Origin of the sequence: Barnesiella sp. An22 (assembly GCF_002159975.1) — a bacterium.
Taxonomy (GTDB): domain Bacteria; phylum Bacteroidota; class Bacteroidia; order Bacteroidales; family Barnesiellaceae; genus Barnesiella; species Barnesiella merdigallinarum.
Genome location: NZ_NFJR01000011.1, coordinates 1 through 57,671, shown reverse-complemented (window position 1 = coordinate 57,671; position 57,671 = coordinate 1). Strand labels below are relative to the sequence as shown.

Genomic DNA, 57,671 nt, shown 5'->3' with positions numbered 1-57,671 from the left:
TACAGCGACGTATATGCCCAATCCAACAGCAACAACGAGATACTCGTCAACGTGTGGGATTACGACCCGCAGTGGAGTGTCGAAATGTATGAAGACGGAAAACCGCTGGAAGTCACCCGGGTCGTGACGAAAGACCCGCTGCACATCATATCCTACGAAGCCAAACGGCTGAACGTGGGCTCTACACCTACGGCCGACTTTGTCACCTGCACCACGGCCCACATGTTCAAGGCAACCGCCTCGAGTGCCACCTCGACCGTCGAAATCAGAGTGACCGACCGATTCGGCAACGTCTATACCGAATCGATGGCCCGCCCCAAAACCCTCGAATGTTCCATGCAATAACCTGTCATAAACAACCGTTACCCCATGAAAAAAACCGTTCAACTCTGGATTGTAGCCCTGGTGGTCGCTCTTTGCTCGACCTCACTCTCGGCCAAAACACCCAAATACATCTTTTTCTGCATAGGCGACGGCATGAGCTTCTCGCACGTGCTGGCTACCCAACTCTACTACGAACACGGCAACTACAAGGCCGGCAACGAGTCGATTGCCTTTCTCGACTTTCCCGTGCACTCGGCCGTCAGAACCCACGCCAACAACAGCCTCATCACCTGCTCGGCTGCTGCCGCCACGGCTCTGGCCACGGGACACAAGACAAACATCGACCACGTAGGCATCTCGCCCGACAAAAAACCGCTCACCTCTATCGCCAAACAGTTGCGCGACAAAGGGTATGCCATAGGGCTCGTAACCAGCGGACAAATCGACGACGCTACCCCGGCAGCCTTCTATGCCTCGCAAATGCGTAAGGAGGCCTACCTCATCGGCAAGGAAGGGGCCGACAGCCAATTCGATTTCCTGGCCGGCAGCGCCCTGAAGCAACCGTATGCACCCTCGCAACCCTCGCTCTACGACTACTACCGCCAACAGGGCTACACCATATGCCGCGGTATCGACGGATACAACGCCAACCGGGCTACCGGCAAGATGCTCCTGCTCGACACCGATACCGCCTCGCGCTCGTGGCTGCCCTACGCTCTCGAGCGGAAACCCGAAGCGATGGGTCTGGAATTTATGGTACAGGCCGGCATCGACAAACTCTATCGCGAAAAAGGGAAAAAGGGATTTTTCATGATGATCGAGGGGGCCAGCATCGACCACGCCTCGCACCCCGACGACCTGGCGACCGCCATCTTCGAGACGGCCGAGTTTGACCGCAGCGTGCGAATCGCCTACGAATTTTACAAGAAGCACCCCGACGAGACCCTCATCATCGTCACTGCCGACCACGAAACCGGAGGCCTGACGATGGGCGAAACCAATATGCGACCCTTCTACTGGGAATATGTCAACTACCAGACTCTCTCCAAAGAGTCGCTCTCCGACCTGTTCCGGTCGTTGAAAAAGAACGGCCAGGTAGATAGCTGGGAGAAAGCCCGAAAGGTCTTGGCCGACCATACCGGTTTGTGGACAAAGATTCCGGTCAACGCCGGCGAAGAGGCCGCACTCATGCAGTGCTACTACCGCACCGTCATTCAAAAAAGCAAGGAGCAGGAGGTCACGCTGTATGCCCAAACCGAGCCGTTGGTGGCTCAAGCCATCGCCCTGCTCGATAAAAAAATCGGGGTAGCCTGGAGCAGCACCTCGCACACCGGCGGCTTCGTGCCCTTCTATGCCATCGGCTGCGAAGCCACCCGATTTGCTACCGTGGGCGACAACACCGACATCCCCCAAACGATACGTAAGATTATGAAAATCAAATAACCCGACCGACACATCTCTCATTTGCCATACCTCCCCATGAGAAAAATCGTCGTAGCTCCCGACTCGTTCAAAGACTCCTTGTCGGCCCCTCAGGTGGCAGCCGCCATCGAGGCCGGCATCCGTCTCACACTACCCCAGGCTCAGGTCATCAAGGTACCTGTTGCCGACGGCGGTGAGGGGACGATGGAGACTTTGGTCGAGGCCCTGGGCGGAGAGTATGTCAACTGCCTGGTGAACGACCCGCTCATGCGGCAAATTCCAGCGGCATACGGCATCGTGCACACTCACGGAGAGCCGACGGCCATTATCGATCTGGCCTCGGCCAGCGGCCTCACCCTTCTGTCGCAGGAGGAGCGCAACCCGCTCGTCACCACCACCTACGGCACGGGCCAGCTCATTGCCGACGCCTGCACCCGCGGGTGCCGCCACGTGGTGATGGGCATTGGCGGCAGTGCCACCAACGATGCCGGCAAAGGGATGCTCGAGGCTCTGGGCTGTCGGTTTCTCGACGCGGCGGGTGCAGAGCTGAAACCGGGCGGCAAATCGCTCAACGACCTGACGACAATCGACACCAGCGGCATGAACCCTCGCGTGGCCGGTTGCCGCTTCACCATCATCTGCGATGTCGACAATCCCCTCTTCGGTCCCAGCGGGGCCGCCTACATATTTGCCCCACAAAAGGGGGCTACCCCTCACGATGTCGTTACCCTCGACAACGGATTAAGGCGTTTTGCCACCTGTGTAGAATCCATGTTGCATCGGGATATCAGCCAAACCCAAGGAGCCGGAGCGGCCGGAGGAGTAGGCGCTGCCTGCCTGGCCTTCCTCCAGGCCACCCTGAAACCGGGCATCGAAACCGTGTTGGAGACGCTGCAATTTTCGCGCCTCATCGACGGGGCCGACCTGGTGATTACGGGCGAAGGAAAGATAGACCGGCAGACCCTCATGGGGAAAGCCCCCTACGGTGTACTGCTCCCGGCTCGCGAAAAAGGTATCCCGGTCGTAGTCTTGGGAGGAGCGGTCGAAGACCACGACACCCTGCTCCAGGCCGGGTTCCGGGGCATCTTCTGCATACAGTCATCGGCCATGCCGCTCAAGAGAGCCCTGCAGCCACATATTGCCGCCGAGAACCTCAAACAGACAACGGCCCAAATCATTCACCTGCTCTACCCACAGGGATAACCTCTCTTCTCCCCTCTCTTTCAGAAGCACCCCTCCACATCCATTCCAGACAAACAGGCCTACCCAGCAAGCAATAGTAAACTGTTTATCAGTAGATTACAAGACAAACCCTACATTGGTTTTAAAACAAAAAAAGAGCTAACCCTCACCGAGGGATAGCCCCAATTCTTTTAGTCTTTGCTGTAAATTATTCAGCAACAGCAGCAGCTTCAACTACAGTGTCAGCAGCAGCAGAGTCAACAGCAGCAGAGTCAACAGTTTCAACTGCAACTTCTTCTACAACGGCAGTGCTATCAACAGCTTCAGTAGATTCAGCAGCTTTATTGCCGCAAGAAGCGAAAGACATTGCAAATGCAACAGCGAAGAACAAAACTAACTTTTTCATTTCCTTCAAATTAAAGATAAAACAATATTTTTTTGCTTCAAAAACGCTACAAAGGTATACATTCTTTTTATATGTTGTACTCCTAATCTTATTTTTTTTTCAGAATATTTTGATTTTTCTGGGAAAAATCAACCCAAAAAACTCAATTATCATATAAATAGCGTTTTATGCTTCGCTTCGGGGTCTTTTCAAACTCATTCGGATAGAGTTGGATACGGGTTATTTGCTCATAGGGAGCCAACATCTTGTTCAGGTTGCACCGCACCTCCTCCATGGTCATGGGCAAATCGTGATTCGAAACGCCGTAACTGTCCATCGCCTCGTAGTCGGGACAGACGAGAGCCACCAGTTTGCCATCACGTTCGACCACCAGGCTCTCCATCACGAAAGGCATGTTGTTCAACTTGGCCTCAATCTCCTCGGGATAGATGTTCTGGCCGTTCGAGGTGAGAATCATCGTCTTGCTGCGCCCCTTGATGTAGATGGTACCGTCGGGGGTCATGGTTCCCATGTCGCCGGTGTGCAGCCAACCCTCTTCGTCGAGCACGGCTTTGGTGGCCTCTTCGTTTTTGTAGTAACCCTTCATCACATGTTCGCCCCGCACACAGATTTCGCCCGGGATATTCTCGGGGTCGAGCGAGTCGATTTTGGTCTCGACATAGCCGAAGAGCGTGCGGCCGGCCGAACCGGGACGGAACTCACGGTGCGACGTGTAGCTCACCAGCGGAGCACACTCGGTCATGCCATAGCCCACGGTAAAGGGGAATTTGATTTTGTGCAGAAACTCCTCGACCTCACGATTGATGGGAGCACCACCCACAATCACCTCTTCGAAGCGGCCGCCGAAGGCATCGATCAGTTTCTTGCGCACCTGCCCGTAGATACGGGTGTCGAGAATGGGAATATTCAAGGCCCAACGCATGGGCGTCTTGTTGAGCAAGGGTTGTATCTGTTTCTTGTAAATCTTCTCGAGAATCAGCGGCACGCAAATAATGAGATTGGGCCGCACCTCCCCGAGCGCCTTCAACAGGATTTTGGGCGAAGGAATCTTACCCAGCAGCGTGATGTGCGTACCCACGGCCAGCGGCGTGAGCAGGTCGAAGGCACACCCGTAGGCATGGGCCAACGGCAGGAACGAGATGCACTTGCTCCCCTTGTAGTGCAGGTGCGAACGCACGCCGAACATCACATTGCCCGCCAGGTTGTTGCCCGTGAGCATCACCCCTTTGCTGAAACCCGTGGTTCCCGAGGTGTAGTTGATCAGTATCACCTTGTCGTTGTCGAGGTCGGCATAGCGGATGTCCGACCGGCTGAAGCCGTTGGGATAGGTATTTTTGAACCGGCGCTTCATGTCGCGCAGGCACCGGGCTATCTCTTCGCCGTCGCGCTGTACGAGGCACGAGAAGTCTTGCAGCGAAATGGCGGCACGCACCTCGGGCAACTTCTCCATCTCGATATTCTCCCAGATGTTTTCGCCCACAAAGAGCATCACCGAGTCGGAGTGGTTGATAATGTGGTGTATATCGTGCGGATTGAACTCCTGCAGAATGGGTACCAGTATGGCGCCATAGGTAACCGTAGCCATGAAGGCGATGCACCAGTTGGGGGTGTTTTTCCCCACGAGAGCGATTTTGTCGCCCCGTCTGATTTGGCAATGGCGGAAAAGAATGTGCAGCTTGGCGATTTCGCGCGCCATATCCTGATAGGTATATGTGCGCTGTTCGTTATAGTCGGTCAATGCAGGTAAGTCCCAGTTTTCCCGAAAGCTCGACTCATATATCTTGATGAAATTTTCAGAAATCATATCCCGAATTTAATTAGTTCGGTAGCAAATATACGACTTTGTTTGTAAAATCATTCATTCTTATACAACTATTAGAATAGAGGGACTACACATTTTTAAATGAAATGAGTAACTTTGTCGCCTATATTGGCATTTCGACCCACCGATTATGATAGACGTCAACACATTCCAGAATAAGACCGCAGCCTACTACACACTGGGCTGCAAACTCAACTTTGCCGAAACTTCCACCATCGGGAAGACCCTCGAGGCTCACGGCATTCGCAAGGCACGACCCGGCGAAAAGGCCGACATCTGCGTAATCAACACCTGCTCGGTGACCGAACTGGCCGACAAGAAATGCCGGCAGACCATCCGTCGCATCGCCCGACAACACCCGCAGGCCTTTATCGTGGTGACCGGCTGCTATGCGCAGCTCAAACCCGACGAGATTGCCCACATCCCCGACGTGGACCTGATTCTGGGTGCCGAACAGAAGCTCGACATCCTGCAATATCTGGGCGACCTGCACAAGCGACAGGAGGTGGGCGAGGTGATTACCACCCCTACCCGCGACATCCGCAAGTTCTCGCCCTCGTGTTCGCGGGGCGACCGCACCCGCTACTTCCTCAAGGTACAGGACGGCTGCGACTACTTCTGCACCTACTGCACCATACCCTTTGCCCGGGGCCGGAGCCGCAGCGGCACCATCGAGCAGCTCACCGCACAGGCTCGCGAAGTGGCTGCCGCCGGGGGTAAGGAGATTGTCATCACGGGGGTGAACATCGGCGACTTCGGCAAACAGACGGGCGAGACCTTCCTCGACCTCATCCGCTCGCTCGACCAGGTCGAGGGCATCGCGCACTACCGCATCTCCTCGATTGAGCCCAACCTGCTCACCGACGAGATTATCGCCTTCGTAGCCCAGTCGCAGCGGTTTGCCCCACACTTCCACATACCCCTGCAATCGGGCAGCGACACGGTGCTGAAGCTGATGCACCGTCACTACGACACGGCTCTCTTCGCCCACAAGATAGAGACCATACGCCGTCTCATTCCCGACGCCTTCATCGGGGTCGACCTCATCACCGGCGTACGGGGCGAGACCGAAGAGCTGTTCGAGGAGAGCCGCCGGTTTGTCGAGGGGCTCGACATTTCGCAACTGCATGTCTTCACTTACTCCGAACGACCGGGTACCCAGGCCTTGAAGATAGAGCCGGTCGTGCCCATACCCGAGCGGCACGAGCGTTGCCGCCGCATGCTCGAGATTTCGGAGCGGAAGTTGCACGATTTCTATACCCGGTTCCAGGGCACCACGCGCCCCGTACTGTTCGAGCAACCGCGCAAGGGTGCCCCCATGCACGGCTTCACCGACAACTACATACGGGTAGAGATGCCCTACCGCAAGGAGTGGGTCAACACCTGCCGGCCCGTGCGGCTTGGCGATTTCAACGAGGCCGGCGACGCCCTCATCGCCACCGAGATTTAAACCGAGCGACATGAAAAAAGAGACTTTGCAAAATATCATCTACTCGCCGCTGTACCTCTGGTTCAAGCTGCACGCCCTGCTGCCCATGCGGGTGCTCTACCTGCTGGCCGACCTGCTCTACTACCCGCTCTACTATGTGGTGCACTACCGCCGCCGGCTGGTGCTGGAGAACATGCGCAACGCCTTCCCCGACAAGAGCGAGCAGGAGCTGATACGGCTCGAGAAGAAATTCTACCGCCACTTCTGCGACTACATCGTAGAGACCATCAAGCTCCTGCACATCTCCGACGAGGAGATGCGCCGCCGCATGGTCTTCGAACAGACCGACATCATCGACCGCCTCTTCGACCAGAACCGCTCCATCATCATCCTGCTGGGCCACTTCGGCAACTGGGAGTGGGTACCCTCGGTCACGCTGTGGATACACCACCCCGAGGCCATCTCGGGCCAGATATACCGGCCGCTGAAAAACGAGTGGTTCGACCGCTTCTTCCTGAAGCTGCGCTCGCGTTTCGGCACCATCTGCATCGCCAAGAAAGAGTCGCTGCGGGCCATCTTGCAGATGAAGCGCTCGGGACGCCCCTCGATTACGGGGTTCATGTCGGACCAGACGCCGTCGCCGGCCAACATCCACCATTGGGCCCGGTTCCTTTCGCAAGACTCGCCCGTGCTCACCGGCTACGAAAAGATTGCCCGCAAAACCGACTTTGCCGTGCTCTATTTCGATGTCGAAGTGGTAAAACGCGGGTACTACAAAGCGACCATCCGCGAGGTGGCCCTGCACCCCAACGAGCTGCCCGAGTTCGAAATCACCGACCGCTATACCGCCCTGATGGAGAAGACCATCCTGCGCAACCCCTGGGCCTGGCTGTGGACCCACAAACGCTGGAAATACAAACACGAAGATTTCCCCAATACCTGATATGAAAAAGAAAGTCGCCGTCGTCATACTCAACTGGAACGGGGCCGCCCTGCTGCAACGCTTCCTCCCCTCGGTGTGTGCTCACACGCCGGCTCATCTGGCCGACATCGTGGTGGCCGACAACGGCTCGACCGACAACTCGGTCGAACTCCTCACCCGCGAATTTCCCCAGGTGCTCCTGCTGCCCTTCCCCCGCAACTACGGTTTTGCCGAGGGGTACAACCAGGCTCTCGACGAACTGGACTACGAATATGCAGTGCTGCTCAACTCCGACGTGGAGGTGACGGCCCACTGGCTCGAGCCGCTGCTCGAGTTTGTCGAGAGTCACCCCGACGTGGCTGCCTGCCAGCCCAAAATACGGTCGCTGCGAGAACCCGAGAAATTCGAATATGCCGGAGCCGCCGGCGGATTCATCGACCGCTACGGCTACCCCTTCTGCCGCGGGCGCCTCTTCGGTACCCTCGAGACCGACTGCGGGCAGTACGACGACCCGCTCGACATCTTCTGGGCCAGCGGTGCCGCCCTCTTCGTGCGCACCGCCGTCTACCGCGAGGTGGGTGGTCTCGACCCCGGTTTCTTTGCCCACATGGAGGAGATAGACCTCTGCTGGCGCATCCACCTGGCGGGCTATCGCATAGCTGTCGTGCCGCAAAGCCGGGTGCACCACCAGGGCGGGGCCTCGCTCGATGCGGCCAATCCGCAGAAGACCTACCTCAACTTCCGCAACAACCTGCTCATGCTCCACAAGAACCTGCCCCGACAGGAGGGGAAAAAGGTGCTGTTCATCCGCCGGCTCTACGACACGCTGGCTTTCGCCCGGTTCGTTGCCCTGGGACAGATACCTCATGCCCGCGCCATTCTGAAAGCACACAACGACTTCCGCAAGATGCGCAAGCAATACACCCGTCACCCCCAGGAGAACCTGTTGAACACCTTCCCCGAAGCCCGGCGAAACATCACGATGGAGTACTTCCTGAAGGGCAAAAAAAAATTCTGAGGCAACCGTCGGCCGCCTCAGAATGCTGCTATTGCAAGTGAATATTTTCGTTATCGAAACATCTGTACTACCCGTTTCAAGGCGGCGATGAAGGCGTCGGCCTCGGCCTGGGTATTGTACACGGCAAACGACACCCGCACCGTGCCCTCGATACCGAGCGAGGTCATCAGCGGCTGGGCACAGTGGTGACCCGTGCGGACGGCCACACCCAGCTTGTCGAGCAACATGCCCATGTCGTAGTGGTGGATACCGTCGACCAGAAACGAGATGACCGAACTCTTGTGCGGCGAGGTGCCGAAGATACGCATCCCCTCGATTTGCTCCATCTGCGCGGTGGTGTAGCGCAACAACTCGTTTTCGTGAGCGGCGATAGCCTCCAGCCCGATGCTGTCGACATAGTCGAGCGCCGAGGCAAAAGCGGCCGTACCCACATAGTCGGGCGTACCGGCCTCGAACTTGAAGGGCAGTTCGCCGAAGGTCGTCCCCGAGAAGTCGACATGCGCAATCATCTCGCCACCTCCCTGATAGGGAGGTATGGCATCGAGCCACTTCTCCTTGCCATAGAGGATACCTATCCCCGTGGGACCATATACCTTATGAGCCGAGAAGGCGTAGAAATCGGCATCGAGCTCCTGCACGTTCACCCGCAGGTGAGGGATGGCCTGAGCCCCGTCGACCAACACCGGCACCCCTTGTGCATGGGCGTAGGCAATCATCTCGCGCACCGGGTTGATGGTGCCCAGCACGTTGGAGACGTGAGCCACACACACCAACCGCGTGTGCTCGTTGAAGAGCTGCTTGTAGACCTCGAGTTCGAGTTCGCCCCGCTCGTTGATGGGGACCACCTGCAACTTGATTTTGCGGCGGCGCTGCAAGAGCTGCCACGGCACAATATCGGCATGGTGCTCCATGACGGTGAGAATCACCTCGTCGCCGTCGTGCAGGAACTCGTCGCCAAACGACGAGGCCACCAGATTGATGGCTTCGGTCGTGCCCCGCGTAAAGACAATTTCGGCGGGCGAAGCGGCCCCGATAAACTGCTGCACCCGGCGACGGGCCGCCTCGTGGGCATCGGTAGCCTCCTGGCTGAGGGTATGCACCCCACGATGCACGTTGGCATTCACCCGATAGTAGGTATCGGCAATGTGGTCGACCACGCAGCGGGGGGTCTGCGAGGTGGCGGCGTTGTCCAGATAGATGAGCGGACGGCCCGACACCTCACGTTTCAGAATGGGAAAATCGGCTCTTATCTTCTCAATATCCAACATAGTGGAACTCCTTTCTTCTTTTCTTCATGTTAACGGCAGGCCTGGCAACCCGAACATTTGGCCAGCTCGCCGCGGAACCGCTTCTCGACCAACTGGCGCAAGCGATCCTTGAGGGCGTCGAGACGCACCTGCTCGATGACATCGTTGGTAAAGGCAAACATCAGCAGCATGCGGGCCTCGGCCTCGGTGATACCGCGCGACCGCATGTAGAACAGGGCGTTCTGGTCGAGCTGCCCGATGGTGGCTCCGTGGCTGCACTTCACGTCGTCGGCATAAATCTCGAGTTGCGGCTTGGTGTACATCTTGGCCAGCGGCGAGGCACACAGGTTCTTGTTACCCTGATAGGCCTCGGTCTTCTGGGCTCCGTGGCGCACCAGAATACGGCCGCAGAACGACCCGCGGGCCGAGTCGTTAAGCACATATTTGAACAGCTCGTTGCTGTGGCAATGCGAAACGGCGTGGTCGATATAAGTATAAGTGTCGACCGACTGCTCCTTGTCGACGATGCCCATGCCGCAGAGCGACAGTTCGGCGTGCTCGCCGTCGAAGGTCGAGTAGTAGTTGCTGCGGGTTACCCCGTTGTGCAACACGATGCCGTTGACCAGCACGTTCGACCGGGCCCCCTGGCGCACAAACACCGAGGCCACCTTGGCCGTATTCTCCGACGACTCTTCCATGTCGTAGTAGTCGAACACGGCATCGTCGTCGACAAATATCTCGCACACCTGCGAGGCGAGGAAACGCACCGACGACTCGTCGGAGTGGTCGCACACCAGCAGTTTGGCCTGGGCACCCTTGCCTACGACAATGAGCAACCGGCGGTTGACCATGAAGTCGACGTTACCCCGCAGTATATTCACCAGCTGGATGGGCTTCTCGACCACCACCCCGTCGGGGATATAGAGGAAGAATCCGTCCTGGGCAAAGGCGGTGTTGAGCGCCACCGTGCCGTCGCGTTTCATGTCGGCGGCCTTCCCGTAGTAGCGGGCTACCAGTTGCGGGTATTGCCGGGCCATCTCGCACAAGCTGCCGGCCACGACACCCTCGGGCAACTTGGCCGCAGCGGGCTGTGCCTGGGTGTAGAAGGTATCGTTCACGACAAAGTAGAGCAATGTGCTCAGGTTGGGCACATCGCAACGGAACACTTCGTAGGGATTGATTTCGATATTGACCCGGCCCAGGTTCAACCCGTAGTCGGGGGCATAGAGGGCCTCGATGTCGGTGCGGCGATACTCCTCGTCCTTGAGCGTGGGCAACCCCTTGCTCTCGAGCAGAGCCATCGCCTCGTCGCGCAAGGCATTCATCACCGGCGACGAATGGCCCGCAATCAAGTTCTTCTGCGAATGGTATAAATCTATATATTGCTGTACTGCACTCATAACGGTCTCTTAAATTTCGCCCAACTCTTTTTTAATCCAGTCATATCCGCGCTCCTCGAGCTCCAGAGCCAGTTCGGGCCCGCCCGACTTCACGATGCGGCCTTTGTAGAGCACGTGCACGAAATCGGGAGCGATGTAGTCGAGCAACCGTTGGTAGTGGGTGATGACGATGGTGGCATTCTTCTCGCTCTTGAGTTTGTTCACACCCCCGGCCACGATGCGCAGGGCATCGATGTCGAGACCGCTGTCGGTCTCGTCGAGAATCGAGAGGCGGGGCTCCAGCATGGCCATCTGGAAAATCTCGTTGCGTTTCTTCTCACCGCCCGAGAAACCCTCGTTGACCGAGCGGCTGGCCAGCTTGTTGTCGAGCTCGACAATCGCCCGTTTCTCGCGCATGAGTTTCAGGAAATCGGTAGCCGAGAGGGGCTCGAGTCCGCGATACTTGCGCTGCTCGTTCACCGCCGTACGCATGAAGTTGACCATGCTCACACCCGGGATTTCGACCGGATACTGGAAACTGAGGAAGAGCCCTTCGTGCGAACGGTCTTCGGGCGAGAGGGCCAACAGGTCCTTGCCGTAGAACTCGACCGAACCGCGAGTCACCTCATAGGCGGGATTTCCGGTCAGTACGGCCGAGAGCGTGCTCTTGCCCGAACCGTTGGGACCCATAATGGCATGCACCTCGCCCGGTTTCACCACGAGGTCGATGCCTTTCAATATCTCTTTGCCATTGATACTGGCATGCAAGTCTGTAATCTTCAACATAGATATCTGGTTTTATTTTTTTCTGTTTTACTATTCGGCCGCAGCCTGTCGCCGATGTGGGGTACGGCAGTTTATCCTACCGAACCCTCGAGCGAAATCTGCAGCAGTTTCTGAGCCTCTACGGCAAACTCCATGGGCAACTTGTTCATCACCTCCTTGGCATACCCGTTGACGATAAGGCCCACGGCATCTTCAGTAGGGATACCCCGCTGGTTGCAATAGAATATCTGGTCTTCGTTGATTTTCGAGGTGGTTGCCTCGTGCTCGACGATGGCCGTATCGTTCTGAATATCCATATAGGGGAAGGTGTGTGCCCCGCAATCGGAGCTGAGCAGCAGGCTGTCGCACTGGGTGAAGTTGCGGGCGTTCTCGGCACCGGGCAGCACCTTTACCAGACCGCGGTAGCTGTTCTGGCTGCGACCGGCCGAGATACCTTTCGAGACGATGGTACTGCGGGTATTCTTGCCGATGTGTATCATCTTGGTACCCGTGTCGGCCTGCTGGTAGTTGTTGGTCACGGCCACCGAGTAGAACTCGCCCACCGAGTGGTCGCCGGCCAGTACGCAGCTGGGGTACTTCCAGGTAATGGCCGAGCCGGTCTCGACCTGGGTCCACGACAGTTTCGAGTGGTCGCCCTTGCACATGCCGCGCTTGGTCACGAAATTGTAGATACCGCCTTTGCCCTCCTTGTCGCCCGGATACCAGTTCTGTACGGTCGAGTATTTCACCTCGGCCCGGTCGTGCACCACAATCTCGACGATGGCGGCGTGCAGTTGGTTCTCGTCGCGCATGGGGGCGGTACACCCTTCGAGGTAGCTCACATAGCTGTCGTCGTCGGCCACGATGAGCGTGCGCTCGAACTGGCCGGTGTTGGCCGCGTTGATGCGGAAGTAGGTCGAAAGCTCCATGGGACAGCGCACCCCCTTGGGGATGTAGACAAACGAACCGTCGCTAAAGACGGCCGAGTTGAGGGCGGCAAAGAAATTGTCGCGATACGACACGACCGACCCCAGGTAGCGTTTCACCAGGTCGGGGTAGTCTTTCACCGCCTCGCTGAACGAGCAGAAGATGACACCCAGCTCGGCCAGCTTCTCACGGAAGGTGGTGCGCACCGACACACTGTCCATCACGGCATCGACGGCCACACCCGAGAGCTTCATCTGCTCTTCGAGCGAGATGCCCAGCTTGTCGAAGGTCTTGCGCAACTCGGGGTCCACCTCTTCGAGGCTCTTGGGAGCCGCCTTGGTCTTGGGCGCAGCGTAGTAGCTGATGGCCTGATAGTCGATTTCGGGAATCGTCAGGTGAGCCCAGTGGGGCATCTCGAGGGTTTTCCAGTAGGCATACGCCTTGAGACGGAAGTCGAGCAGCCACTCGGGTTCGCCCTTTTTCTGCGAGATGTGGCGAATGATCTCCTCGCTCAAACCTTTGGGGATAATATCGGTTTCGATGTCGGTCACGAAACCGTATTTATACTCATTTACGGTAACGTCGCTTAATATTTCATTCGGATTATCCTGTTTCATTTTCAATCGGCTTTACAATTTTCACAACAGAGATAGGAGTCGTCGCATATCGTACAAGGTGTTAACAACCGGAGAGCGGGTTTGTTTTCGGCCGAGAGCTGCTCCTGAGCTATGGCAAAAAGAGCCGGAGCAATGCGCAAGGCATATCCGTAGAGATGCGAGGTGGATACCTCGCGGGCCGGGAGCATTCGCACTTTGGGATCGATGATATGGACGAGATTCAACAGTATACTAAAGATAACCAGGTATTTGAGGGCACCAAACAGAGCTCCGGCCAAGCGGTCGAGCCACCCCAGCGCCACCTGGTGGGAGATGTGGTGGATGAGCCGCATCAACTGCAAGCAGATGAGATAGACCAGCAGGAAGAGCAGCGAGTAGGCGGCTATGCGGCTTACACCGGCAGGCAAGTCGAACATCTGTTGCAGCAACGAGGCAAACGAACCGCCGAACAACCGCGAGACCAACACACCCGCTACGAAGCCCCCCAACGAACCCAATTGGCGGAACACCCCCTTGATGAGTCCGTACAAGGCACCTATAAGGACAATCAGCACTATGATAAAATCGATATAGTTCATCGCTTCGGCTCGCGTTTGGTTAATGGTGCAAAATTACTTTTTTTATTTTGAATAGCAGAGTTTTCGGTCTTATTATCCGTTAAAGAGGGATAACACACATGAAGCGGGAAAACAAAGGCCGCCCCGTCTCCCGGAGCAGCCTTGTCTATCTCATTTGCCCTGGGCCTGACGGCTTACAGGGTTTTCTTCACTTCTACCTCTTCGTAGGCTTCGACGAGGTCGCCCACTTTCACATCGTTGTAGTTGGCAATGTTCAAACCACACTCAAAGCCGGTAGTCACCTCTTTGACATCGTCCTTGAAGCGTTTCAACGAGCCCAGGTCGCCGCTGTAAATAACGATACCGTCGCGAATCAACCGTATCTTGCTCGAGCGTTTGATCTTGCCCTCCTTCACGATACAGCCGGCTACCGTGCCCACCTTGGTGATGTGGTAGGTCTCGAGAACCTCGGCCGTACCCAGAATCTCTTCTTTGATTTCGGGCGACAACATACCCTCCATGGCGGCCTTCACCTCTTCGATGGCATCGTAGATGATGGAGTAGAGACGGATGTCTACGCCCTCTTTCTCGGCCAACCGGCGGGCGGCTACCGAGGGACGCACCTGGAAGCCGATGATGATGGCGTTGGAGGCGGCGGCCAGCGTAATATCCGACTCGGAGATTTGACCCACGGCCTTGTGCAGCACGTTGATCTGAATCTCGGGGGTGGAGAGTTTGATGAGCGAGTCGCTCAGAGCCTCGACCGAACCGTCTACGTCGCCCTTCACAACCAGGTTCAACTCCTGGAAGTTGCCTACGGCAATACGACGGCCTATGTCGTCGAGCGTAAGCAGCTTGTGGGTACGCAGGCCCAGCTCGCGTTGCAGTTGCTCACGCTTGTTGGCAATCTCGCGAGCCTCTTGCTCGGTATCCATCACGTGGAAGGTATCACCGGCCTGCGGGGCTCCGTTCAAGCCCAGTATCTGTACCGGGGCCGACGGACCGGCCGACTCGATGCGGGCATTACGCTCGTTGAACATCGCCTTCACACGGCCGTGGTTGGTACCGGCCAGCACCACATCGCCCTTGTGCAGGGTTCCGTTCTGTACCAGCACGGTGGCTACATAGCCCCGGCCCTTGTCGAGGGTCGACTCGATAATCGTACCCGTGGCCTTGCGGTTGGGGTTGGCCTTCAGATCGAGCAGTTCGGCCTCGAGCAGCACCTTCTCCATGAGTTCGTGCACTCCGGTACCCTTCTTGGCCGAAATCTCCTGCGACTGATATTTTCCGCCCCAGTCTTCGACCAGATAGTTCATATTGGCCAGCTCCTCCTTGATTTTGTCGGGGTTGGCATTGGGTTTATCGATTTTGTTGATGGCAAAGACAATGGGCACACCGGCAGCCGAAGCGTGGTTGATGGCCTCGACCGTCTGCGGCATCACGTTGTCGTCGGCTGCCACGATGATGATGGCAATATCGGTCATCTGGGCACCGCGGGCACGCATGGCGGTGAAGGCTTCGTGACCCGGCGTATCGAGGAAGGTGATGCGACGGCCGTCGTCGAGCTTCACATTGTAGGCACCAATGTGCTGCGTGATACCACCGGCCTCGCCGGCAATCACGTTGGAGTTGCGGATGTAGTCGAGCAACGAGGTTTTACCGTGGTCTACGTGACCCATCACGGTAACTACCGGCGGACGCGACTGCAGGTCTTCCTCCTTGTCCTCCTCTTCGTGAATGGCTTCGACTACCTCGGCACTCACATACTCGGTCTTGAAACCAAACTCCTCGGCCACGATATTGATGGTCTCGGCATCGAGGCGCTGGTTGATCGACACCATCATGCCAATGCTCATGCAAGTAGCAATTACTTCGTTCACCGGCACATTCATCATCGAAGCCAGGTCGTTAGCCGTCACAAATTCGGTCAATTTCAATACCTTGCTTTCGGCCTCTTCCATTTCGGCGAGTTCGCGCTCGCGATTCGAGAAGGCCTCGCGTTTCTCCTTACGCCATTTGGCCGACTTCTTCTGACCCTTGGTAGTCAGGCGGGCCAGCGTCTCCTTGATTTGTTTCTGAACGTCCTCTTCGCTCACTTCGGCTTTGATGGGACGTTGTTTCTGCTTATTCGGTTTGTTGCCGCCACCGTTGTTCTTACCGTTTCCGCCCCGGGCCGGCTGGTTGCCGCCCATCGACGAAATGCTCTTCGAGATGTCGACTTTCTCCTTGTTGATGCGTTGACGTTTACGACGTTCGCCGCCTTGCGAGTTGGCATCGTCGTTTCCGCCCGTAGCAGCCTTGTGAGCTTCCTGACGCTGTTTCTCCTTGTTCTCACGCTCTTTGCGTTTCTCCTCCTTGCTCTTTTTCTTCGGGCGAGTCTGCTGGTTCAACGCATCGAGGTCGATACGGCCTACCACATTGATGCTCGAGGTGAAGGCAGGACGACCCAGCGTAAAGACTTCGTCGTCGCGCTTTTCGACCGTTTCGGGAGATTCCTGAGCAGGAGCAGCGGGAGATTCCTGGGATTTTGCCGGCGCGGCCGGAGCTTCGGCAGCCGGTGCGGGCTCGGGCTTTTGGGGCTCGGCGGGAGCAGCAGGCTGCACCGGTTGAGCCGGTTGCACAGGCTGAGCGGGCTTCTCGACCTGAGGCTTGGGAACCTCGAGGGCAGGAGTTGCCTCGCTCTTCTTCTCTTCGACCGGTTTCTCGGCAGGCTTGGGCTCCTCTTTCTTCTCGACAGGCGTCTCCCGAGGCTTGCTGTGGTCGGCCGACTTGGGTCGATTGAGGGCATCGAGATCAACATGGCCCACCACTTTGGGACGCTGCGGCTCGGGGATAACCGTTTTCACCTCTTTCGGCTCCTCTTTGACCGGAGCCGTTTCGGGTTCGGCCGAAGCCGCGGCTTTCGCTCTCTCCTTATGCCGCTCAAGGCTGATACTTTCCGACTCGAGTTTCAGACTTTTATCCTTACTGAACTCCTTAACGAGCAGGGCATACTGTTCGTCGGTTATCTTGGCGTTGGGGTTGGCCTCTACCGTGAAACCTTTCTTTTGAAGGAATTCGACAGCCGTCTGAATTCCCACATTCAAATCTCTTGCTACTTTATTTAACCTTATCGACATACTCAGTTTTAGTTTATAAATAATGGAAGAATGAAAAGGGGCCTTTCGCCCCAGGGGCGCGAGGCCGCACACCATGGCGGCCCCGAAGCGGATTATTCTTCAAACTCCGCTTTCAGGATAGAGAGCACCTCGTCTACGGTGTTCTCTTCGAGGTCGGCTTTTTCGATCAAGGTCTCACGCGGCAAGGCCAGCACACTCTTGGCCGTGGCGCAACCGATACCCTTCAGGGCCTCGATTACCCAGTCGTCGATCTCGTCTCTGAACTCGTCGAGGTAGATATCCTCCTCTTCATCCTCGTCGATGTCGCGATATACATCGATGTTGTAGCCGGTAAGCATGCAGGCCAGCTTGATATTCAAACCGCCCTTACCGATGGCCAGCGAAACCTCCTCGGGCTTGAGGAATACCTCGGCCTTCTTCTCCTCCTCGTTCAAGCGGATGGACGAGATTTTGGCAGGGCTCAGGGCACGCTGGATAAACAGCGAGGGGTTGGAGGTGTAGTTGATCACGTCGATATTCTCGTTGCGCAGTTCGCGCACGATACCGTGGATACGCGACCCCTTCACACCCACGCAGGCTCCTACGGGGTCGATGCGGTCGTCGTACGACTCGACGGCTATCTTGGCACGCTCGCCCGGGATGCGGGCAATGGCGCGGATAATGATGAGCCCGTCGTGAATCTCGGGCACCTCGAGTTCGAACAACCGGCGCAAGAAGTCGTTCGACGTACGCGAAACGATAATCTTGGGATTGTTGTTCTTGTTATCGACGTCGAGCACCACAGCCCGCACGGTCTCGCCCTTCCGGTAGAAGTCCGACGGAATCTGCTCGGTCTTCGGCAGCAGCAACTCATTGTTGTCGTCGTCGATGAGCAACATCTCTTTTTTCCAGATCTGGTAAACTTCGGCGCTTACCAACTCGCCGATTTTATCCTTGTATTTGTTGTAAATGGCATCTTTCTGCAAATCGAGAATCTTCGAAGCCAGCGTCTGACGCAGGTTCAGAATGGCACGACGGCCGAACTTCTCGAAGTGAACCTCGTCGGTCATCTCCTCGCCCACCTCGAAGTCGGGGTCGGTCTTGCGGGCCTCCGAGAGCGATACCTGCAGGTTGCTGTCGGTCACGGCACCATCCTCCACGATTTCGCGGTTGCGCCATATCTCAAAATCGCCCTTGGTGGGGTTCACGATTATATCGAAATTTTCGTCGGTCCCGAACATCTTTGCCAACACATTCCGGAAAGATTCTTCCAGCACACTGATCATCGTGGTTATCTCGATGTTCTTCAACTCTTTGAACTCAGCAAAGGTATCGACCATGCTTACGGGTTCCTCTTTTTTTGCCATATTATTTAAATCTGATTAGATATTTTGTATATTTTACTTCGTCGTATCCCAGAACGATGTCTTCCTCCACCTCGACTTTGCGTTTGCTGGTTTCGCTCTTCACCTTCCGGGTTACCGTCACGACAAACCGGTCGGCATCGGCGCTCTTCAATACGCCGGTCAGCTTGCGGCCGTCTTTGGTCAGCACCTCGACCTCGTTGCCTATATTCTTCTTGTACTGCCCCAAGACCTTGAAGGGCGAAGTGATTCCGGCCGAGCCTACCTCCAGTTCATAATCCTCGACATCGCGATCGAGTTTCGATTCCAAAAAACGGTGCAGGGCCACACAGCGGTCTATATCTACCCCCTCTTCGTTATCAATCTCTACGGTCAATACGTTGTCGGGACTCACCTGTACATCGACCAGAAAACAGTCGGTACCGGCCAACCCCTCCTCGACCCATGTCGCTAACTCTTTTTTGTCTATCATAACGGTTATTGTAGTGAAAAAAACGAGGGGACATCATTGCCCCCTCTTCCATTCCTATCGCCACAAAGATAGTACAATATTATATAATACACAACTCTACCGGCCTGACAGCCCTCGAAATAGAATATTTCGCGCCTATAATTTAAATATTTTTTGCATTATATAATCTTATTTATTAGAACAAAAAGGTGAATGCCCGCAACTGTTTGCGCAGCGCAAGCTCTTCGCCGCCACAATATCGGTTACACAGCGCGTGAAACTGTGGCCCGTGATTCATCTGTTGTAAATGAGCCAGTTCGTGACAGATGACATAGTCGATCAACGGCTCGGGCAGGAACATGAGACAATACGACAACTGTATCGACTTGCTGCGGGTGCAGTGCCCCAATTTACGCCGGCCCCGCCCGATGGTCACCTCTCTCGGCGAGGCGCCTACCCGACGGGCCACCTCGGCCAACCGACGGGGTAACACCTCCTGAGCCCGCCGGTACATGAGGCGGCAAACCCCGCGCGAGAGCTGCTGCCGCACCCGGGGCTCGTTCAGATCGGTACCCGGCGGGCAGAGCACCTGCAAGGTAGTACCCTCGTATCGGAAGAGAATACAGTCGGGCAACCGACCGGACAACAGCTCGATATGACCGCCGTAGCAGGGAATGCGGTCGCCCACCGTGAGCTGCCGCCGTTGCTGCACCACCTCGCCCCGGACCATCAGCCGCCGCAGCCGCTCCCGATTCTCGTCGACAATTGTCTGCACCCGCCCCAGCGAGTATCCGGTCGGACAGGTAATCTGCATCACCCCCTCCTTCACGCGGAATATCAGACGTCGGGCCCTGCTGTCGGGCCGAACCTGTACCGTACCGAACTCTTCGTCGTCAAATGTCTCCATCGGAACAAATCTCCTTTTCCCGACAAAGATAGTGCAACGGCTATACCTAAACAATACATAGGGCGTTGCAAAAATACGAATGCCGCCTCCACCCCAAACCATCCCCCAACCATGCCATAAGGCCCCGCACAGGTTCACCCCCTCCTGCTACTTCTACCGACACACAATCCCAAACCGCACATAAACCGCCACAGAAATCCACCCCGGTCATACCCCTTACTCCCGGACCATTCGACCTCCAGCGGCACATGGGCCACTGCCACCACCGGCCTTCCCCGCCCACCCTACCTCACTCCGCTCCCAATCCATCCATACCAAGCCGGCAAACACCCCTATACGTACTATTCAGTGTGTTAAAATATATTATTTTACAAGTACTATGTAATACAAGTTACCATACTATACCTATATTTGTGTCGTAAAAGGTACTAAGCATGAATACAGACAATGTAAAATCGCAGATGCGAAAAGGGATACTGGAATATTGCACGCTGCTCATCCTGCAAAAGCGGAGGGCCTACGTGTCGGATATTATCCAATCGCTCAAAGCCTCGAAGCTCATCGTGGTCGAAGGTACCCTCTACCCGCTGCTTACCCGGCTCAAGAACTCGGGGCTGCTCACCTACGTGTGGGAGGAGTCGACCCAGGGCCCTCCCCGCAAATACTACGAGCTTACCCCCGAAGGGGAACACTTCCTCCAGGAGCTCGACACCGCCTGGAACGAACTGAACCAGGTTGTCGCCCACATCAAAGAACAATAAAAACCAGACTGTCATATGAAAAAGACCGTAACCATCAATCTCGACAAGACCATCTTCAACATAGACGACGATGCCTACGAACTGCTCGAAGCCTATCTGCAATCGCTCAACGAGCACTTTGCCCACGAAGAGGGCGGACAGGAGATTCTGAACGACATCGAAAGCCGCATTGCCGAACTCTTCAAGGAGCGGCTGGGATTCGGCATGCAGGTGATTACCCGCCAGGAGGTGAACGAGGTAATTGCCATCATGGGGCGCCCCGACGAGATAGAGACTCCTCTCGAGAACGAAACTTCCGACGAAGGCGAAACCTCCGGGGAGGCCGCCTCGGCCTCGTCACCCGCCGATGAGAACAACGGCGGCAACACACCCGAACCCAATCGGCGCAGCCGCCGGCTCTACCGCGACCCCGACAACCGCGTACTGGGCGGTGTAGCCTCGGGTATTGCCTACTACATCGGGGTCGACGTAGTACTCGTGCGCGTCATTCTGGTTCTGCTGCTGCCTTTGTGGGCTTCGTCGATATGGATTTATCTGCTGTTGTGGATTTGCGTTCCCGAGGCCCGCACCACGGCTCAGAAGCTTGAGATGCGGGGCGAGACGCCCACCGTCGACAACATACGCCGTGCCGTCGAAGAGGAGCACACGAGCGGACAGTCGACCGGCAGCTCGCTGAGCAGCACGGCAGGCGAGATTTTCCGCAGCATATTCAAGATTTTCTTTATCGTCATCGGTGGCATCATTGCCCTCTCGATTATCGCGACACTGGTTGCCTGCATCGTCAGTCTGCTGGGTATCTTCGTTCTGGGCACCACAACCATCACCACACCATTCATCTCGATTTTCCCCGGAAACATCGAAGCCCTCAACGGCCACTGGGAACTGGTGCTGTTCACCGTCTCGCTGCTGCTCACCTTCGGGATACCTCTCTACGCCATCCTGCGGCTGGTACTGGGCTCCATCTTCCACTGGCAACCGCAATCGTCGGCCCTCAACATCACGCTGCTGGTGCTGTGGCTGCTCTCGCTGGCCGGACTCTTCTTTGCCACCTTCGTCGCCTTCCCCGAACACGCTTTGCTCGTCATATAACAATAGCTTCCTAAACACCCGAACGCCCCGGCAACCGGATTCAAACCGGCCGCCGGGGCGTTCGCTATTTCATTCGGTCGAAGATAATAAAGCGCAACGACTCACTCGCGCTTGTCGACCCCCCACATCAGCTTGGCCCGCAACGTCTCGGCAAAGCTGTGGCCCAGCCGCTTCACCACCCGGATGGGGAAAGGAGCCTTGCGCAGCACCACCTGCGTATCGGTATCGAGCATGATGGAGCGGCCGTCGAGACTCAGCAGATAGCTGTGGTTGCGGCTGTCAACCCGCAGGGTAATGCAGGCGTCGTCGTTCACCACCAATGGCCGCACGGTGAGGCTGTGAGGGGCTACCGGCGAAATAACCCAGTTGGCCGCCTGCGGCATGAGAATGGGGCCGCCCACACTCATCGAGTAGGCCGTAGAGCCTGTGGGGGTAGCCACGATAAGGCCGTCGGCCTGATAGGTATTGAGATAGCTCTCGCCCACCGTCGTATGAATCGAAATCATCGACGAGGTATCCTGCTTGAGCACCGCCACCTCGTTGAGGGCATAGGGCCAAAAGCCTTCGGGCAATCCCGACAGCTCGACCTGCAGCAGCGAGCGCTCCTCGATTTTGTACCGACCGGCCACAATCTCGTTCATGACCCGCTCGGTCTCTTCGGCCGGTACATCGGCCAGAAAACCCAGACGACCGATATTGACCCCCAATACCGGGATACCCCGGTCGCCTATCTTTTCGGCAGCCCGCAAAAAGGTGCCGTCACCCCCGATACTCAAGGCCATGTCGGCCGGGTAGTCGCGGCAACAGTCAATCGGCTCGATACCCCGGCACACGTCGGGAAGCTCGCGCGAAAGAAGTTCGTAAAAATCGCGATGCGCCGCCAACGAAGCCTCGGTGCGCGACAAGACCTGCAACACCCGGTGTACCTGTGCCAGGCGGGCTCCCTGGTAGTTATGGCCAAACAACAATATCTTCATCATCCCTCCTACATTTCCAGATAATACATCAACTCCTTGATACGCTGTTCGATGCGGTCGTCCATAGCACTGTGCAACTGGTAGCAACTCAGCACCCGGTAGTCGAACCGTTCGAGCGAGCGAAGCACCGGCGTGGCATCCTCGCGGTCGATACGCAGGCAAGCCCGCCACATGCCCGACTCCTCGTCGGGACGTATCATCAAATTCATCACCCGACAATCATTGTCCTCGACCAGGCGGGTAAGTTCGGTAGCCGAATAGTCGGCCCGCGGAATCTCCAGTTCGATGATGGCTCCCGGCGACGACGTCTGGCACAACCGGGCCACAGCCACCATAACCGCATGGATGGGGATAGCCCCCACGTAGCGGCGATGCTGATCGACCACGGGGAGCACATCGTCGGTGTATTGGGCAAACTGATTCACCACATCGAGCAGGTGCGTCTCCTCACGCACGGCCGGACGTCGCCAGTTCTCCCGCCCCACGGTCTCTTCGCCGTTCACATCGGCCAACTCCCCGGCCTGAAGAATGCCCACATACTCGCCCGCGTCGACCACCGGCAGGCTCGACCAGGCCGAGCTTTCCAGCGCCGCACGCGCCTCGTTCACCGACATCGTGGCCAGCAAGACGGGTATTTCGGGCAATATCATATCTTTTGCTTTCATTTATTGCGCATATTTCTGTAATTCGTATTATTTTTGCACGAAAGTTATACAAAGATAGCTATTTTTTTCGGTTGATACTGCAGTCCGTTTCTTTTCATTGAAACCGAGCGACAAAGTGCCACACCGGAAAAAGCGATTAGGGTAAAAAGAGAAAATGACCAAGTTAAGTGTTAATGTCAACAAAATAGCTACCTTGCGCAACGCACGAGGCGGCAATATTCCGAATGTATTGAAAGTCACGCTCGATTGCGAATCCTTTGGAGCCGAGGGCATCACCGTGCACCCGCGCCCCGACGAGCGGCACATTCGCTATGCCGACGTGTACGAGCTGAGGCCGGCCGTCAGCACCGAGTTCAATATCGAGGGATATCCCTCCGAAAAATTTCTCGACCTGGTACTCAAGGTGAAGCCCGACCAGGTGACGCTGGTGCCCGATGCCGAGAATGTCATCACCTCGAATGCCGGGTGGGACACGCGGGCACACTTCGACTTCCTCTCCAAGATTATCGACCGCTGCAAGGCGGCCAACATTCGCACCTCGATTTTTGTCGAGCCCGACCTCGAGATGGTCGAGTATGCCGCCAAGACCGGCACCGACCGAATAGAGCTCTACACCGAACCCTATGCCGCACACTACGCACAAGACCGCGAAGCTGCCGTGGCTCCCTTTGTCAAGGCAGCCGAACATGCCCGCAGCCTGGGGCTGGGCGTGAATGCCGGCCACGACCTCAACCTCGAGAACTTGCGCTTTCTTCACGAACGCATCCCCTTCCTGAGCGAGGTCTCCATAGGCCACTGCCTCATCTGCGACGCCCTCTACCTGGGGTTGAAAGAGACTATCAGACAATACAAAGAGTGCTTGAAATAACCGATTAAACGCTATATCATGAATCTGCTTACGTTGCTTCTGCAAACTACCGACACAATCGTGACGCCTCCCGTACTTACCCCGGTCGAGGCCGCCAACGACTTGAACCTCTGGGACCTTGCCTGCAAGGGAGGAATCATCATGATACCCCTGTTGCTCCTCTCCCTGCTCTCGATCTATATCTTCGTCGAGCGACTGCAAGTCATCCGACGTGCCGCCCGCGAAGACAACTCGTTCATGGAACGCATCAAAGACTACATCCACGAAGGGAACATCGACAGTGCCCTGAAGCTCTGCAAGAAGACCAACACCCCCTACTCGCGCCTCATTGCCAAAGGCATCTCGCGACTGGGTCGCCCCATGAACGACGTACTGGTAGCCATCGAAAACGTGGGCAACATCGAGATTGCCAAACTCGAAAAGGGTTTCCCCTGGCTCGCCACCACCGCAGCCGGTGCTCCCATGATTGGCTTCCTCGGTACCGTAACCGGTATGGTACGGGCCTTCTACAACATGGCTTCGGCCGGTAACAACGCCGACATCTCCACCCTCTCGGGCGGTATCTACGAGGCTCTGGTCACCACCGTAGCCGGCCTTATCGTGGGCATCATCGCCCTCTTTGCCTACAACTACCTGGTGTCGCGCGTCGACGGCGTGATGAACCAGCTCGAGTCCAAGACAATGGAATTTATGGACCTGCTCAACGAGCCGGCCGAATAACCCGAGGGAGACACGACCATGGCACTGAAACGAAGACACAAGATAGAGGCCACATTCAGCATGGCATCGATGACCGATGTCATCTTTCTGTTGCTCATCTTCTTTATGATTACCTCGACGATTGTCTTTCCCAACTCCATCAAGGTGAACCTGCCGCAAAGCAACCAGCAGGCGGCAGCCAAGCCCCTCACCCGGGTAGTAATCGACGAGCACAACGACTACTACATCGCTTTCGGCAACGAGGCCCCGCAGCCCGTTACCTACGATCAGCTGGTGCAACGGCTCGCCGAAACGCCCCAGCAGGATAGCGAGCGCTACATAGCCCTCTATGCCGACGAGACGGTACCCTATCGCGAGATTGTCAAGATACTCAATGTCGCCAACGACAACCACCTGAAGATGGTACTGGCCACCAAACCGGTGCGTAACCCGTAAACCGAACACCACCTCAAAAACAGAATCGAACACCCCACCCATGGAACCACAGAAAAGAGATAAGATACAAGCCATTGCCGCTACCGTTGCCGTGCATCTGGTAGTGCTGCTCGTCTTGTGGTTTACCCTGCTGGGACCCGAGCCCATGGGGTCGGGCAGCGGCGTGCTGGTACAAGTGGGACTGGTCGACGAAGCCTCGGGCATGTTCGAGTCGAACGCCACCGAGCCGCAGCGGCCACAGGCCGAGCAACCGCGCGAAAACGACGACGAGCTGATAACCCAGACCGACGAGGAGAGCATCCAAATCGAGAAGAAGAAAGAGGAGGATAAAAAGAAAAAAGCCGTTCAGGAAAACAAAAAGGACGACCGCATTGCCAATCAGGTGAAGAATGCCTTTGGCAAAGGTGTGTCGAACGACGGCAGCCGCGGCGACAGCGACAAGGGCAGCGGCACACAGGGCAACCCCTTCGGCAACGCATCGACCGGCGAACTCACCGGCGTGGGCGGCTACGGCGGCTACAACCTGGGCGGCCGCGGGCTGGTTGGCTCCCTGCCCTATCCCCAATACGACAACAGCAACGACGCCGGCACCATAGCCATTTCGATTACAGTCAACCCCCAGGGACAGGTCATCAGCGCCATCGCCACCGTCAAAGGCAGCGAAGGCACCGCCTTCTCCAACCCCAAACTGCGGGCCTCGGCCGAAGCGGCCGCCCGCCGCTCGCGATTCGAACGCAGCAACCGCTCGTCGAACCAGACAGGGGTTATCGTCTATATCTTCAAACAGAACTGAACCACACAAAAAAAGGGCCCGAATCCAATCCATCCGAGCCCTCTATATCTCCATAAACTCTTACTAGCCTAATACCCCAGAGCGATATTGTCGATCCAGAGGGTACTGCCCAATCCGCCCACATAGGCGGTGCCGCAAGTGGCCGAAGCCATCACAAGCATGTGCGTGACCGGCTCGTCGGGCTTGCCCCAGCCCACCTCGATTACGGGCACCATCTTGCCCTTGCTGTTGCGGCAATAGTACGAACTCTCTTCGGGAATAAGCCCCATGTACGATTTGTAGAAGGGCTTGTCAGTGATGTCGCCATAGTGAATGGTAAGGCTATGACCATTCACCCAACCGGCAGTACTCTTGCCGTAGCGCTCACGCCCGGTACCTACCCGGTGAGCGTACACATTGCCGTCGGCATCTTCCCAACGGTGCTGCAACAGAATATAGACCTCGCCATTGTCGCGACCGGGCAACTGCTTGCGCGAGCTGAAACCGGTCGACTGGGTACGGAAGTTGTCGGGCGAAGCCTGATACTTGTAATCGAAAATCAATCGGGTGGGTCGCTTGGTAAAGGGGATACCCATCTCCATCTTGCTGTACGGACTGTTGGTCGAGCGGATAGGCTCGTCGACCTCGCCCAGGAAGATACTGCCGCTCACCAGCACGTGCAGATTCATCATGCCCAGCACGCAGCAATCCTCAATCACGGTCTCCATGCGGGCACAGGTGCCTCCCCCCTCGCGTTTCTCGGGGCGGACGGTATTACTGGTCTTCACCACCCCCATCACGTTGGCCATTACATTCGACGAAGCCCAGGGCGAACCGCCCATGTTCCGATAGGCTTTGTTTCCCTTGATGTGTTGGGTAGGAGCTATGGCATAGACTGTCTTGGTCTTGCCTCCCAACAGGGCCGACTCTTTGATTTCGCGGGTTACCCAATGTTCAAAATCGGCAAAAGGCAGCGGCTCTACACGCTGGGCATAGGCACTGCTCACCGACAACAGGCTGCACAGAGCCATCCACAGTGTTGTTTTTTGCATCTTCTTCATATCCATTTTCACAAATTCAGAAGGTGCAAAATTAAACGCTCCGTCGATTTATTCGGGGCAATTATCTATTTTTAAATATTTATCCGCCCGTTTCGAATGCAAAACCCTCTCTCTCCGCTTATAATAAGCGGGAAAATGTTTCTTTATGTAAAAATACAGAGCTTTTAAGAAAAGTATTTAAATGCAAACGTATCTCCCCGATTTTCACTATCTTTGTTACTCAAAGACAAGATGGGGGTTCGACATGGTCAAATGTTGAAAACTTGGTTTTCCAGTTGTCTCTGCCCTTACCTTTTACTATCTTTGTCTATTGATAACCATATAATAATCAATTCATTTTTCAACCGCCCATGGAAACCGCCACATTCAATATCTTTCTGATTGTGATGGCCGTCACGGCTCTCATCGTGTTCATCGCCCTCCACTTCGTAAGTGCCGGCTACGGCATGCTCTTCGACCGCAAGTGGGGAATCTCCCTCTCCAACCGCATCGGGTGGGTGGTGATGGAGGCACCGGTATTCGTCGCCATGCTCGTGTTGTGGCTGCTGGCTCCGGCCGAATACCGCTACGACCCGGTGCGCATCGTCTTTCTGGTGCTGTTCGAGTTGCACTATTTCCAACGCTCGTTCATCTTCCCCTTCCTCATCAAGGGCAACAGCCGCATGCCGCTCAGCATCGTGAGCATGGGCATCGTCTTCAACCTGCTCAACGCCTTCATGCAAGGCGGCTGGATTTTCTACATCTCGCCGCTCGACTACTATACCCCGGCCTGGTTCACCTCGCCTCAGTTTATCATCGGTGTCATCGCCTTTGCGGCCGGCATGTTCATCAACATCCAGTCCGACTCCATCATACGCCATCTGCGCAAACCGGGCGACCGCAAGCACTACATACCGCGGGGCGGCATGTTCCGCTGGGTATCGTCGGCCAACTACTTCGGCGAGTTTCTCGAGTGGGTAGGCTTCGCCATCTTCACCTGGTCGTGGGCCGGAGCCGTCTTTGCCTGGTGGACCTTTGCCAACCTGGCTCCCCGTTCGGCATCGCTCTACAAACGCTACACCCAGGAGTTCGGCGAAGAATTTACCCGCGAAAAACGTAAAAAGATAATCCCTTTCATCTATTGAAATCATGAACAACGATACTGCTCCCAAAGAGTCCATACTCTTTACACCGGCCTCGATAGGGCCCGTCACCCTGCGCAACCGCACCATACGGTCGGCCGCCTTCGAAGGGATGTGCGACAACAACGCCCCTACCCAAAAACTGTATGACTACCACCGCAGCGTGGCTGCCGGCGGCATAGGCATGACCACGCTCGCCTACGCCTCGGTTACCCGCAACGGGCTCTCGTTCAAACACCAGTTGTGGATGCGCCCCGAAATCGTGAAACCGTTGCGCCGCATCACCGACGCCATTCATGCCGAGGGAGCCAAAGCCTCCATCCAGCTGGGACACTGCGGCAACATGTCGCACCGCAGCACGGCCGGGCAGATACCCATCTCGGCCTCGACCGGATTCAACCTCTACTCGCCCACCTTCGTACGAGGCATGCACAAGGACGAAATCGAGGCGATGGCCCGTGCCTTCGGCGAGGCGGTCAACAACGCCCGCGATGCCGGATTCGATGCCGTAGAGATTCACGCCGGACACGGCTACCTCATCAGCCAGTTCCTCTCGCCCTATACCAACCACCGTCACGACGAGTACGGCGGTTCGCTCGACAACCGCATGCGGTTCATGCGCATGTGCATGGAGCAGGTGATGAAGGCGGCCGGTAACGACATGGCTGTCATCGTCAAGACCAACATGCGCGACGGATTCAAAGGAGGCATCGAAATCGACGAAGGCATCCTCATCGCCCGCGAGCTCGAGCAACTGGGGGCCCATGCCCTGGTATTGAGCGGCGGTTTCGTGAGCAAGGCCCCCATGTATGTGATGCGGGGCGAGATGCCCATCACCACCCTCACCTACTACATGAAGACGTGGTGGCTCAAATACGGCGTGAAGCTGGCCGGACGGTTCATGATTCCGACCGTTCCCTTCCGCGAAGCCTACTTCCTCGACGATGCCCTCAAGTTCCGCGAAGCGCTCAGGCTCCCCCTCATCTACGTGGGCGGTCTGGTATCGCGACCCACCATCGACAAGGTGCTCGACCACGGATTCGAGTTTGTGCAGATGGGACGTGCCCTCATCAACGAACCCGACTTTGTCAACCGCATGAAAAACGAAGAAGAGGTGCGCTGCGGATGCGACCACACCAACTACTGCATAGCCCGCATGTACTCCATCGAGATGGCCTGTCACAAACACCTCGAAGGGCAGCTGCCCCCCTGCATCGTCAAAGAGATAGAAAGGATACACCGCCATGATGCGAAATAGAGATCTTGCACCGGGCACGGCCCTCGTGACCGGCGCCAGCTCGGGCATCGGCCTCGAGTTTGCCCGGCAACTGGCAGCCTGGGGAGCCGCCCTCGTGATGGTGAGCATCGACCGCGACGACCTCGAGCGCGAAGCGGCCCGCATTGCCAACGACTATCGGGTGCCGGTCGAGACCCTCTGCATGGACCTGGCCCGCCCCGAAGCAGCCAACGAACTCTATCGCTATTGCTGGGAGAAGGAGCTGACCATCGACATTCTCATCAACAACGCCGGCATCTTCTCCTTCCGCGAGGTTGCCCGCACCGACCCGGCCAAAATCGAGACCATGCTGCAGCTGCACATCGGCACCGTCACCCGGCTGTCGCGACTGTTTGCCGCCGACATGTGCGCCCGTCGCCGCGGCTATCTGCTCAACATGTCGTCGCTCTCGTGCTGGACACCCTATCCCGGCATCGCCCTCTACACGGCTACCAAAGCCTACATACGGGTATTCACCCGGGCCCTGGCCTGCGAACTGCACGACTATGGCGTGCATGCCACCGTCGTATGTCCCGGCGGAATAGCCACCGGGCTGTACGGCCTGCCGCCCCGGCTGTTGAAACTGGGGGTACGGCTCGGGGTACTCATGACTCCCGAACGCCTCGTGCGAAAAGCTCTCAATGCCCTCTTCCGAGGGAAAAAACAACTCATCCCGGGCCTGTTCAACCGCCTGCTCATCCCGCTGGCGGCCGTCATGCCCACCCGGGTACGTCTCATAGTCAAACACCGCATGCTCGATGAATAAAGAGTATTACATCATCACCGGAGCCAACGGCAGCATAGGGCAGGCTCTCACCGAGGCCATCGCTGCACAAGGGCAGCCCGTAATCATGGCCTGCCGCAATCTGGCCAAATCGCAACCCGTGCAACAGCGCATCATCGAAAAGACGGGCAATACCGACATCACCCTGCTGCCGCTCGACCTCGCCTCGTTTGCCTCGATTATCAGTTTTGCCGAACACCTGTCGCAAGAGTCCATCTCGATACAGGCGCTACTCAACAATGCCGGCGTCATGAACCAGCATTACAGCCAAACGGCCGACGGCTTCGAGTCGACCATCGGGGTCAACTACATAGGCACCGTACTGCTCACCCGCATGCTGCTCCCCCTCATGCACCCCGGCAGCCGCATCGTCACCACCACCTCGCTCACCCGCTACATCGGCAAAATCGACGATACCTTCTTCGGGGCACCGCCGCACAAGTACAAACGGTTCGAGGCATACAGCAAGTCGAAACTCGCCCTCACCCTCTATACCGCACGCCTGGCTCAGGAGCTTCGCCCGCGGGGCATCTGGGTCAATGCCGCCGACCCGGGGGTAGTCGACACCGACATGATCACCATGCACTCGTGGGTCGACCCGCTGGCCAACCGGTTCTTCCGCCCCTTCATCAGCACCCCGCAAGAGGGAGCGTCAGGAGCCCTCTATGCCGCCACCGCCCCCGAAGCCTATGGCGTCACCGGCGAAATATTCAAAAAGCGGAAACACACCCCCATTCCTCCCCGGGTCGTTCATCTGCCCAAGGCCCTGTGGCTATACGAGGAGACCGGGAAAAGAATCACCGAAGTCCTCGCCAAGCAGCCTACAAGCGCTCCCAAAATATAAAATTACAAAACACTTGTATTTTCTTATTAACGCAGACAAGCGATTATACCGATTCCATCGGGCCGATAACGCCCGCGATAAGGGAGTGACAATTATTTAGATACACCTCTCCCGGTTGGGGTGAATCCTCCGTAAAAGGCCGTCCCGACGAGGAAAGAAAAAATTTTTATTCATGCACAGAATCCAAATATAATTTTGTTTTATCATTTGAAAATACTACCTTTGTCTCGGATTCAAAATCGCGATACTCCCTTTCAATAAAAGGAAAGAGCGAAAAAAGATGCAAAATATTTTTTACTGAATATCTATACAGTTCTGCCGGAAAAAACAACGATGTGAATCGTTATACTATCAGTCCCCTTTTTTTATGATATCGAGATTCCGGCAGAACTTTTTTTTTTAAATCCTCACACACTCCCCGACCCAAGCAATCTCTCATTCTTGCCCAACAGACGAGACATGTGCCGATGTCATCAGACCTACCGCAACTCTGGCCTCTTGCCCCTAAGTGAAAAAAAAACCGCCGATCTCCCTGACGGAAATCGGCGGCCTTTATAAAGCCTATTCGAACTATCGATTAGAGTTTGCCGGCGCTACCCAATACATTCTCGATTTTGTGAATGTAGAGTTTCTTCATGTTTTCACGAGCCGGACCCAGGTATTTACGAGGATCGAACTCGGCGGGTTTCGTAGCGAATACCTCGCGGATAGCAGCGGTCATGGCCAGACGGCTGTCGGAGTCGATGTTGATTTTGCAAACGGCCGATTTGGCAGCTTTACGCAGCTCCTCTTCGGGGATACCGATAGCAGCTTCGAGTTTGCCTCCGTATTTGTTGATGGTGTCGACCTCTTCTTGGGGAACCGACGAAGAGCCGTGCAGTACGATGGGGAAGCCCGGGAGTTTCTCCATAACGGCGTCGAGAACGTCGAATGCCAAGGGAGGAGGTACCAGACGACCCGTAGCGGGGTCTACGTGGCATTGCTCGGGTTTGAACTTGTAGGCACCGTGCGAAGTACCGATCGAGATAGCCAGCGAGTCGCAACCCGTGCGGTGTGCGAAGTCGATAACCTCTTCGGGGTTGGTGTAGGTGTGGTGTTCGGCCGAAACCTCATCCTCAACACCGGCGAGAACGCCCAGCTCACCTTCAACGGTTACATCGAACTGGTGTGCATAGTCAACTACTTTTTTCGTGAGGGCTACATTCTCTTCGTAAGGCAGGTGAGAACCGTCGATCATCACCGAAGAGAAACCTGTGTCGATACACGATTTGCACAATTCGAACGAATCGCCGTGGTCGAGGTGCAACACGATTTGAGGATGTTCGCAACCCAACTCTTTGGCGTATTCTACGGCGCCTTGTGCCATATAACGGAGCAACGTCTGGTTGGCATAATTACGAGCGCCTTTCGATACTTGCAGAATCACAGGCGATTTCGTTTCTACGGCTGCTTGGATAATTGCCTGCATCTGTTCCATGTTGTTGAAGTTGAAAGCAGGGATAGCATATCCGCCTTTGATAGCCTTGGCAAACATCTCTCTGGTGTTTACCAATCCTAATTCTTTGTAGCTTACCATCTTATTATAAATTATTGGTTAGTAAATTCTACCGCAAAGATAAACATTTTTAGCGACTACCTCTATCTACAAACTTAAAAAACATATACACGGCTCACTTTTTTATTAAAATTTAGCCGCTATTTTAAGACAACTACCCAAAGGATACTCGACTTCCAGGTGTTACACCTTGACAAATATCTCTTTTTTCAGCAGCACACAGGCCAGTAATCCGTTGAAAGCCACATACACCAGTGCATAGATGAGCGACGCCAACTGAGGCACGACGGCCCACCCGGCTATCCACATGTACACCTGATCCTTAACCGAAAAGCCGCCGCAGGGAATCGTCTCCAGCACAATGGCCAGGAAACTGGCAAAGACATAGATAAACAACGGATTGCACCCGAATGCCCGGAACGGATAGGTCCAGCGTTGCATCTTGCGCACATCGATAATCCACATCAGCAAGATGAGGGTGAGCATGGCAAAACCACAGGTAACCAGTACATACGACGGGCTCCACACCTTTTTGTTGATCGGGCAACCATACCCCAGCAAGAACCCGACGATGAGCAGTGCGGCACACGCCACGGCCAGGTCGGCCATCTTCTCGTTCAAGGATTTCGAGCTCAACAAAAGACGTCCGCAAAAGAATCCTATCAACACATGCGCAATACCCGGCAACGTGCTGACAAGCCCCTCGGGGTCGAACCTGATGCGCCCCCCGTCGGGCAGCCACTCGAGATACATGTGACTCTCGCCTACCAATGCCCGGTCGACGACGGCTATCACATTGGCCGTAGACAATTCAAATCCATGCCCCCAGGCCAAGACCAGCCCATAGAGCAGCAAAATACCGGCTACGACACAGCCCAGCACCCGCCTGTTACGCACCGTAACCACCAGCAGGGAAGCAAAAAAGTAAGAGAGTGCCAGGCGTTGCAATACGCCCCAGACGCGCACCTGCTCGAAGGGGAAAAGTATCTGGCTCCACGACATCGTTCCTTCGGGCGACATCCATCGCGACAGCACGAGCGAAACCCACGAAAGAGCTACACCCAGAAGGAACAGAATGGCCGTACGCTTAACCAGCTTGACCACAAACTCCCGAGTAGGCCGGTAATCGAATTTCCGGAACGAAAAGCACATGGAGACACCCATTACAAACATAAAAAACGGGAACACCAGGTCGGTGGGCGTAAGCCCGTTCCACTCGGCATGTTTCAGCGGGGCATAGATATGCCCCCAATCGCCGGGGTTATTGACCAGAATCATACCGGCCACCGTGATACCCCGTAACACATCTAACGACATTAACCGTTCGGTTTTCATCATCTCTCTTTTTTTAACGGGTCATTCATTCTATTTGATAAAGCCGGGAGTTCTGTAATGCAATCCGTTTCGGGTGAGCCATTGCAAGTGCCACGGCAAGTTTTTCGTGAACCGGCTCCAATCGCGCTTGCTTCCCCAAGCCACTTCGCTGAATGCCTGACATGCCGGGAAGACGTGTTGTCCGAACTTGCGCTCGTTGGGTATCATTTCGGTCCACACACAAGCCTGGAAACCCTGGACCTGCGACTGTACAATGCCGGGGAACTGAGGCTCGAAGGTAAACTCGTAAAGCGACTTCAACGACTCGTCAGAGGAGTTCCCGCTCAAATAGAAACGGCCCCACTCCATAAATATCAGCGGATGTCCGCTCTGGGTAATATCGGCCGGCTGCTGCGACTCCCAGTCGCGCCAGTAGGTATAGAGCAAGTCCAGCGGCCTGTTCTTGTAAAAGGCGTCGTCCCAAGCCATCACCTTGCGCCCCTTGCTCTTGACATAATCCGACATCTGTTCTACAAAATAGTTCTGCAACTCGGTCTCATTCATCAGCCCCTTGTCGCGAATCATCTGCTGGCAATAAGGGCAACTCTTCCAGTTATCTTTCTCCACCTCGTCGGCTCCGATGTGGATATATTCGCTCGGGAATACACTCAGCACCTCGTCCAGAATATTCTTCAAAAATTCATAGGTCTCGGGCTTCCCTACACAGATGGGATATGAAAATTCGGTCCCCCAGCCGGCCTCGTTGGTACAGGAGAGACTGGGAAACGCCCGAATAGCCGCCGAGAAATGGCCCGGCATATCGATTTCGGGAATAATCTCGATACCGCGCTCCGAAGCGTATGCGACCAACTGCGACAGCTCCTCCTGGGTATAATAGCCCCCATATTCGCTGTTGTTGCGAATGAAGCGGGTGTCGATTACAAACGAGGCGTCGGTCTGGGCCAGCTCCTGACAACGCTTGTCGTACTCGTCGAACTCGCGCCAGGCGCCTATTGTCGTCAGTTCGGGGTATCGCTTAATCTCCATGCGCCAACCCTGGTCGTCGGTCAAGTGCATCTGCAACTTGTTGATTTTGTAGAACGAAAGCATATCGATTACCTTCTTCAGATAGTCGATGGTAAAAGCATGACGGGCTACATCGATATGGAATCCCCGCCAACTCTTTTCGGGTTTATCGGATAATGTGAGCAACGGTAACACACGCCCGCCACCTTCATAAGCCGAACTCTGGAGCAAGATTTGACGCAGGGTCTGGACACCCCACAACAGTCCTCGTGACGACGCATACTCAAGGGTAATGCCGTCGAGCGTTGTCTTTATCTTATACTCCTCGTCTTGTAGCGAAGCATTGGCCACAAGCCGAATAAAGGCCTGGCCGCCAGACTGCCGAACCAATTCGCCCCCCAACGAGGTTACGGTCGACTCCAACAAGGCATAGGGCCCGCCGGTCAACTCGTCGCTTACCGATACCGACGAAGGCACAACCATACCACCCCCGTCGTAGATGACCGATTGCGGTTGCGGAATAAACGCTATCGAAGCAGCGTTTACCGGCCGGGAGAGATCATTTTGCGACTCGGAACATGAAGAGGCCACGGAGCCCCAACTCAGTACACTAATCACACACAAACACACTATGTATCTTTTCATAACCTTTTCTTTTTTATTTATCCGACTTCGTATCGGTCGGGAACAAAACAGTTGTTACACTCTCTTTTCCTAAATAGTACAGCCGAGCCTTGACCACACGGCCCGCAGGATAGACTACCGGGCCCCGCCACACGGTCGATTGAGTGCCGGGCTCGCTGCCGTCGGTAGTATAGCGAATCACGGCCGACGACAACGGACTGTTGGCGTAGAGACGGCCGTCGATTACACACAACCCTACGTGAGGCAACCGCACATTTACCCCGGAATGAATCAGGTAGGGATATTCCTGCATATCCAACTGCCGGTAGAAACGAGACACATCTTGGCAGAAGGCTTGCTGCTCGACCTCGCCCCGTAAGCTCTCCCAACGCGGATGCGCATTCCACCCGCGCTCTACCAGACCGAGAATCTTGGGGAAGATATAGTACTCGGCCCATTGAGGTCCACGCACCGTCTCGGAGAACAACTGAGCCTGCACACCCACGATTTTCGACAGACTGTCCAACCGGGTTTTCCCCTCGTCGGCCCGGTCCAAATCGACCGGATTGTCGTGCAGGTTGCATCGAGCCGAACGGTATATCGAGAAAGGCAACATCGAGAACGACTTCACCTCGTCGACATACCCGGCCCAGGAGTGTCCCCGCTCTTCGTAGTGAGAGCTATAAGCCAGGTCCATATAGAAATTGTTTACGTTGCACAGCACTACGGGATACCCCTTATTGGCTATCCGATAGGGAATCTCGTCGCCACCCCACTCGGGCACCGTGTTCCAGCAATAGATGTTGCTGGCCACCTGTTTCAACCGACTGTCGGTCGTCGCCCGGTTGTGCAGGGCAGCCTCTTGCCAGGCCGCCAGCTTCACGCCTTGCGCCTCTACCAGGCCGGCCATGCGGCTGTAAAAGTATTCAAACAGGTCGTGAGGGCCCTCCATCCGATTGTCGCGCATGAGTTTGGCACAAGCTGCCGAACCCAACCAGGCCCCCTCGGGAACTTCGTCGCCACCCAGGTGTATCGTATGCAACGCTACACCAGCCTCGGCATACATGGCCGCGATTTCGGTCACCACCTTCTCCATAAAGGCATAGGTCGACGGCAAAGCCACGTTGATAACATTGTCGGTATAAGACTGGGCCGACACGTATTTCGACGTATCGCCCGGCTCGCTCAACAGGTATTCTCGAGCTTTCGCTTCGTCGGTACCGGCATACTTGCGATAACGGGCTTTCATAGCCACAATAGCTGCACGAGCATGGCCCGGAGCCTCGACTTCGGGGACTACCGTCACATGCCGGCGTGCTGCATAACGCAACAAGTCGACAAACTCGTCGCGAGTATAATAGCCGTTACCCGTACCCTCCGTAACCGAATAGGAGCCGTCGTAACCCGGGTATAGGCAGGTCGACTCGTCGGTCGTATGACCCCGATGGCCACCGACCGCAGTCAGCTCTTCCAAACCGGGAATCTCGATACGCCAACCTTCATCGTCGGTCAAATGCAGATGCAGCACATCGATCTTGTAAGACGACAGAATATCGATCCAGCGTTTCACATCGGCAGCCGGAATAAAGTTGCGCGACACATCGAGCATGAAGCCGCGATAGGACAAATCGGGATAATCGATAATCGTTTGCCGGTCGAGAGTATGGCTATTTCCCCTCAGCAAGGCCAGGAGAGTCTGTATACCGTTGAATACGCCGTGCGGCGTATCCCCCACGACAGCAATCTGGCGATTGTCTATGTCCAGCCTATACTGTTCGGGGTTGCATGTATGGCCAGCGGCTGCCAGGTCAAGCTCGATGTGCATCGAAGCACCCTCGGTGACAGCTATTCCATACTCCTGCTCCAGCTTCTCTTGCAACAGACGTGCCTCATCGACCAACTCTTGATTATACAGCAGTGATACCTCGGCAGGGACCGATACCCGGCCCCCCTTCGCAACCGCCTGCTTGACCGATGGCAACACGGCCGGAGCCGTCGAATCAAACGGGCAGGCATAACTGGCATTGCGACGATAAATAGCCTCAGCCGAGAGATCGCCCATACGTTCCCGATCGGAGAACGGAACGATTGCCAACTCGACCGGGAGCGGAGTATTCTGCCCCTTTGCTACCCAGTAGCATCCCTCAGGTTGCCGCGACAGGTTGACAGCCCGGCTATCGGCATAATAGACGACCACCAGCGAATCGTGCGGCGGGATATTCCGGAACCGGTCGGTCGGAGCCATTTTATAATAGTTGGCATTCACGGCCGTAATACAAACCGGTGATGTCGAATCGTTGGCGACACGTACCGGCAACTGGGAATAAAAGATTTCCCAATCGCCCGCCAGTTCCCGGTCGGTCTTATTTCTGACAACAAACCGATGACGATACATCTGGGTCGAAGCATCGTATACCCCGTTTTCCCAGACCAGTGCAACCGGAGCCTCGCCCTTGTGAGAAGTAGTGCACGAACACCACAGCGAAACGGTTGCGACCGAATATAAAATCCATTTTTTCATAATCATAAGCATTTAATGAACCTTTTACCCGCCCGGCAGAGCAGGAGCTAAACAGAGAGATAGAGACGAATGCACCGGGAAAGGATACATTCGTCTCGTCTCTCCTCATCTAAAATTTACCTATTCAGCACGTAATATTTTCGAGCCGATCTCAATCGGACAATCGCTCTACATTCATCTTTTCGTTACCAACTCCGCCCGAGGTATCGAAGGTCAGGCGGTAATAGCCCGGCACAAAGTCGGCCGTGTTGGTAAAGCCGTTGGACATCGAGACGGCAAATCCCGTGGCATCGCCCGTAATAGAGCCCTCTTTCAGCTCCATACCCAGCGTTTTGTTCCACAACCGGTCGCTGTAAATCTCGATTTCGAACGACTCCCATTCGTGGGTATTGCTCAGATAGAGAGTCGTTTGGTAGGTATTATCGGCAATCTTGACCACATAGCCCAGACGCGACACATCCTCGGTATCCCAACCGCCCGTATTGTAGTCGTCGTTCCAAACCGGAGCCGATGTAAAGCCATGACCTACCAGCCAGTAGGCTACAGGAGCCTCATCGTCGAGACGCATTACCCACATGTAGTTATACTTGCTCGAGTAGTATACCTCCCACTTGCCGCTCTCGCGCAAGAAGGTGAGTTTGCCGGTCTCGGCATTGTACTCGAAGAAGTCGCGGTTGTAGGCATTGGCGAGATCCTCAAAGCCGGTTACTTCGACCTCGGCACCCTGAGTAAACTGGATAGCCGCCCGATAATAGCCCGCACTGGCTTCGAGCTCTACGCCGTCGATTGTAAACACCTGATACTCACCGATAGCGCCCACCTTGAAAGTCATGACATCGAAAGTAATCTGTTCGATTTCCCAGCCTTGATAGTCAAAGGTGAAGCCTACCCCCGTCGCACTCGACAACTCGGCATAGTTGGCCGTTTCGGAGTAGCCCCATATCAGCTCCGAATCTTCGAGCGACTCACTCGTCGATACTTTGCCGGTAAACTGGGTGATGTAGCTGCCCGTCTCCGTAGCATACAAATAGGGATTATCGGCCTGACGTTTCATGGGAATCACCTGCTCCTCGATGTGCAGATACATGGTTTCGGGCAATTCGGGACGCCGAATCTTGAGATCGAAGTTCCGGGAAACTTCGCTACCCTCTACGTTGATAGCCGTGAGGGTAAGCCGGGCCTCCTTGTTGTCTTCCAGACCGGCGGTAAAGGGGATAAAGATTCCATGATTCTGAATCGATGCCGACATGCCCTTGGTACGTATCGACTCGGTAAAAATCGACTCTTCGCCCGAAGTCAGCGAAACCTCGAGGGTCGAAAGCGGGGTCTGCTCATCCTTAATATCGACCGAGAAATAGAGAGTATCGTTGGCCATGACATATTCGGTAGACGACAGGTCGACCTCCGACATCTCGGGGCAGGAATAGGGATAGACCACACGGCCCGTGCCATCTTCGCATGCTGTCAGGAGGACAGATGCACAGCACAAGAATGTAAATATATGATTGCTAAATTTCATAATCGTACTATTATCAAAACATTAAACAATAGGTTAATACCCTTCATTTTGCGTAAGGTTGTTGTTCTTGTCGATTTCCTCCTGCGGCACAGGCCACTTCTCTCTGAACGATTGCAGGTCGCTGAAGATATACTGACCTTTCTCGTCCTTATGCTTGCGCATGACATCGAGCATACGGTCGTTTCTCAACAAGTCGTACCACCGCTGAGCCTCCATATAGAGCTCGAGCTGGCGCTCGTTCTCCACAGCCAGACGGGCATCGGCCTGCGACATGTTTACATCCAATGACGAGGGGCCGAAACCGGCACGCTCGCGAATGCGATTGACGATGACAATAGCGTCGGAAACCTGGTTCAGCTCGACCAAAGCCTCGGCCTTCATCAACAGAATATCGGCCAGACGCATCAGGATAATATCGGAGTTCTTCTCGCGAATCTTGTAGGAGAAGGGATAGTTGTCGGCCGGGAAATAGGTGTCGTACGGAGCCTCTTTCCACAGAATGCTCGAGGTGTAGCGTACATCCTTCTCGGTGTCGAACTTGGCCAGCAGGTCGTGCGTAGGGGTACAGTAGCGACGCCAGGTTACCGAGCCGTCGTCCTCCTTCAACAGACACCAGTAGGCCCAGTTGGGCGAATCGGCGGTATAGTAAACCTCGAAGATACTCTCGGTAGTAAACTTGTTGTCGGGGTTCCACAAGTCGTCAAAGTTGCTTACCAGTTGATACCCCTCGGCGATAGTCTTGTCGGCATACTCCACTACCTTGTTGTAGTCGCGGCTCTCTTTGGGACCCATGGTAGCCCACACCTTCGACAACAAACCATAGGCAGCACCTTTGGTGGCCTGGAATGCACCCACGCTCTTGCTGTCGAGATACTGTATGGTACCCTCTTCGTCGAGGTCTTCCAATATCTGTTTATATACCTCATCTTCGGTACTGCGTGCCGGATACATCACCGGGTACCAGGTGTCGAGGTTATCGGCCGTAATGGTGGGTATCAACTGCAGGACCATAGGCAATCCGCCCCACAGGCGCACCATATCGAAGTAGGCCCAGGCTCGGATAAACTTGGCTTCGGCCATCACCTTGTTTTTCTCGGCTTCGGTAGCCGACTCGGGAGTCATTAGCTTCACGTTCTCGATTACATTCGTAGCAGAACCGGCCATGGCCAGATATTGCGACCATACCAGCGAAACCTTGTAGTTGGTAGCCGTGATTTTGAGCAGGTCTTCTTCTATATCGTACACACCGTCGCTACCGGCATAGCAGTTGTCGGACTGAATGTCGTTGATCGTATAGTTCTCGAGCTGATAAATGTCGTTCTTGAAACTGTTGTAAGCGCCCTGCAACTCGGCTTGCGCATCTGAAATGGAGAGATACTCCGATACCAGCGCCCCGGCCTCGCTACCCTCCTGGGTAAAGTCGGACTGAGGTCTTTCGTCCAGAAAATCGTTACATGCACTGAATCCCAACCAGGGCAATGTAAAGCATATCGTTCTTATTATTAACTTTTTCATTTTCGTTCATCATTTAAAATTCAACATTCAGACCAAAGATCACAGCTTTCGATTGAGGATAAGTTCCGTAGTCTACACCCAGAGCTACCGCATCGGCACCATAGGCATTTACTTCGGGGTCGTATCCGCTGTAATTGGTGAAGGTCAACAGATTTTGCCCGGTTACATAGAACTGCAGTTTGGAGAGGTGCATCTTGCGCAGCAGCTTCCGGTCGAAGTCATACGACAGAGTCAAAGTCTTCAACCGCAGATACGAACCGTCTTCGACAAAGCGAGTCGAGTTGTGGCTGTTGTCGATAGAGCCGGCACGGGGTATATCGGTAATCATACCCGGACGTTTCCAGCGGTCGAGCACGGCCTTCGACTGGTTGCGGAAGTCGAACATACCCTCGGTATCGATACGCGAGGCATTGAAGATGTCGTTGCCTTGGCTTCCCTGCAAGAAAATCGAGAGGCCTATCCCTTTGTACGAAAAGGTATTGGTCATACCATAAATAAAATCGGGTTGTGCGCAACCGATAGTCGTACGGTCGCCCGGGTCGAACACACCGTTGTTGTTCAGGTCTTTGTAGATGATATTTCCCGTTTCGGGGTCGACACCCTCCGATACATAGCCGAAGAAGGTACCCAGAGGCAAGCCCTCTTTCAAGATGATGGCATTCTCTTTGGTCTCATACATCTCGGCATAGTAGTACACCTTGTTCAGGCCCAGCTTGGTCAGCTTATTTTTGTTGAACGAAATATTGAAATCGGTATTCCATTGAAACTCGCCTCTGAAGTTTTGAGAAGAGAGGTTCAACTCAATACCTTTGTTGGTCATCTCACCATCGTTGCGGGTAATACCGCCGGGGAGGTTCACGTTGTCGGGCAGGCTCACGGTGAGCAGCAGGTCGGTCGTGCGCTTGTAGTAGGCATCGACCGACAGGGTCAGGCGCGAATCAAAGGCCGAGAAGTCGATACCGGCATTCCACTGCATGGTCTTCTCCCAGGTAAGCTCGGTATTGGCGGCCGAATAGGGCGTGATGGCCAATCCCGGATAGAGATTGTCGGTCGTGGGGGCTACCTTGCTGGCAGTCATACCGGCCAGATAGGCGTAGTTGCCTATCCCGCTCTGGTTACCGTTCATACCCCAGCCCACACGTATTTTCAAATCGTCGACCACGTCGGCAAGCGACTCCATGAACGATTCGCTCGACATGCGCCATCCGGCCGAAACCGAAGGGAAGTAACCCCAACGATGACCCGGAGCAAAGCGCGAAGAACCATCGGCACGGAAGTTCATGGTCAACAGGTAGCGGCTGTCGTAGTTGTAGGCAACACGACCCAAAAACGAAGCCAACGTCCAGGCCGAAGCCGAAGAGCCAGTGGCATCCTTGTCTATCTGGTTGGCGGCAGCTATCGAATGAAGGTCGGGGTAAGAGTCGGGAAGGTCGAATCCGGCCAGCCAGGCTCCATTGTATTGGGAGCGTTGTTGGGTAGCACCACCCATCAACGAGAGGTTGTGTTTGTTGATCGAGCAATCATAGGTGAGAATGTTTTCGAACAGCCATTCGAAATTACGCGAGTAGCTCTCTTCGACACGACCTTTGGTCGAACGTCCGTCGGAGGTAGAGCGGGGATCCAGATAAAAATCCCAACGGGTATTGGTCAGGTCGATACCAAACATAGTTTTGAATTTCAACCCTTTGTACAGGTCGATAGTAAGAGCCAGCGACCCTTTCAGATAATCGGTCGAAGTCACGTTGTCGGCAGCATTGGCAGCCAGCGGGTTCAGGATGCGGGAACCATAGGCCGACTCGTCGTATTGACCGGGATTCTCGGGGTCCCACTCCTGCATGAACGGCGGGGTATTGATGACCGAAAGAATAGAACCCGCACGCATGGAGCTGCGGCTCTCGTAAACCTCGCGCCCCTCGGTATTGGAGTAGGCCAGGTTGAGGGCGATATTCAACCAATTGGTCTGTTGGCTGTCGATATTGCTACGGAAATTGTAGCGTTTGAAATAGGCTTTATTCACGATACCTTTCTCGTCGGTATATCCGCCCGAAATGAAATATTTCAGTTTGTCGGTTCCGTTCGAGACCGATAATTGATAGTTCTGATTGATACCGGTTTTGAAAAACATGTCGGTCCAGTCGACATAGCGGTGCTCATCCTCGGGAATCGTAGGGGCTACGTTGGAATATTTCTTCAACTCCTTCATCAAATCCTTATACTCCTCGGTATTGAGGGCGTCGATCTTTTTCCCCAGCCGGGAGATACCGGCATAGGCACTGAGTTTGACCTGAGGTTTGCCTATCTCGCCCCGCTTGGTGGTAATCAATACGACACCGTTGGCGGCCCGGGCTCCGTAAATGGCAGCCGACGAAGCATCTTTCAGTACCTGCATGCTCTCGATGTCGCCCGGGTTCAGACCCGATATATCGTCGCTGGGCATACCGTCGACAATATACAATGGTTCGTTCGAAGCCTGTACCGACGTAGCACCACGCACACGAATGCTCATGCCCGAACCGGGAGCACCCGAAGGTTGCACTACCTGAATACCGGCCGCTTTACCCTGGAGAGCCTGTGCTGCGTCGACAATGGGGCGCTCGTCAATATCGGAAGTCGATACGACCGATACGGCCGTGGTAATATCTTTCCGTTTCATCGAACCGTAACCAATCACCACCACTTCGTCGAGCAGTTGGTTGTCTTCGCTCATCGATACGGTATAGACATCTTTGCTGCCGACTCTCAACGTGTGGGTGTTATAGCCGATGTACGAAAAGGTCAAGAGGCTGCCCTCGGGAGCCTCGAGTTTCCAGTTTCCGTCTACATCGGACATGGTTCCACGCGTACCGTTGTCGACGGCAATCGAAACCCCAATCAAGGGGTTACCCTCCGTGTCGACAATCTTTCCGCTTACAGACTTGTTTGATTTTGCTTTTTTCAAAGTCGACTGCAGGGAGAGCACGACCTGTTTGTCGCCTTCGATTTTATAAACGATATTCGTACCTTTGAACAGAGTTCTCAATACATTTTCTATATTCTCGTCGTGAAACGACAAGTTGACCTTACGATTCAAATCCGACAGCTCATCGGAGTAGAAAAAGCTGTAATCGGCTTTTTCCTCAATCATCTCGATTACCTCTTTGATAGACTTATTCGAGGCATTAAATGTGATTTGGGCTTTTACATTCATTACCGATACGAGGGTAATGAAACTCAATAAGCATATTCGTAATGCCCAGTTGGTGTGTTTCAACATTACTAATTAAAATTTCGATATTAGACATAGGATAACAATACACTCTATCCACAAAAAGCATTTGTGATGGTTTTAACCGACTGCCTGGCAAACGGTTATCGCCCCCAATCGGGGGAATGATTCCAATACATATTCATGGTAAAACAGTATAAAAGATTATTCGTCAAACAATTATATGGTAACATAAATGCTCGAACAGGGTCACTGCTTCAGTCCTATCTTCACGACATCGCGATCGATTTCGTAGGTGAGCGGATAGGTGAGGCTGATGATGTAGAAGGCATTCGTGAGACTGTTGTTGCGAATGCTTCCCGAGAAGGAGATGTTTTTCAATTCGTCCGACTCGAACTCTACCGAGACTCCGTAGAGTCGTTCCATGGTCTTGGCTATCTCGGCCAGCGTAGCCGAGCGGAAGTAGAGGATATTCCGGCGCCAGAAATCGACTTGCCGGCTATCCTCGATTTTCGATTTGGCAAACACCAACTTCGTTTTGTCAAACGATGCCTCCTCGCTCGGAGCAAGCAATACCGACTGATTTTGGTGCGAAACCCGCACCGAACCTTCGATCAGCGAGGTCGACACCATAGCGTCATCGTCATAGCCCTTCACGTCGAAAGTGGTACCCAGGGCCTCGACCTCCACGCCCTGGCATGCGACTACAAATTTCTTATCGGGATTCTTGGCCACCTCGAAGTAGGCCTCGCCGGTCAGGAATACCCGCCGATCGTCCCGATTGTACGAAGGATAATAGCTCAGTTTGCTGGCCGAGTTGAGCCACACTTTGGTCCCGTCGGGAAGAGTCATGCTGGCCTTTTGTCCCGAATCGACGACAAACGAGAAGGGTGTGGTATCGCTCTTGGCCTGTCCGCCCTCGTAATAGGCGACCACGGCAAGAAATACGGCTACGGGCAACAATACGACCGACGCAATCTTACAAATTGTTTTCATCACCTGCCGACGGCCTATCGCACGCTCCTCCCGGATATGTTGCGACAGGTTCTGCCACATCTCGCTGCGGGTATCGCTATCGAGTTCGGGCGAAACCGAGTGCCACAAATCGGTATACTTCCCGTCCAGGGCACGCTGCATCCGAGACGTCCCGATCCATTGCGACAGTTCGACCTTCTCTTCGTCTGTCGCTTCGTGGCGAAGGTATCGCTCCATCATTTCGATAAACCGCTCCGAGTCCATATTTTCCATTCTCTTCATACTTAAAAAACTCTATCTAACACTTCAAAAAACGTATCACACACTACACTCATCAGCAACAACCCCAAGGCTACATAACGCATCTTCGACCGTAAGAACTGCAACGAGCGTTGTACCTGAGTAGCCACCGTTTTCTCCGAAATCGACAACTGCCTGGCAATCTCCATATAGTTGAGCTCCTCTTTCCAGTACATCATGAAAATGCGGCGGCGCGACTCGGGCAACTCACGGATCAATTTCAAAATATACTCTTCGAGCAACAGATTGTCCAATTCGTGATCGGCATCGTCTTTCTCCTCGAGCGACTGCTCCTTGGCCTCGGCCTCGAAGTATTGCTGAATCCACATCTCCCGCTTGATGTGATGATACACCCTATTGCGGGCAATAGTGAAGATATAGGAATCGAAATTCCCGTCGCAGAGTATGCCTCTGCGTTTATCCCAGATTTGCATAAACACGTCTTGAGTCAAATCTTTAGAGAGAATACGATCTTTTACTATGGAGTTGATGAAATTATACACCTTCCCCGAATAGTATTGATATATCGATTCAAAAGAGGAAATCTTACCCTCCTTCAATCCTTTTAAAGTCTCACTATCCACTTCCTTTTTCATAGAACCTTCTCTTACCAATCAAAGACTAAGGTCAAAACGTGTATGCTCGATAAAGAATCTTCTTTGTTGTTGTATAGCCTCAAGGGGTCCGAAAAGACTACAACAAATTTTAGAAATAACACATTTTAACACATTAGTCTCGTCTTGAACCTATCGAAACTTTTCTCTTTTTCCAAACCTTTCGACCACTCCTCCCGGAAGGAGACGGAGGGGGGCCGACACACCACTTATATTATATATATGCAAAAACAGGCATATTACCCGAAATTCCCGACAAGTATACAAAAAAACCTTATCACCGGGAACAATGTACGCCCTTTTCCATTTTCTCTATTCAATTATTATCCGTATTTTTGCTCACTGTATGTTTTTTATAATACCTTTTATTCAACCTGTTTATAAGAAATGAGAAAATGGCGTATTGAGGACTCTGCCGAACTGTACAACATCAACGGTTGGGGCCTGAAATATTTTTCAATCAACGAAAAGGGTCACGTGGCTGTAACGCCCCGCGAGGGTTATGCCTCGGTCGACCTGAAGGAGCTGATGGACGAGTTGCAGGTGCGCGACGTAACGGCACCCGTTCTGCTGCGTTTCCCCGATATTCTCGACAACCGTATCGAGAAAATCTCGAAATGCTTCAAACAGGCGGCCGACGAGTATGGCTACACGGCCCAGAACTTTATCATCTATCCCATCAAGGTGAACCAGATGAGACCGGTGGTCGAGGAGATCGTGAGCCACGGCAAGAAATTCAACATCGGGCTGGAGGCCGGTTCGAAACCCGAGCTCCACGCCGTGCTGGCCATCAATACCGACAAAAACTCGCTCATCATCTGCAACGGCTACAAGGACGAAAACTACATCGAGCTGGCCCTGCTGGCCCAGAAGATGGGACGCCGCATCTTCCTCGTGGTCGAGAAGATGAACGAACTGAAACTCATCGCCGACATTTCGAAACGGCTGAAGATTCGCCCCAACATCGGCATCCGCATCAAGCTGGCCAGCTCGGGCAGCGGCAAGTGGGAAGAGAGCGGCGGCGACGGCAGCAAGTTTGGCCTCAACTCCAGCGAACTGCTCGACGCTCTCGATTTCCTCGAAAGAACCAAGATGACCGACTGCCTCAAGCTGATCCACTTCCACATCGGTAGCCAGATAACCAAAATACGTCGCATCAAGAATGCCCTGAAAGAGGCTTCGCAGTTCTACGTACAGCTCCAGAACATGGGCTTCCACGTCGAGTTTGTCGACATAGGCGGCGGCCTGGGGGTCGACTACGACGGCACCCGCTCTTCGTCGAGCGAGAGCAGCATGAACTACTCGATACAGGAGTATGTGAACGACTCGGTTTCGGCGCTGGTCGATGCCTGTGTCAAGAACGACCTGCCGCAACCCAACATCATCACCGAGTCGGGCCGCTCGCTCACCGCACACCACTCGGTGCTGGTATTCGAGGTGCTCGAGACTACCTCGCTCCCCATCTGGGACGAGAAGGAGGAGCTGGGCGAAAACCCGCACGAACTGGTAGACGAACTCTATAAAATCTGGGACAACATGAACCAGCCGCGCCTGCTCGAGTCGTGGCACGATGCCTTGCAGATTCGCGAGGAGGCACTCGACCTCTTCGGCCTGGGACTGCTCGACCTGCGCACCCGGGCCCAAATCGAGCAGCTCTTCTGGTCGGTAGCCCGCGAGGTAAGCGAAATCGCCTCGGACATGAAGCATGCCCCCGAAGAGTTGCGCAAGATTTCGAAGCTGTTGCCCGACAAATACTTCTGCAACTTCTCGCTCTTCCAGTCGTTGCCCGACTCGTGGTCGATCGACCAGCTGTTCCCCATCATGCCCATCAGCCGGCTCGACGAACGTCCCGACCGCACGGCTACCATACAAGATATTACCTGCGACTCCGACGGCAAGATCAACAACTTCATCTCGCCCCACGGCTCCAACTCGCATCTGGCCGTGCATGCCCTTAACAACAAGGAACCCTATTATATAGGTGTATTCCTGGTAGGTGCCTATCAGGAGATTCTGGGCGACATGCACAACCTCTTCGGCGACACCAACGCCGTGCATGTGAGCGTGTACAAGGACCGCTACGAAATCGATCAGGTAATCGACGGCGAGACCGTGGCCGAGGTGCTCGACTACGTACAGTTCTCGCCCAAGAAACTGGTGCGCAGCGTAGAGACATGGGTTACCTCGTCGATGAAGGCGGGAGTCATCACCCCCGAAGAGGGTCGTGAGTTCCTCTCGAACTACCGCTCGGGCCTCTACGGATATACCTATCTCGAAAACGATTAAACTCAACCCGATGGATTATCGGCCGGGGAGGGGCCACAGAGCAAGGGGAGACACTCCTCATGCTGTCACTCTCGAACCCCGCCCGATAATCCATCTCTATTTTTTTAGACCTTCATGCCACGCTACTTCATCTACCTATCGTTCAACGGTGCCCGCTACCACGGCTGGCAGATACAGCCCAACGGAATCACCGTACAGGCCGAGCTCGAAAAGGCGTTGGCTACCCTGCTGCGGCGCGAGACGCCGGTCACCGGGGCGGGCCGTACCGATGCCGGAGTCAACGCCCGGCTCATGGTGGCTCACTTCGACACCCCGGCTCCGCTCGACAATCCCGCCGAGACAGCCGACCGCCTGAACCGGGTGCTCCCCCCCGACATGGCCGTGTACGACATACGGCCTGTTACCGACGAGGCTCACAGCCGTTTCGACGCCCTCAGCCGCACCTACAAATACTACCTCATCGACCACAAGTCGCCCTTTCTCGAGGCGTTTGCCTGCCGCTACCGCGGCACGCTCGACTTCGACCGGATGAACGAGGCGGCCGAGCAACTCTACCGATACACCGATTTTACCAGCTTCAGCAAGCTGCACACCGACGTAAAGACCAACAACTGCCGGGTGACCTTCGCCCGCTGGGAGCGCGAGGGGGAACAACAGGTATTCACCATCACGGCCGACCGATTCCTGCGTAACATGGTGCGCGCCATCGTAGGCACCCTGCTCGACGTGGGGCGCGGCAAACTCACCGTCGAGGGGTTCTGCCGCATCATCGAACAGAAAGACCGCTGCGCCGCCGGCACCTCGGTACCGGGCAAGGCGCTGTTCCTGCACGACATCACCTACCCCGACAACCTGTTTCTGCCCCGATAAAGAACCGACTCGTGGAAATCAGACACATAACAAACCGGAAGAAAGATTTTCTCGACCTGCTGCTGTTGGCCGACGAAAGCGAAATGATGATCGAGCGCTACCTCGACCGGGGCGAAATGTTTGCCTTGTACGACGAGGGGTTGAAGAGTATCTGCGTCGTCACACAAGAGGGGCAAGGACTTTACGAAATCAAGAACCTGGCTACCTGTCCCCCGTTCCAGCGTCGAGGTTATGCCCGCAAACTTATCGAATATGTGGAAAGCCTCTATCCCCGCGGAGCGACCTTGCAAGTTGGCACAGGCGATTCACCCCTCACCATACCCTTTTACGAGCGATGCGGATTCCGTTATTCGCACCGGGTACCCGGATTCTTTACCGACCACTATCCTCACCCCATCTTCGAGGGGGGCCGACAGCTCGTCGACATGATTTATCTGAAGAAAGAGATTTAGCGACTATTTCGAGGATTTTCTCTGTCCCGGTTGCGACAATCGGCCACCAGCGGGATTATTCCACCGCGTAATCACGAAGTAGAGCCCCAGCACCACAAACGGGATGCTCAACACCTGACCCATGTCGATAGGCATGGCGCTTTCGAAATCGACCTGGCGCTCCTTGAGGAACTCGATGAAAAAGCGGAAGAGGAAGATGAGCGTGATGCAGAGCCCGAAATAGAAGCCCCGACCGCAACGGTCGCGCCGGAGCCAGGCCACCCACACCATCACTCCGAAGAAGATGAAATAGGCCAGCGCCTCGTAAAGCTGTGCCGGATGACGAGGCAACATATCCACCCGTTCGAAGACAAAAGCCCAGGGCACATCGGCCGGCATGCCTATGATTTCGGAGTTCATCAGGTTGGCCAGCCGGATAAAGCCGGCAGCCACCGGTGCGGCTACACCCATCATGTCGAGAATATCGAGGTAGTGTATCTTGGTCTTGCGGCAGAAGAGGGCCAGAGCGATAATCAACCCCAGCGTGCCCCCGTGACTGGCCAACCCCGCATAGCCCGTGAAGCGCCACCCGCCATCGGGCAGAGCGCGTATGGGCAGAATGATTTCGAGCGGATGGCTCAGGTAATAATCGGGTTCGTAAAAGAGACAATGCCCCAGCCGGGCACCGATGAAAATACCCAGAAAACTGTACATGAACAGGGTCTGAAACGTATCCATCGGGAGCCCCTTCAGCTTATACAGTTTGTAGACCACCTGGCAACCCGCCCAAATGGCGATGAGCCAGAAGATACTGTACCAACGTATAGCGATGCCCGCTACCGAAAAGAGCACCGGGTCGGGATTCCAATGAATGTAAAGCAGCTCCATAATTCTATTCTCTATCGTGGCATCGTTGCCACACGCGATGCAAAGATAACACAAATCTAGGTTTACAGAGATGATACAGAGAAAAGAATAGCTACCTTTGCACTCGCAAACCGCCCCCCCGGTGGTGGCAGAAAGGCGGTCCCCGACCATCCCCGCCCAGGCGGAGAGGCATCGAAGGGTCCAACGTCAATAGACTTAAAAGGTAAAAAAAGATGTGGTTATCGCTTGCTTTTCTCTCGGCCTTTCTGTTGGGCTGCTACGAGGTATGTAAAAAAACGTCGCTCAACGGCAACGCCGTCATTCCCGTGTTGTTTCTCAACACCCTTTTCTGCAGCCTGCTGTTCCTCCCGCTCATCATCCTCTCCTACGGGTTTCCCGATCTGATGCGCGACTCGATGTTCTACGTGCCCCCTTCGACCCTGCGCGAGCACCTCTTCATCATCGGCAAGGCGGCGCTGGTACTCACCTCGTGGACCTGTGCCTACTTTGCCACCAAGCACCTGCCCATCACCATAGCCGGCCCCATCAAGGCGTCGCAGCCGATACTCACCCTCATCGGGGCGTTGCTCATCTTCGGCGAACGGCTCAACTTCTACCAGTGGATAGGTGTGCTGCTGGCCATCGTCTCGTTCATCATGCTCTCCTTCTCGGGAAAGAAAGAGGGCATCAACTTCCGCCACAACCTGTGGATACTCTTCATCGTGCTGGCCACCATCACGGGAGCCGCCAGCGGACTGTACGACAAATACCTCATGTCGCACGGCTTCGACCGCATGACCGTGCAGGTGTGGTACTCGTACTACCAGATGGCCATGATGGCCGTCGTGCTGCTGGTTCTGTGGTATCCGCAGCGCAAGCACACGACCCCGTTTGTGTGGCGCCCCTCGATATTCTTCATCTCGCTCTTTCTCGTCTGTGCCGACTTTGTCTACTTCTACGCCCTCAGCTACCCCGACTCGATGATTTCAATCGTCTCGATGGTACGCCGCAGCAGCGTGGTGGTGAGCTTCATTGCCGGTGCCTTCCTGTTCAGGGAGAAGAATATCCGCAGCAAGTCGTTCGACCTGATACTGGTGCTGCTGGGTATGTTCTTCCTCTATCTGGGCACAAAATAGCCATCGGGTTTCTTGCTCTTCAAAATGAAATAGCTACTTTTGTAGAAGAGAGGATAGGGCTCGGCAAAAGTTCAAGTAAACTTGACTTTCTGCGCTCTCCTTTCACTACTTTGTTCAAACCATTGTCATGAAACTAAGAAGACTGTTTTTCCTCTCGGCCGTGGCTACGGCGCTGATGTCGCAGGCTGTTGAACCGGCGGCACAACTTTTTGCGGCCATGCCCGACTCGCTGATACCCTCGCTCGAAGTCAATCGACGCAAAGACCTCATCGACCTCTTCCACGCCGGGCAGTCGGCCCAAGTCACCACCAAACTCGGCGGCCAGGCTCAGATGACCCAGTTGCAGGAGCAGAGCCTCGTCATCGACCTCTCGGAGCAGAGCCGAATGGCCCTGTACCTCTACACGACTACCGGCAACGACTCTGTCGTTGCTCTGGTCAACACGGTCTATGCCCCGGCCGGCGACAGCCGCATCCGGTTCTTCGACAGCGCCTGGCGTGAGCTTCCCGCCTCGAAATATATCGAGCAGCCCACCCGCGACGATTTCTTTCTCTTCCCCGACAGCCTCTCGAAGGTCCAACGCGAAGAGCTGATGCAGGCCACGGAAATCTGCCTGATAGAGTACACCTTCGAGCCCGACGGCTCGATATGCGCCCGCCAGTCGTGGGAGGAATACCTCGACCGCGAGACCTACAACCGCCTCAAGCCCTACCTGCGCGAGTCGATTACCCTGCGCTGGAACGGGAAGAATTTCAAGGAGTAAAAAGCATTATCTTTTTATATTATTATAGAAACAGCAGAGCCGCCCCGGGAATCTCCCGAAGCGGCTCTCTTGTTTGTATGGTCTTGCGTTGTGCAGGCCCCGGCTTAGAACTCGGCGTTCTTGGGCGTACGGGGGAAGGGTATCACATCGCGGATGTTGGTCATGCCGGTTACGAAGAGTACCAGACGCTCGAACCCGAGGCCGAAGCCCGAGTGGGGTGCGGTACCGAAACGACGGGTATCGAGGTACCACCACATATCTTTCATGGGGATATGCAGCTCTTCGATACGCGAGAGCAGTTTCTCGTAGTTCTCCTCACGTTGCGAACCACCGATGATTTCGCCGATGCGGGGGAAGAGCACATCCATGGCGCGTACGGTCTTGCCGTCGTCGTTGAGTTTCATGTAGAAGGCCTTGATCTCCTTGGGATAGTCGGTGAGGATAACCGGTTTCTTGAAGTGCTCCTCGACGAGGAAACGCTCGTGCTCGCTCTGCAGGTCGGCACCCCAGTAGACGGGATACTCGAACTTGTGGCCCGACTCTTCGAGAATCTTCACACCCTCGGTGTAGGGCAGGCGCACGAAGTCGTTTTCGACGACAAACTTCAGACGCTCGATCAGCTCCGAGTCGTACATCTGGCTGAGGAACTCGAGGTCGTCCTGGCAGTTGTCGAGAGCGTAGCGGATAAGGTATTTGAGGAAGTCCTCGGCCAGGTCCATGTTCTCTTCGATTTCGTTGAAGGCCACCTCGGGCTCTACCATCCAGAACTCGGCCAGGTGACGCGGCGTGTTGGAGTTTTCGGCGCGGAAGGTGGGACCGAAGGTGTAGATGGCACCGAGCGACATGGCACCGAGCTCACCCTCGAGCTGACCCGACACGGTGAGGCTGGTGGGTTTGCCGAAGAAGTCGGCGCTGTAATCTACGGCACCATCTTCGGTGCGGGGCACGTTGTTGAGGTCGAGCGTCGTTACCTGAAACATGGCACCGGCTCCCTCGCAGTCGCTGGCCGTGATGAGCGGCGTGTTCAGATAGAAGAAACCGCGGTCGTTGAAATATTTGTGAATGGCGTAGGCCAAGTGGTGACGGATGCGGAACACGGCACCGAAGGTGTTGGTGCGGGGACGCAGGTGGGCGATTTCGCGCAGGAACTCGAGGGTGTGTCCCTTTTTCTGCAAGGGATATACATCGGGGTCGGCACCGCCGTAGAGCTCGATGCTCTCGGCCTGAATCTCGGCCTGCTGACCTTTGCCCTGCGACTCTACCAACGTGCCTATCACACTGATGCAGGCACCGGTCGTGATGGGTTTCATCTCGGCCTCGGTAAACTTCGAGAGGTCGACTACAACCTGTATATTCTTAATGGTAGAACCATCGTTGAGTGCAATAAAGTTGACATGCTTATTGCCCCGGCGCGTACGCACCCAGCCTTTCACATTGATCTTCGTCCCGTAAAGAGATGCGTCGAAGGCATCGACGACTTTGGTCCTTTTCATTGTTTCCATACTCTTTCAATCTATTAGTTTAAGCACCACCGCCCCGAACGGTTTTCCCGAGCGGGGCGTGCGGCTATTTCGGTTATATTACTTATTCAAACGAACCCATCTGCAGCATGTTCACCTCTTGTTGCGTGAGGTAACGCCAGCGGCCGCGTTGCAGGTTCTTCTTCGTGAGACCGGCAAAATAGACCCGGTCGAGTTTGACTACCCGGTAACCCAGCGCCTCGAATATACGACGCACGATGCGGTTGCGGCCCGAGTGTATCTCGATGCCCACCTGGTTCTTGTCGGTATCATTGGCATAGCTCACGGCATCGGGTTGTATGGGGCCATCCTCCAACTCTATACCGTCGGCGATACGTTGCATGTCCTCTTCGTTCACGTCGCGGTCGAGCCATACGTGATAGATTTTCTTCTTGATGAACTTGGGGTGCGTGAGCTTCGAGGCCAGGTCGCCGTCGTTGGTGAGCAGCAGCACACCCGTGGTGTTGCGGTCGAGACGGCCTACAGGGTAGATGCGCTCGGTGCAGGCGTTGCGCACGATGTCCATCACGGTGAGGCGGCCCTGCGGGTCGTCCGATGTGGTGACGCAGTCCTTGGGTTTGTTCAACAGCACATAGATTTTGCGCTCGAGCGTAACCACCTTGCCACGGAAGGTCACCGTGTCGTTGCGGGTAATCTTCGTACCCAGCTCGGTCACCGGCTCACCGTTTACCAGCACCTCGCCGGCCTGGATATACTCGTCGGCTTCACGACGCGAGCAGATACCGGCATTGGCCATGTACTTGTTGAGACGAATCGGTTCGTTGGGATCTACCTCGGGCAACTCATACTCGATGCGTTGCGGACGGCTGTTGTAGTTCTTGTTGCGGCGTTGTTGCGGCCGGTTCTGGTTGTAACGGTTGTTGCCATATCCGCCCTGACGGTTCTGATTGTAGCCGCCCTGACGATTCTGTTTGGGATAGTAGGGGCGCTCGTTGTCGCCGTAAGAGCGCGGTTGATAGCCCTCACCCCCTTCGTTGTTGCGATTGTAATCCTGGTTGTACCGCGGCCCGTTGTTGTAGGTATTGCGGCGATTGTTGCCATATCCGCCCTGACGGTTCTGATTGTAACCACCCTGACGATTCTGGCCATAGCCTCCCTGACGGTTCCCATAATTGTTGGGACGGTCGTTGGTATAGGAGCGATTGCCTCCTTCACCATAGTTGTTACGGGAGTAATGAGGTCTTTCGGTATTGGCACCATACGAGGTGTGACCCTCTTCTCCACCTCTTTTGTACTCTACTTTCTCATATCGTTCGGTCATGCCTTCACGGTTCGATACCCCGATACGAGGGCGCTTAGCTCTTTTTTCGCTTTCCATAGGAATTGTTTGTAATTAAAAAATACAAGCCTCTCGGCCTAACTAAAAAAATTCTATTTTCTTATCGATTGTTTTTTACCTTATTTGCCGGCAAAGATACAAATGATTTTTTATTTCATCTCTTTCACAATCAAATAAGTTATCGTTTTCTTCTTAAAAAAAACAAAAGCCCGGGGCGTTTGTTCGCCCGCCCTTGCCCCAACGGTCCAAAACGACGATTCTTCGGCTCCGCTCACCAGGTAACGATAAACGGGGAAGCCGAAGAATCGGGAATATTTCGGGGTATTTTCAAGTCCACCCCGGCAAAGCCTGCAAGGAGTGCCGGCCGGCGGTACCTGTTAGAACCCGGTGTAGGTGTGCGGCGTGATGCGGCGCAGCTCCTCCTTGACCGACTCCGACACGTTGAGGGTGTCGATAAACTCGCGTATCGACTCGGCATTGACTACCGAGTTGGTGCGGGTGAGGGCCTTCAACGTCTCGTAGGGGTGCGGATAGCCTTCGCGGCGCAGAATCGTCTGGATACCCTCGGCCACCACGTTCCACATCTGGTCGAGGTCGCGGTAGATGGCCGTCTCGTTGAGCAACAGCTTGTTCAACCCCTTGATGGTGCTGTGGAAGGCAATGAGCGTATGAGCCAAGGGCACACCCACGTTGCGCAGCACGGTCGAGTCGGTGAGGTCGCGTTGCAGACGCGAGATGGGCAATTTCTTGGCCAGGTGCTCGAAAATGGCATTGGCCAGACCCAGGTTGCCCTCGGAGTTCTCGTAGTCGATGGGGTTCACCTTGTGAGGCATGGCCGACGAACCTACCTCGCCCTCTTTGATTTTCTGTTTGAAATACTCCATCGAGATGTATTGCCAGAAGTCGCGGTCGAGATCGATGACTATCGTATTGATGCGGCGCAGGGCGTCGAAGAGGGCGGCCAGATTGTCATAGTTCGAAATCTGGGTGGTCCAGGCTTCGCGCTCGATACCGAGGCGTTCTTTCAGGAAACGGTTGCCGAAAGCAGGCCAGTCGATGTCGGGGTAGGCAAAGTGGTGGGCGTTGAAGTTACCCGTGGCACCGCCGAACTTTCCGCTCACGGGCACAGCCTTGAGCAGCTCGATCTGTTTCTCGAGACGGTATCCGAAAACCCGTATCTCCTTGCCCAGGCGGGTAGGCGATGCCGGTTGACCGTGCGTCTTGGCCAGCATGGGAATATCTTTCCACTCCTCGGCATAGTGGTTGATGAGCGACAGCATCTCGTCGAGTACCGGCATGTAGCAGTCGTGCAACGCCTCTTTTATCAACAAGGGCACCGACGTGTTGTTAATATCTTGCGAGGTGAGGCCGAAGTGGATGAACTCCTTGTAGGCCTCGAGGTGCAACTCGTCGAACTTCTCCTTCAAAAAATATTCGACTGCTTTCACGTCGTGGTTGGTGACCGACTCAATCGACTTTACCCGGGCGGCATCGGCCTCGGTAAAGTTTTGATAGATGGCCCGCAAAGCCGGGAAGAGGTTGTGGTCTACCCCCTTGAGCTGAGGCAGAGGCAACTCGCACAACGCGATGAAATACTCGATTTCGACCCGTACCCGGTACCGGATAAGAGCCCACTCCGAAAAATAAAGCGACAAATTTTCCACCTTGTTGCGGTAGCGGCCATCGATAGGCGATATAGCCGTGAGTGATGATAATTCCATAATCCTGTGATTTGAATGAAACAGAGCACAAAAATACGATTTCCTGTGTAATTTTATCGAATAATTTTCGTTTTTGTTTTGCAAATAAAAAAATTGTATTACCTTTGCATCGCTTTTCGGAAAATAATCCGGGCGTTTAGCTCAGCTGGTTTAGAGCATCTGCCTTACAAGCAGAGGGTCGGCGGTTCGAATCCGTCAACGCCCACCACCAAGGCCGGACAACCGATAGACAAAAATCGCTTGACGGTCGGAGAAAATCCCTGACAGCGGTCACAAGCCGCAACAAACAGGGGCGTTTAGCTCAGCTGGTTTAGAGCATCTGCCTTACAAGCAGAGGGTCGGCGGTTCGAATCCGTCAACGCCCACCACCAAGGCCGGACAACCGAGAGGCAAAAAAAT

General features: G+C 55.0%; 48 protein-coding genes and 2 tRNA genes (1 of these 50 running past the window's edge). 23 read left to right on the top strand and 27 right to left on the bottom strand.

Annotated elements, in window-relative coordinates:
• The 3 genes in view from B5F38_RS10645 to B5F38_RS10635 are tightly spaced (at most 36 nt apart) and all read left to right on the top strand, a layout consistent with a single transcriptional unit that may run on beyond the window.
• Positions 1-345, top strand: the 3' end of a protein-coding gene (locus B5F38_RS10645) for a calcineurin-like phosphoesterase family protein (RefSeq protein WP_087409271.1). 1,641 nt of this gene lie to the left of the window's left edge; only the last 345 of its 1,986 coding nucleotides appear in the window; its start codon lies beyond the left edge, outside the window; the stop codon is at positions 343-345.
• Positions 346-369: 24 nt separating this feature from the next.
• Positions 370-1,767 (top strand): alkaline phosphatase, encoded by a 1,398-nt coding sequence (locus B5F38_RS10640; RefSeq protein ID WP_087409270.1) that lies wholly within the window; start codon positions 370-372, stop codon positions 1,765-1,767.
• A gap of 36 nt (positions 1,768-1,803) precedes the next feature.
• Complete coding sequence (locus tag B5F38_RS10635) at positions 1,804-2,949, top strand: glycerate kinase (RefSeq protein ID WP_087409314.1); 1,146 nt, start codon at positions 1,804-1,806, stop codon at positions 2,947-2,949.
• A 187-nt stretch (positions 2,950-3,136) separates the two neighbouring features.
• Here B5F38_RS10635 and B5F38_RS10630 read toward each other — a convergent pair whose 3' ends face one another.
• Positions 3,137-3,334 carry a hypothetical protein gene (locus B5F38_RS10630; protein WP_087409313.1) on the bottom strand — a complete coding sequence of 66 codons (198 nt, stop codon included), beginning with the start codon at positions 3,332-3,334 and terminating at the stop codon, positions 3,137-3,139.
• A 142-nt stretch (positions 3,335-3,476) separates the two neighbouring features.
• Positions 3,477-5,138 carry an AMP-binding protein gene (locus tag B5F38_RS10625; protein ID WP_087409269.1) on the bottom strand — a complete coding sequence of 554 codons (1,662 nt, stop codon included), beginning with the start codon at positions 5,136-5,138 and terminating at the stop codon, positions 3,477-3,479.
• A gap of 148 nt (positions 5,139-5,286) precedes the next feature.
• Here B5F38_RS10625 and mtaB point away from each other — a divergent pair, with 148 nt between their 5' ends.
• From mtaB to B5F38_RS10610, 3 genes are read left to right on the top strand one after another with little or no spacing between them, the layout of a single operon-like run.
• Entirely contained in the window at positions 5,287-6,606 is a 1,320-nt protein-coding gene (gene mtaB / locus B5F38_RS10620; protein ID WP_087409268.1) for a tRNA (N(6)-L-threonylcarbamoyladenosine(37)-C(2))-methylthiotransferase MtaB, read from the top strand.
• A 10-nt stretch (positions 6,607-6,616) separates the two neighbouring features.
• Positions 6,617-7,528 (top strand): lysophospholipid acyltransferase family protein, encoded by a 912-nt coding sequence (locus tag B5F38_RS10615; protein WP_206422491.1) that lies wholly within the window; start codon positions 6,617-6,619, stop codon positions 7,526-7,528.
• Position 7,529: 1 nt separating this feature from the next.
• A complete protein-coding gene (locus B5F38_RS10610) occupies positions 7,530-8,525 on the top strand; it encodes a glycosyltransferase family 2 protein (RefSeq protein ID WP_087409266.1) in 996 nt (331 codons plus the stop codon).
• A gap of 50 nt (positions 8,526-8,575) precedes the next feature.
• Here the strand turns inward: B5F38_RS10610 and B5F38_RS10605 are convergent, their stop codons facing one another.
• From B5F38_RS10605 to B5F38_RS10565, 9 genes are all read right to left on the bottom strand, one after another.
• Complete coding sequence (locus B5F38_RS10605) at positions 8,576-9,793, bottom strand: cysteine desulfurase (protein WP_087409265.1); 1,218 nt, start codon at positions 9,791-9,793, stop codon at positions 8,576-8,578.
• Positions 9,794-9,822: 29 nt separating this feature from the next.
• Positions 9,823-11,172, bottom strand: coding sequence for a Fe-S cluster assembly protein SufD (gene sufD, locus B5F38_RS10600; protein WP_087409264.1), 1,350 nt, complete (start codon positions 11,170-11,172; stop codon positions 9,823-9,825).
• 9 nt (positions 11,173-11,181) lie between these two features.
• Positions 11,182-11,937, bottom strand: a complete 756-nt coding sequence (sufC, locus tag B5F38_RS10595) for a Fe-S cluster assembly ATPase SufC (protein ID WP_087409263.1) — start codon at positions 11,935-11,937, stop codon at positions 11,182-11,184.
• Positions 11,938-12,008: 71 nt separating this feature from the next.
• A complete protein-coding gene (sufB, locus tag B5F38_RS10590; protein ID WP_087409262.1) occupies positions 12,009-13,460 on the bottom strand; it encodes a Fe-S cluster assembly protein SufB in 1,452 nt (483 codons plus the stop codon).
• Between the two features lie 2 nt (positions 13,461-13,462).
• On the bottom strand, positions 13,463-14,038 hold the full coding sequence (locus tag B5F38_RS10585; RefSeq protein ID WP_087409261.1) for a CvpA family protein: 576 nt from the start codon (positions 14,036-14,038) through the stop codon (positions 13,463-13,465).
• Positions 14,039-14,211: 173 nt separating this feature from the next.
• A complete protein-coding gene (gene infB / locus B5F38_RS10580; protein WP_087409260.1) occupies positions 14,212-17,136 on the bottom strand; it encodes a translation initiation factor IF-2 in 2,925 nt (974 codons plus the stop codon).
• A gap of 92 nt (positions 17,137-17,228) precedes the next feature.
• Positions 17,229-18,482, bottom strand: coding sequence for a transcription termination factor NusA (gene nusA, locus B5F38_RS10575; protein ID WP_087409259.1), 1,254 nt, complete (start codon positions 18,480-18,482; stop codon positions 17,229-17,231).
• 1 nt (position 18,483) lies between these two features.
• A complete protein-coding gene (gene rimP, locus B5F38_RS10570; RefSeq protein ID WP_087409258.1) occupies positions 18,484-18,951 on the bottom strand; it encodes a ribosome assembly cofactor RimP in 468 nt (155 codons plus the stop codon).
• Positions 18,952-19,126: 175 nt separating this feature from the next.
• A complete protein-coding gene (locus tag B5F38_RS10565) occupies positions 19,127-19,837 on the bottom strand; it encodes a M48 family metallopeptidase (protein ID WP_158096875.1) in 711 nt (236 codons plus the stop codon).
• Between the two features lie 434 nt (positions 19,838-20,271).
• Between B5F38_RS10565 and B5F38_RS10560 the strand changes: the two genes are divergently transcribed.
• Together B5F38_RS10560 and B5F38_RS10555 are read left to right on the top strand one after the other, a co-directional pair.
• Positions 20,272-20,598 carry a PadR family transcriptional regulator gene (locus tag B5F38_RS10560; protein WP_087409256.1) on the top strand — a complete coding sequence of 109 codons (327 nt, stop codon included), beginning with the start codon at positions 20,272-20,274 and terminating at the stop codon, positions 20,596-20,598.
• Positions 20,599-20,613: 15 nt separating this feature from the next.
• The gene (locus tag B5F38_RS10555) at positions 20,614-21,687 is read left to right on the top strand and encodes a PspC domain-containing protein (protein WP_087409255.1); all 1,074 of its coding nucleotides are present in this window, start codon (positions 20,614-20,616) and stop codon (positions 21,685-21,687) included.
• Between the two features lie 101 nt (positions 21,688-21,788).
• Here the strand turns inward: B5F38_RS10555 and B5F38_RS10550 are convergent, their stop codons facing one another.
• Entirely contained in the window at positions 21,789-22,664 is an 876-nt protein-coding gene (locus B5F38_RS10550; RefSeq protein ID WP_087409312.1) for an NAD kinase, read from the bottom strand.
• 8 nt (positions 22,665-22,672) lie between these two features.
• Positions 22,673-23,329 (bottom strand): CBS domain-containing protein, encoded by a 657-nt coding sequence (locus B5F38_RS10545; RefSeq protein ID WP_087409254.1) that lies wholly within the window; start codon positions 23,327-23,329, stop codon positions 22,673-22,675.
• 154 nt (positions 23,330-23,483) lie between these two features.
• Between B5F38_RS10545 and B5F38_RS10540 the strand changes: the two genes are divergently transcribed.
• Genes B5F38_RS10540 through B5F38_RS10525 form a run of 4 tightly spaced genes read left to right on the top strand, consistent with a single transcriptional unit; the run spans position 23,484 to position 26,145 of the window.
• Positions 23,484-24,197, top strand: a complete 714-nt coding sequence (locus B5F38_RS10540) for a pyridoxine 5'-phosphate synthase (protein WP_087409253.1) — start codon at positions 23,484-23,486, stop codon at positions 24,195-24,197.
• A gap of 18 nt (positions 24,198-24,215) precedes the next feature.
• Positions 24,216-24,917 (top strand): MotA/TolQ/ExbB proton channel family protein, encoded by a 702-nt coding sequence (locus tag B5F38_RS10535; RefSeq protein ID WP_087409252.1) that lies wholly within the window; start codon positions 24,216-24,218, stop codon positions 24,915-24,917.
• Between the two features lie 18 nt (positions 24,918-24,935).
• Positions 24,936-25,352, top strand: coding sequence for a biopolymer transporter ExbD (locus B5F38_RS10530; RefSeq protein WP_087409251.1), 417 nt, complete (start codon positions 24,936-24,938; stop codon positions 25,350-25,352).
• A 40-nt stretch (positions 25,353-25,392) separates the two neighbouring features.
• Positions 25,393-26,145, top strand: a complete 753-nt coding sequence (locus B5F38_RS10525) for a hypothetical protein (protein WP_087409250.1) — start codon at positions 25,393-25,395, stop codon at positions 26,143-26,145.
• Between the two features lie 68 nt (positions 26,146-26,213).
• Here B5F38_RS10525 and B5F38_RS10520 read toward each other — a convergent pair whose 3' ends face one another.
• Entirely contained in the window at positions 26,214-27,176 is a 963-nt protein-coding gene (locus B5F38_RS10520) for a PCMD domain-containing protein (RefSeq protein ID WP_087409311.1), read from the bottom strand.
• Positions 27,177-27,535: 359 nt separating this feature from the next.
• On the opposite strand from B5F38_RS10520, the gene B5F38_RS10515 reads away from it, so the two are divergent.
• Genes B5F38_RS10515 through B5F38_RS10500 form a run of 4 tightly spaced genes read left to right on the top strand, consistent with a single transcriptional unit; the run spans position 27,536 to position 31,210 of the window.
• Positions 27,536-28,309, top strand: coding sequence for a DUF1295 domain-containing protein (locus tag B5F38_RS10515; RefSeq protein WP_087409249.1), 774 nt, complete (start codon positions 27,536-27,538; stop codon positions 28,307-28,309).
• A gap of 4 nt (positions 28,310-28,313) precedes the next feature.
• Positions 28,314-29,564 carry an NADH:flavin oxidoreductase gene (locus B5F38_RS10510; RefSeq protein ID WP_087409248.1) on the top strand — a complete coding sequence of 417 codons (1,251 nt, stop codon included), beginning with the start codon at positions 28,314-28,316 and terminating at the stop codon, positions 29,562-29,564.
• The gene (locus B5F38_RS10505) at positions 29,551-30,348 is read left to right on the top strand and encodes an SDR family NAD(P)-dependent oxidoreductase (RefSeq protein WP_087409247.1); all 798 of its coding nucleotides are present in this window, start codon (positions 29,551-29,553) and stop codon (positions 30,346-30,348) included. The genes B5F38_RS10510 and B5F38_RS10505 overlap by 14 nt, the downstream gene beginning before the upstream one ends.
• Positions 30,341-31,210 (top strand): SDR family NAD(P)-dependent oxidoreductase, encoded by an 870-nt coding sequence (locus B5F38_RS10500; protein WP_087409246.1) that lies wholly within the window; start codon positions 30,341-30,343, stop codon positions 31,208-31,210. The genes B5F38_RS10505 and B5F38_RS10500 overlap by 8 nt, the downstream gene beginning before the upstream one ends.
• 577 nt (positions 31,211-31,787) lie before the next feature.
• On the opposite strand, the gene B5F38_RS10495 is transcribed toward B5F38_RS10500, so the two are convergent.
• From B5F38_RS10495 to B5F38_RS10455, 9 genes are all read right to left on the bottom strand, one after another.
• Positions 31,788-32,786 (bottom strand): class II fructose-bisphosphate aldolase, encoded by a 999-nt coding sequence (locus B5F38_RS10495; RefSeq protein WP_087409245.1) that lies wholly within the window; start codon positions 32,784-32,786, stop codon positions 31,788-31,790.
• Between the two features lie 162 nt (positions 32,787-32,948).
• Complete coding sequence (locus B5F38_RS10490; protein ID WP_241147852.1) at positions 32,949-34,103, bottom strand: DUF5009 domain-containing protein; 1,155 nt, start codon at positions 34,101-34,103, stop codon at positions 32,949-32,951.
• A 27-nt stretch (positions 34,104-34,130) separates the two neighbouring features.
• Complete coding sequence (locus B5F38_RS10485) at positions 34,131-35,750, bottom strand: beta-N-acetylhexosaminidase (protein WP_087409243.1); 1,620 nt, start codon at positions 35,748-35,750, stop codon at positions 34,131-34,133.
• 13 nt (positions 35,751-35,763) lie between these two features.
• Positions 35,764-38,250, bottom strand: a complete 2,487-nt coding sequence (locus B5F38_RS10480; RefSeq protein ID WP_241147851.1) for a family 20 glycosylhydrolase — start codon at positions 38,248-38,250, stop codon at positions 35,764-35,766.
• A gap of 151 nt (positions 38,251-38,401) precedes the next feature.
• On the bottom strand, positions 38,402-39,769 hold the full coding sequence (locus B5F38_RS10475) for a DUF5016 domain-containing protein (protein WP_087409241.1): 1,368 nt from the start codon (positions 39,767-39,769) through the stop codon (positions 38,402-38,404).
• Between the two features lie 33 nt (positions 39,770-39,802).
• The gene (locus tag B5F38_RS10470; protein ID WP_087409240.1) at positions 39,803-41,284 is read right to left on the bottom strand and encodes a RagB/SusD family nutrient uptake outer membrane protein; all 1,482 of its coding nucleotides are present in this window, start codon (positions 41,282-41,284) and stop codon (positions 39,803-39,805) included.
• A gap of 13 nt (positions 41,285-41,297) precedes the next feature.
• On the bottom strand, positions 41,298-44,471 hold the full coding sequence (locus B5F38_RS10465) for a TonB-dependent receptor (RefSeq protein ID WP_343210776.1): 3,174 nt from the start codon (positions 44,469-44,471) through the stop codon (positions 41,298-41,300).
• A gap of 267 nt (positions 44,472-44,738) precedes the next feature.
• Positions 44,739-45,746, bottom strand: coding sequence for a FecR family protein (locus B5F38_RS10460; protein WP_087409238.1), 1,008 nt, complete (start codon positions 45,744-45,746; stop codon positions 44,739-44,741).
• Between the two features lie 2 nt (positions 45,747-45,748).
• Positions 45,749-46,360, bottom strand: a complete 612-nt coding sequence (locus tag B5F38_RS10455) for an RNA polymerase sigma-70 factor (RefSeq protein ID WP_087409237.1) — start codon at positions 46,358-46,360, stop codon at positions 45,749-45,751.
• 405 nt (positions 46,361-46,765) lie between these two features.
• Here B5F38_RS10455 and speA point away from each other — a divergent pair, with 405 nt between their 5' ends.
• The 3 genes from speA to B5F38_RS10440 all read left to right on the top strand — a co-directional run bounded on the left by speA (position 46,766) and on the right by B5F38_RS10440 (position 49,986).
• Positions 46,766-48,664 carry a biosynthetic arginine decarboxylase gene (gene speA / locus B5F38_RS10450; protein WP_087409236.1) on the top strand — a complete coding sequence of 633 codons (1,899 nt, stop codon included), beginning with the start codon at positions 46,766-46,768 and terminating at the stop codon, positions 48,662-48,664.
• A 114-nt stretch (positions 48,665-48,778) separates the two neighbouring features.
• Positions 48,779-49,534, top strand: coding sequence for a tRNA pseudouridine(38-40) synthase TruA (gene truA, locus B5F38_RS10445; protein ID WP_087409235.1), 756 nt, complete (start codon positions 48,779-48,781; stop codon positions 49,532-49,534).
• 11 nt (positions 49,535-49,545) lie between these two features.
• Entirely contained in the window at positions 49,546-49,986 is a 441-nt protein-coding gene (locus B5F38_RS10440) for a GNAT family N-acetyltransferase (protein ID WP_087409234.1), read from the top strand.
• A 3-nt stretch (positions 49,987-49,989) separates the two neighbouring features.
• Here the strand turns inward: B5F38_RS10440 and lgt are convergent, their stop codons facing one another.
• Positions 49,990-50,853: a prolipoprotein diacylglyceryl transferase gene (gene lgt / locus B5F38_RS10435; protein ID WP_087409233.1), complete on the bottom strand. Its 864-nt coding sequence runs from the start codon at positions 50,851-50,853 to the stop codon at positions 49,990-49,992.
• Positions 50,854-51,065: 212 nt separating this feature from the next.
• Between lgt and B5F38_RS10430 the strand changes: the two genes are divergently transcribed.
• Both B5F38_RS10430 and B5F38_RS10425 read left to right on the top strand, forming a co-directional pair.
• On the top strand, positions 51,066-51,968 hold the full coding sequence (locus B5F38_RS10430; protein ID WP_087409232.1) for a DMT family transporter: 903 nt from the start codon (positions 51,066-51,068) through the stop codon (positions 51,966-51,968).
• A 127-nt stretch (positions 51,969-52,095) separates the two neighbouring features.
• Positions 52,096-52,731 (top strand): DUF3256 family protein, encoded by a 636-nt coding sequence (locus tag B5F38_RS10425; RefSeq protein WP_087409231.1) that lies wholly within the window; start codon positions 52,096-52,098, stop codon positions 52,729-52,731.
• A 104-nt stretch (positions 52,732-52,835) separates the two neighbouring features.
• On the opposite strand, the gene asnS is transcribed toward B5F38_RS10425, so the two are convergent.
• The 3 genes from asnS to purB form a co-directional block, all read right to left on the bottom strand.
• Positions 52,836-54,233, bottom strand: coding sequence for an asparagine--tRNA ligase (gene asnS, locus B5F38_RS10420; RefSeq protein ID WP_087409230.1), 1,398 nt, complete (start codon positions 54,231-54,233; stop codon positions 52,836-52,838).
• Between the two features lie 82 nt (positions 54,234-54,315).
• Positions 54,316-55,590, bottom strand: a complete 1,275-nt coding sequence (locus tag B5F38_RS10415) for a pseudouridine synthase (protein ID WP_087409229.1) — start codon at positions 55,588-55,590, stop codon at positions 54,316-54,318.
• 338 nt (positions 55,591-55,928) lie between these two features.
• Complete coding sequence (gene purB / locus B5F38_RS10410; protein WP_087409228.1) at positions 55,929-57,272, bottom strand: adenylosuccinate lyase; 1,344 nt, start codon at positions 57,270-57,272, stop codon at positions 55,929-55,931.
• A 130-nt stretch (positions 57,273-57,402) separates the two neighbouring features.
• Between purB and B5F38_RS10405 the strand changes: the two genes are divergently transcribed.
• Positions 57,403-57,480: transfer RNA gene (locus B5F38_RS10405), tRNA-Val, on the top strand.
• 82 nt (positions 57,481-57,562) lie between these two features.
• Positions 57,563-57,640: transfer RNA gene (locus B5F38_RS10400), tRNA-Val, on the top strand.
• Positions 57,641-57,671: the final 31 nt, after the last annotated feature.

Bases quoted from the DNA above. Each gene is read 5' to 3' on its own strand.
- B5F38_RS10640 (WP_087409270.1), top strand. From the start codon at position 370: ATGAAAAAAACCGTTCAACTCTGGATTGTAGCCCTGGTGGTCGCTCTT.
- B5F38_RS10635 (WP_087409314.1), top strand. From the start codon at position 1,804: ATGAGAAAAATCGTCGTAGCTCCCGACTCGTTCAAAGACTCCTTGTCG.
- B5F38_RS10630 (WP_087409313.1), bottom strand. From the start codon at position 3,334: ATGAAAAAGTTAGTTTTGTTCTTCGCTGTTGCATTTGCAATGTCTTTC.
- B5F38_RS10625 (WP_087409269.1), bottom strand. From the start codon at position 5,138: ATGATTTCTGAAAATTTCATCAAGATATATGAGTCGAGCTTTCGGGAA.
- mtaB (WP_087409268.1), top strand. From the start codon at position 5,287: ATGATAGACGTCAACACATTCCAGAATAAGACCGCAGCCTACTACACA.
- B5F38_RS10615 (WP_206422491.1), top strand. From the start codon at position 6,617: ATGAAAAAAGAGACTTTGCAAAATATCATCTACTCGCCGCTGTACCTC.
- B5F38_RS10610 (WP_087409266.1), top strand. From the start codon at position 7,530: ATGAAAAAGAAAGTCGCCGTCGTCATACTCAACTGGAACGGGGCCGCC.
- B5F38_RS10605 (WP_087409265.1), bottom strand. From the start codon at position 9,793: ATGTTGGATATTGAGAAGATAAGAGCCGATTTTCCCATTCTGAAACGT.
- sufD (WP_087409264.1), bottom strand. From the start codon at position 11,172: ATGAGTGCAGTACAGCAATATATAGATTTATACCATTCGCAGAAGAAC.
- sufC (WP_087409263.1), bottom strand. From the start codon at position 11,937: ATGTTGAAGATTACAGACTTGCATGCCAGTATCAATGGCAAAGAGATA.
- sufB (WP_087409262.1), bottom strand. From the start codon at position 13,460: ATGAAACAGGATAATCCGAATGAAATATTAAGCGACGTTACCGTAAAT.
- B5F38_RS10585 (WP_087409261.1), bottom strand. From the start codon at position 14,038: ATGAACTATATCGATTTTATCATAGTGCTGATTGTCCTTATAGGTGCC.
- infB (WP_087409260.1), bottom strand. From the start codon at position 17,136: ATGTCGATAAGGTTAAATAAAGTAGCAAGAGATTTGAATGTGGGAATT.
- nusA (WP_087409259.1), bottom strand. From the start codon at position 18,482: ATGGCAAAAAAAGAGGAACCCGTAAGCATGGTCGATACCTTTGCTGAG.
- rimP (WP_087409258.1), bottom strand. From the start codon at position 18,951: ATGATAGACAAAAAAGAGTTAGCGACATGGGTCGAGGAGGGGTTGGCC.
- B5F38_RS10565 (WP_158096875.1), bottom strand. From the start codon at position 19,837: ATGGAGACATTTGACGACGAAGAGTTCGGTACGGTACAGGTTCGGCCC.
- B5F38_RS10560 (WP_087409256.1), top strand. From the start codon at position 20,272: ATGAATACAGACAATGTAAAATCGCAGATGCGAAAAGGGATACTGGAA.
- B5F38_RS10555 (WP_087409255.1), top strand. From the start codon at position 20,614: ATGAAAAAGACCGTAACCATCAATCTCGACAAGACCATCTTCAACATA.
- B5F38_RS10550 (WP_087409312.1), bottom strand. From the start codon at position 22,664: ATGAAGATATTGTTGTTTGGCCATAACTACCAGGGAGCCCGCCTGGCA.
- B5F38_RS10545 (WP_087409254.1), bottom strand. From the start codon at position 23,329: ATGAAAGCAAAAGATATGATATTGCCCGAAATACCCGTCTTGCTGGCC.
- B5F38_RS10540 (WP_087409253.1), top strand. From the start codon at position 23,484: ATGACCAAGTTAAGTGTTAATGTCAACAAAATAGCTACCTTGCGCAAC.
- B5F38_RS10535 (WP_087409252.1), top strand. From the start codon at position 24,216: ATGAATCTGCTTACGTTGCTTCTGCAAACTACCGACACAATCGTGACG.
- B5F38_RS10530 (WP_087409251.1), top strand. From the start codon at position 24,936: ATGGCACTGAAACGAAGACACAAGATAGAGGCCACATTCAGCATGGCA.
- B5F38_RS10525 (WP_087409250.1), top strand. From the start codon at position 25,393: ATGGAACCACAGAAAAGAGATAAGATACAAGCCATTGCCGCTACCGTT.
- B5F38_RS10520 (WP_087409311.1), bottom strand. From the start codon at position 27,176: ATGCAAAAAACAACACTGTGGATGGCTCTGTGCAGCCTGTTGTCGGTG.
- B5F38_RS10515 (WP_087409249.1), top strand. From the start codon at position 27,536: ATGGAAACCGCCACATTCAATATCTTTCTGATTGTGATGGCCGTCACG.
- B5F38_RS10510 (WP_087409248.1), top strand. From the start codon at position 28,314: ATGAACAACGATACTGCTCCCAAAGAGTCCATACTCTTTACACCGGCC.
- B5F38_RS10505 (WP_087409247.1), top strand. From the start codon at position 29,551: ATGATGCGAAATAGAGATCTTGCACCGGGCACGGCCCTCGTGACCGGC.
- B5F38_RS10500 (WP_087409246.1), top strand. From the start codon at position 30,341: ATGAATAAAGAGTATTACATCATCACCGGAGCCAACGGCAGCATAGGG.
- B5F38_RS10495 (WP_087409245.1), bottom strand. From the start codon at position 32,786: ATGGTAAGCTACAAAGAATTAGGATTGGTAAACACCAGAGAGATGTTT.
- B5F38_RS10490 (WP_241147852.1), bottom strand. From the start codon at position 34,103: ATGATGAAAACCGAACGGTTAATGTCGTTAGATGTGTTACGGGGTATC.
- B5F38_RS10485 (WP_087409243.1), bottom strand. From the start codon at position 35,750: ATGAAAAGATACATAGTGTGTTTGTGTGTGATTAGTGTACTGAGTTGG.
- B5F38_RS10480 (WP_241147851.1), bottom strand. From the start codon at position 38,250: ATGAAAAAATGGATTTTATATTCGGTCGCAACCGTTTCGCTGTGGTGT.
- B5F38_RS10475 (WP_087409241.1), bottom strand. From the start codon at position 39,769: ATGAAATTTAGCAATCATATATTTACATTCTTGTGCTGTGCATCTGTC.
- B5F38_RS10470 (WP_087409240.1), bottom strand. From the start codon at position 41,284: ATGAAAAAGTTAATAATAAGAACGATATGCTTTACATTGCCCTGGTTG.
- B5F38_RS10465 (WP_343210776.1), bottom strand. From the start codon at position 44,471: ATGAATGTAAAAGCCCAAATCACATTTAATGCCTCGAATAAGTCTATC.
- B5F38_RS10460 (WP_087409238.1), bottom strand. From the start codon at position 45,746: ATGAAGAGAATGGAAAATATGGACTCGGAGCGGTTTATCGAAATGATG.
- B5F38_RS10455 (WP_087409237.1), bottom strand. From the start codon at position 46,360: ATGAAAAAGGAAGTGGATAGTGAGACTTTAAAAGGATTGAAGGAGGGT.
- speA (WP_087409236.1), top strand. From the start codon at position 46,766: ATGAGAAAATGGCGTATTGAGGACTCTGCCGAACTGTACAACATCAAC.
- truA (WP_087409235.1), top strand. From the start codon at position 48,779: ATGCCACGCTACTTCATCTACCTATCGTTCAACGGTGCCCGCTACCAC.
- lgt (WP_087409233.1), bottom strand. From the start codon at position 50,853: ATGGAGCTGCTTTACATTCATTGGAATCCCGACCCGGTGCTCTTTTCG.
- B5F38_RS10430 (WP_087409232.1), top strand. From the start codon at position 51,066: ATGTGGTTATCGCTTGCTTTTCTCTCGGCCTTTCTGTTGGGCTGCTAC.
- B5F38_RS10425 (WP_087409231.1), top strand. From the start codon at position 52,096: ATGAAACTAAGAAGACTGTTTTTCCTCTCGGCCGTGGCTACGGCGCTG.
- asnS (WP_087409230.1), bottom strand. From the start codon at position 54,233: ATGGAAACAATGAAAAGGACCAAAGTCGTCGATGCCTTCGACGCATCT.
- B5F38_RS10415 (WP_087409229.1), bottom strand. From the start codon at position 55,590: ATGGAAAGCGAAAAAAGAGCTAAGCGCCCTCGTATCGGGGTATCGAAC.
- purB (WP_087409228.1), bottom strand. From the start codon at position 57,272: ATGGAATTATCATCACTCACGGCTATATCGCCTATCGATGGCCGCTAC.